Below are 57,671 nucleotides of genomic sequence, written 5' to 3'. Positions count from 1 at the left end.
AACCAAGCACGGCATCAGGTAAACCTAAACTGATAAAAGCGATATAGATGATAAAAAGCAAAAGCATGACATTGATTACCTATTTTAATTTGGCTATTTTGAACGACTTAGAACAATACCGCCTAATTTTTTTATCTATAGGCATATACTCTCTTAAAATATAACGATTCTATCAAAACAATTCTGCCGAGCCATTTAACCTAACAACGTTACTAAGCGATGCCATGCAAATTTATAAGATTGAAACAGAAGAGAATGGTAGAGAACTCACAATTCACGGAAGTCATGACTTTCCCTGTGGATCTTACGACGAACGCTTTTCCCATTTTGTTGGTGGCGAAGTACCATGGCACTGGCACGACGAAATTGAAGTTGTACTGGTGGTAGAAGGCGCAACAAAGGTTGAATGCATTCATTCCAGCGACATAATCCGAACGGGCGAAATGGTCTTTATCAATGCCAACACCTTACACAAGCTAACGAATCATGGCTCTGAAGACTGTCGAATACTCAACGTGGTGTTCAGTCCCAAAATATTGGGTGGTGTTGATTTTGGGCTGATTTATAAAAAGCATGTGCTGCCTGTTCTCAATAACAAAGAGCTGCTATTTTATAAATTCTCCAATAACAAAGCTTGGCACCAGCAAGTCATCAATGAGCTGGTGACAGCCTTTGATGTATGGAAAAAAGAAGGCTCTGACCGCGAGTTTTATATGAACATTGCGCTAATGAAATTCTGGCACATCTTCTGTACCAATCAGCAAGACATCACCGCAACTCAAAACCGCTCAAAGACGAACGAAAGAAGAATACAAACCTTGCTAAATTTCATTCATGGTCATTATGGAGAGCGCATTTCCATTGCCGATATAAGTCAGACAGCAAATATCAGCGAAAGTGAATGTTATCGAATATTCCGCAACGCTCTAGGCTGTTCACCAAACAACTACCTGTTAAATTATCGGTTACGAAAATCCATTCAACTCCTAACGGAAAGCAATAAACCAATCTCAGACATTGCCTTTGAGAGTGGTTTCAACTGCTCAGCCTATTTTGCTAAAAAATTTAAACTCGCCTTCAATGTCACGCCAATGCAATTTCGAAAAAATTACAGCGTTACCTTAGATCATCCTTTAGCTCATCATTTACCCATAACACAAACTAAAGGCAAGACCTATTAACTGCTGAGAGGTCTTGCCTAGGTTATCAATACATGACGCTGCTGGCTGTTTTTTTAAGAGCCAGCCTTTAAGGTTTCCAATCTCAAGCCACTTGCGCTTCTGTTAGGGAAACCCTTCCAGTAGGTATTGTCTGAGTTCTCCATGCCATTTTTATCTTTGCTCCATTGACCATCATTCGATAGAGGTACTAAATCAAAATAGCTCGACATAGCAGAATCCTGTTTCAAATACTGACCTAACCACGCGGTAATGAAATGTGTTGAAATATTATTCATGCGTACGTTATCCCAAACAGGATCAAGATAATGCATGGTTAAATTAAAGCCTAAATCAGCGTCCACTTTGTTGGCTTCTTCAGGTGGTGCCATCGGTGCGCCTGCATTGTGATTTGCATAGTCGAATGTCAGCAAAGAGCGATGAACACTGGTTGCCGACTTCCATAAAGCACGCACACCGTCTTCATAGCCAACCACATCGTCCACCGACCCCGCTATAAATAGCATAGGAACTCGAATACCTTTTGCTGTGTTTGAATCCATAAAATGCCTTTTCATCCCAGCAGGCGCAAAAGTGACCGCGGTTTTAATTCGACTATCCGCTAAGGCGAGATACTCTTTACTTCCGCTCAAATACTGATCTAAAGTGCCTTTCGGTGTAGAGAAAAAACCTTCTCTTTGATCCAAAGCGTATTGCGTCAAACCACCACCCACGGTCACCACTGTGCCATACCCGCCCATTGAATAACCAATAATCCCAGTATTGTTTACATCTACTAGATTATACAAAAAGGAGGTTTTATCTTTTGCTAAACGATCTATTTGATTCAAAATAAACAACTGATCTTTGGTTCTATTCACCAAGCTTGAGCTAATTTTAGATAAAGTACTGTAAGTTGAATCAGTGTGGTCAATAGACACCACGACATATCCTTTTGAGGCAATATTTTCCGCGATGGGTGACATCAAGAAACGATTACCTGGATAACCGTGTGACAGAATTACGAGCGGAAACAACGTTTTAGTAGTCGCAGGTTGAGCATCTACTATGGCCTTACCATGGAGATCAACTAGGGTTTTGCCATCTCGGATCAGCGCCTTTAAGACCGTTTCCCCCTTGGCATTTGAAGCAGCAGGATACCAAACCTGTACAGTTAATGGACGATCGTAATACGGAAAAACATCATCCTCTTTTCTATTAGTGTCTGTGTTTACAATGTCTATTTGGCTTTTATGAATAAAGTCTAATTGTCTAACACCAACTGTCTGCTCGCCATAAGCCGCTAATTCAGGGGCATCTGCTCGGATAATATCAATTCTATTTTCAGCTTGTACCGCAGAAAATGGAACACAAGACACCACAAGTAACGCAGCAGCGTAACGCGTCGTTTGCTTATTTTTCATAACAACAGTCCTTATTATCTTTATTGTATTGAATGCTTAAAAATTATTTGGTTAATCGATTAACCAAATAAGTATAACCACGTCATTACACTTCGCTCAAGAGCGAAAGCACACCTAATAACAGCAACATCAGTAACTTGCTTGTTGCCACTATCGATCAAGGCTAAAATCTTGGCTCTTTAATGCCTTTATCCCAAGGAAGAGACATGCCATCAGCTCCGCGCAGAAAGCAAAAAAACACCTCGAATAAAAGAGCGTCTTTAGCGATGGTCGCCGCTCATGCCAATGTTTCGACTGCAACCGCCTCTCGTATTATCAACGGCATTACCAACAAGGCATCAGAACAAACGATCCTTCAAGTCAAAAAAGCGGTGGAAGAACTCGGCTACAGACCAGCAAGCGTTGGCAGAGCGTTAAGATGTCAAGAAAGTCGGATGGTCGGTGTATTAGCGGCAAGCTTGGCTAATCCTGCAATGTCAGCCATCGCTTCATCGATAGAGCTGGCTTTAAGGGGGAGGGTTACATTATGTCCTTATGCGATACTCATGAAGAAGCAACGATACAAGACGAATACTTACGAGAAATGCAGTCTCAGTTGGCTCGTGCGGTGGTCATCATTGGTGCCGTTCAAAGTGCACTTTTAACTGATTACCGTAACAGTGGCACGACATTACTCTTTATTAATCGCCCCGCCCCAGATCAAGAGCATAGCTATTATGTTGGCATCAATAATTACCAAGCCGGTGTAGATGTCGCAAATTTACTTTTACAGCATGGAAAGAAAAACATTGGGATCATTCATGCCTCACTCAATTTTACTGCCGCTGTAGAGCGACGTAGAGGCCTATTAGATAGGTTGTCAGAAGCTGGTATTGATCCCAACGATATCCCTCACGCTCACGTAGCAGGACTTAATCATTTAGAAGTTGGTTACGAAAGCATGCAAACTTTTTTAGACATGCCCAAAAGACCGGATGTCATTGTCTGCCTCAGCGATATGCTAGCCTATGGCGCATATCGTCGTGCACAAGAAGCAGGACTAGACCCTATTAAACAGATGACCTTTTTCGGTTTTGACGATAATCCACTTAACCCTTGGATCGCTCACTGGCTCAATTCTGTTGGCGTGCCAGCTAACTTATATGGGCCAGCTACCGTGGCTACCTTAAAATCCATCTGGCACCATTTGCCACCAACAGCGCCAGTTTATCTTCCACATCAATTTCGTTTAAATAAAGAATTTAACGCGTCATCAACGGCACCAAGTTGATTTTATTCTGGCACAAAAAAATAGGCTAACTCAACTCAGGGGAAGCATTAAATTTTACTTGTGCATTATAGCAAACCGTTTAATTTAGCATATTGCAGCAGCATAATGGTTTTACCATCTTTAATTTCCCCTGAAACTATCATGTCACACGCTAATTGAAAATCCACTTCTAGCACTTCGATATTTTCTTGCTCGTGCTCGAGGCCGCCACCATCGGATACCTTCATGTTGTCCGAGTATTCAGCCACAAAGAAGTATAAAATTTCTGTCACAGAACCGGGTGACATGTAGGCTTCAAAGACTTTTTGTACCTGCTCGACTTTAAAACCCGTTTCTTCCTCCGTCTCTCGTTTTATGCAATCTTCGGGGTTATCTTGATCCAATAATCCAGCACAAGATTCAATCAACATGCCATCCTGATTGCCATTAACGAAAGTAGGCATTCTAAACTGTCGTGTCAGTACCACTGTCTTTTTTTCAACGTTGTACAGCAAAATAGTTGCGCCGTTTCCTCTATCGTACGCTTCACGCTCTTGACGTTGCCACTGACCATTTTTGCCTTTTAGTTCAAAAGAAAACTTATTCAAGGTATACCAATTGTCAGATAGCAGTGTTTTTTCTATATTTCGAATGTCTGTCATAATCGCACGAGTCTCTTTAGAGAGGTTTATAAACAAGCCTTAATCAGAATATAGCAGGGCAAAGGGTTCCAATCTATTCACTCAAATTAAATGTTTCAAGATAGGAAGCATGATATTGGCAGCCATTATCTGGTGCATAAGTGACCCTAGCCATGTCCAATCCTTATAAAAATGCCATTTATCCTCAATCAACCCTATCGAAACAAACCTACAAGTATTAAAATCAGCGCAAATTCCCATACCCTTAGTTAAGGATCTATCATGACTTTGTTGACCGGTCAGGCTACTAATGTCGTCGTTGTTAGTAACTCTTCCGATAACCCTTTTGCTATTGATGTCGCTTATGCAATGGGGCAACACGAAGACATCGCTGATTTAATCAGTATGAAGCAGTTCATGAATTCCGAGTTTTGCCCTCGGTTTATCTCCGATGAAGCCGATTTCGATAATATTGGCCGCAAACTCAAGGGTAAGGCTGTCATCATTGTGAGTACTGGCAGCCACGTAAAAAGTCGTCAAGAACTGGCGATGTCTAACCTGATCATCGCCCGTGCAGCAAAAGAGAACGGAGCCGACCGCGTCATTTTGGTCGAGCCAGATCTTTTCTATAGTGCACAAGATCGTGGTCCTCACCAAAGCTTAGGCGAAACCAGTTTTGAACGTGATATCCAAGATATTAAAAAATTCGATGGCCAGCCTTTTACTGCCAAACTTTATGCACAGTTGCTAAAACTATCTGGCGTGGACACTGTGATGACCATTCACAACCATTCCGAGTCCGTTCAAAAGATGTTTACCGAAGTATTTGAAGGTGACTTCCATAATTTAATTCCTTATGAGATTTACGCGCATTACTTGTTGAATTCAAACATTCTACATTACGGTGAAGATGGGGAAGGATTAGTACTTTGTGCTCCCGATAAAGGCGCACGTGACTTCGTTAAGCAAATGTACAAAACACTCGGCCTAAGCAAAGCAAAATTTATTATGCTAGACAAAGACCGTACCGCTGAACGTAAAGTAGAAATCACTCTCCATAAAGAAAGCGAACACACTTTCGACGGCCTAGATGGTGCGAGCATTGTATTGTTTGACGACATGGTTCGCACGGGTTCTACCGTGGTAAAATCTTGCCAATTCTTACAACAAATCAATCCTCAACGCATGGTGTTTGCCGTATCGCATTTTTATGCCAGCGATGAAGGTCGTGAGCGTATGGCGCATCCAGCAATTGGTGAGATTTTAACGCTGAATACCCTACCCACGATTTTAAACCGTGATGAGCAAGGTCGCTTGCGTAAGAAAATGGTTGTGCTAAAAGTAGAGAAATGGCTTGCTCAAGAGCTTTGCAACATTCTTGATTTGCCACAGATCCACGAGCCTAACCCTTATAAAATCGATATGTCGTCTAAAAACCCTCGCTTTAAACGCAAAATTTGGTTTAGTGAAGAATTGTCTGAACTAAAAAGCTAATACGATACTTAGCTAACATTACCAACAAAAATGCCGCGATCACGCGGCATTTTTGTTTCTGTTCGATGTAACGTCGTTGTTAAGCACGAAAAGCCAATAAAAGAATGTCTTTGATTTTACGGTCTATTTCTACCTGAGCAGCCTCAAAATCCACTCGCTCTACCTTGTACAAGAAAGGTTGAACACCACGTAATTTCTTAATGGCTTGTGGATCTTCAGCTAACAAAACCGCCACATAAGAGAACGCGTCGTAATAAGGAAACGCTTGTTCACGCAATGCATTTAGATATGAATCGACAGACTCTTCACCAAACACTTGCTTGATGGCGGTAATTGCACCAAAGACCGCAACACCTTCACACAGTGCTGGCGTTTTAGCGCCTTCAAAACCGATAGGATATTGCCCACGAACCATTTCTTGAATGACATCCGCCAACAACATGACATCATTACTGAAGACACGAGCTGGCATCTGAATCTTATAACGGTATGGTTCATCGGCGTGTTCAAATACCGCACCTGGTTTGGCAATGTCATCACCAACTTCAAAACCATCAAACTTGGCTTCGGCAACGGCTTCGCCAAAAAGAAACTCCACCGCAGGCAACCAAGCCGCACGCAGTTTCTCTAATTTATTTACTTCTGTTGAGTAAGTGTCTACCACAAGCTCATCCTTAATTTATTCTGAAAGAAACAGTGCGTTAGACTCATGATCAAAACGCCCTTTTAGATAAGCGAAACCTTACCACAACAGAGAAGATCAAGCAGGCTAAATTCAACGATAAATACACAGATTCCATGAAGAATACTGGAACCAATATCAATGCAATGACAAAAACAACTTATCGATTTTATCTTAGCTGACTGTCTTTACTGCCCGCCCGATTGTACCAAGACGTTCGACCTTTCTTCTCTTGCTCAGACTGACATTGAATACACAAACGTACACCTTGAATGGCTTTGCGACGAGGCTCAGGAATCACTGCGTCGCATGCTTCACAATGAGTCAGGCTCTTACCTTTTGGCATACTGTTTTTTGCACGCTCGACTTCAGAGTCTACCGTCGCGTCTATTTGATCTTGCACCGCGCCATCTTGCGCCCAACCGCTCGCCATAATCGTTCAGCCTCAGACTTTAGAAATAACCGATTTACCATTTAGCAATCCTTTACAATTACTTTATTATTGGCCGCCATAAAAGACACGCCCAAATATTTTTTATTTGCTTTACAGCATCATTTTAAACGTTAAGCCGACATAGAACCGATAACAGGTAAAAGTTTCATGAAAAACATAGTCATTTTGATCACTCTTTGCTCAATTAGTGCCAAAGAGGTATATGCCGGCGGTATGGATCTATCAAGACAACCCATTGCCCCTCTATTCGAGCAAGGAACGTATCTTGAATTAAGCGCCTATAGCGTTGATCCAGAAGTATCAGGCAAGCTAACGGATTCAATCCAATCAGGAAACGTGGCAAAAAAAGGCTATTTTTTCGGTGGCGCCTATAAACAAGACGTGTCCAACTCAACTTCCATAGCCATTATTGTAGATCAACCTTTTGGTGCAGATATTCGCTACCCTTCAAATTCGACTTATCCCCTTTCTGGAACCCGTGCTTCTGTCGATACCATAGCCATCAGCGGAATCGTTCGCTATAAAATAAATCCTCCTTTTTCAGTCTATGGCGGGCTAAGAAATGTCACATCAAGTGGTGATGTTACCGTCAATCAGCGATCGAACAATCTACTCTACACCATGAAAACAGATACTCAGAACGATTGGGGTTATCTGTTGGGCGCAGCCTATGAAATTCCAGATATCGCGCTTCGGACCTCGTTAACCTATCACTCAGCGATAAAGGTGAATTTTGATAGCCAAGAAAATATAGTCAGTTCCTCTTTTACGAAAGAGACGTCGTTTAACGTCGATATGCCTAAATCATTAAACTTCGACTTTCAGACTGGTATTACACAATCCACACTTCTGATGTTTTCTGCCCGTTGGGTTGAATGGAACAAAACAAAAATCACTCCCCCGCTTTTCACCCAGTTTGTCAATCAAGCAAATAACCTTGTTGGTTATAGAGACAACTCTCTCACCTACTCTCTCGGGCTTGGCCAGAAACTAACAGACAACTTTACAGGGTTACTCTCCATCGCGTATGAAAAACCATCAGGAAACCTAGTTAGTAACCTGTCACCAACCGATGGCTATACTTCATTAACTGCTGGGCTAAAATATCAAGCAACACAAAACACTGCCATTACGACAGGCGTATCCTATACATGGATTGGTGAAGCTAAGGCTAATCTAGCGAGCAATGAAGTAACATTCGAAAACAATCACAGCGTGAATTTTGGAGTGAAACTGTCTCATCATATGTAATATTTTGGAAACACCTAGTAACAAGGCCTTATTGCCACCTAATAAATAGAGTAAATAAGGCTTTCTGTCATACTTCTATTCACAATCATTGTTAGTTTGTTCGTATACGTCCTTCCGTTTACGTTATCGGTTACTCAACAATATTCCACCACCCATGGTGATAAACAAGCCGCCTGTTATTTTGGTGATTTTTGCTTCCATGTTTTTTAATGAAAAGCGTTTTCCTAGGCGAGCGATACCAAAAGCATAGCCGATATGCACGCTAGTAACGATAGCGCAGATAGTAATAAACATGATCGAAAACTGTTGATACGCTGGCGATTCTAGGGTTAAAAACTGGGGTAAAAAGGCAGACAAAAATATCAACGTTTTAGGGTTACTGGCTGAAACCAAGAACGCCTCACCAAACAGCGCAAGTCCGGTTTTAGTCGACTTAGTGACAACTGTATTATCTATAGCATCAAAAGTAGATTTCTTTTTGGATCGTAACGCTTTAATCCCAAGGTAAATCAAATAGGTTCCGCCTAATATTTTCATCACCAGAAACCAAACCGGCAATGTTTGTAACAATGCGCCAACACCCAAAGCAACTAAGCACACGATCAACAACTGGCAGGTCAAATTACCGAAAATAGTAATGAAGGCTGATTTCCAACCGAATTGAATACTGTTCTTAAGCACCAACAATACGTTCGGCCCCGGTGACAGAGTGGTCACCAAGTAAGCCAAGAAAAACAAAGTCCATAGATGGAAGGCCATAGTTCACTCCTAGGTAAACACCAGATTGATTGCCCAAATTAAATCAGACTGATTATGAAATGGATAGTTAACACTAAATAGAAGATTAATTTACCACCGTATTTTGTTGGCAGCTGAATATTTCGTTATCGATTGGCAAGATCATTCAATTTACCCACACTGTGGGTATGTTAGAATCTTCTGTTCCAGCCGCAAGAGCGGTGGTTTAGACAAGACCATTTTGTACGGTCTTAATATTTATAAATATTTTTTGGAGACAAATCCATGCGTTTATCGCTTAAAATGGCATTAGCCGCACTTGTTGCCGCTATACCCGCTCTTGCATCCGCTCACCCAGGACACGAACACACAACCAGCTTTATGACGGGCTTTATGCACCCTATGGGTGGTTTGGACCATTTGTTAGCGATGCTAGCCATTGGCCTTTGGGCTGCAAGCCTTGGTGGTCGTGCTTTGTGGGCGATTCCTGCCGCATTTGTTGGCACCATGTTGGTTGGTGGCGGATTAGCGGTTGCGGGTGTGCAAGTTCCTTTCATCGAGCAAGGCATTGTCTTGTCGGTGATTCTGATGGGCGCTTTGTTAGTTGGCGCGGCACGTTTCCCTATTGCCGTTTGTGCTGGCATTGCTGGATTGTTTGCTCTTTTCCATGGCGCCGCTCACGGTTTAGAAATGCCTTTGAATGCTAACGGAGCTGAATATGCATTAGGCTTTGCTGCTGCAACCGCACTGTTGCATATTGTTGGTATCGGCTTTGCTATTATAATGGCTCGTTTTCAAGCTCCCATTTTGACTCGCATTATGGGTAGCTTGATTGCCGTCGCAGGTGTCTTTCTCGCCCTAGTATAAATGGCTTTTCACGCCACGATTTGATCACTAAATCGTGGCGAACTCTTCTTCTCTCCATCAACTATCGTTTGGTTTAACTGCCGCTTAATGCAATATAATCAAAACAATAACCTCATATGAATTTACAAAAAAACCAAATACCTCTAAGCAATTTATGTGTATGATTCCAGACTGTTTATCAATTATCGAATAAAGGATAGCTCATTGAAAAAAGCCGAGTTTAAACAGCCTTCAGCTCTATTTTTCTCGTTGGTCGCTTTTTTTGCTATTGCTTTATTTGGTGTTTATTGGACCCAATCCACGACCAATTCCATTATTAATCAACAACAATCTATTTTAAGCGGCCTTTCTCGCACGCAAGCCTCTCTTCTCGAACGCCGTCTATCCTCTATTTTTACCACGGCGCAAATATTAGCTTATGAAGTTGAACTAAATAATGGTAATACCGAATGGTTTGATAGCTACGCAGACAAACTGATACAGTCAATTGGTGGCATTGAAAACCTGCAACTCTCACCAGACGGTATTATTAAACAAATCTATCCACTGAAGGGCAATGAAGCCGCCATTGGACTCGATATTGTATCAACACCAAGATTCAAAGATGAGGCCTTATTAGCTATTCAAAATCGCCAACTCTTTGTTATTGGTCCCGTTCCTCTCGTTCAAGGCGGTGTAGCTGTGATTAGTCGTGCGCCGGTTTTTTTACATAAAGAAACCCAATATGAATTGTTTTGGGGATTTGCTTCGGCAGTTGTGTATTTAGAAAATCTATTAGAAACGACACAGTTAAAACAACTGGAGAAAGAGGGCTATCAATTCAGCCTTACCAGAATCTACGCAGATAGCAACCAAAGCATTCCTCTTTTCTCTTCAGCTATGCCTCTAACGGATATCAAAGCGTCAACGGAGTTGATTCTGCCCGTTGGTAAATGGACCCTTAGCGTTAGCCGTGATTTAGATCAACAATTAGAAAAACGCAGAATATCAGGCTATATGCTTTCTATTATTGTGGCGCTTTTACTCGCTATGTCGCTATACGGTATTTTACTTCAGCCACTTAGACTCAGAGTTTTAGTAAAAGAAAAAACCGCAGAACTGCAAGATTTAGCTTATAAGGACCCTTTAACTGCTTTACCAAACCGTCGTTACCTACAAGATAGCCTTCCACAAATACTATTTGATAATCAAAAGGCTAAGCGTATTTCAGCCTTTATTTACTTTGATCTCGATAACTTTAAACGCATTAACGACACCATAGGTCATGATGTTGGAGATCATGTTCTGGTTATTGTGGCAAATCGTCTCACTAAATTAAAAGGTATTTCCGACTTAGTGGTCCGCTTAGGTGGCGATGAATTTGGTATTTTATTGGGTGACGTGAGCAGTAAAAAACAAGCAGGCGAAAAAGCCACACGAATATTAGAGAGCATTCGTGCTCCAGCAAAACTAGAGACACGTGAGTACATGCTCAGTACTTCTCTTGGCATTGCCATGATACCTGAACATGGCTATGACTTAGTCACTATTATGCAGAACGCAGATATGGCTTTGTATCAAGCAAAGTCACAAGGTAAAAATCAATACGCTTTTTATACTGAAAATATGAAAATCAGCACTCATAACTTGGTCAAAGCAGAAGAAGACTTAACACAGGCCTTGCAAAAAAATGAGTTTGAACTGTACTTTCAGCCCCAGTTTGACCTTCATACCAACCAAGTCATTGGTGCAGAAGCTCTGATCCGCTGGAATCATCCTGAAAAAGGCTTAATTTTCCCCAATGATTTTATTCCACTGGCCGAAAGCACGGGAAAAATTGTGGTGTTAGGCTACTGGATTCTAGAAACAAGTATTGCTTATCTGGCTAGACGTAAATTGGAGAATAGACCCGATATTTTACTGCATATCAATCTTGCCTCCTCGCAATTGTCTGACCCATATTTTGTTGTTTTAGTTAAAGAGCTGCTGATTAAATATCAAGTGCCGGCTAATTTAATTGGCTTTGAAATCACTGAGACATCTATTCTTGAAGACGTCCACCTCGCAAGAGCACTGCTACAAACCTTTAAAGACATGGGCATTTGTATTGCGATTGATGACTTCGGCACAGGATATTCCTCTCTTTCTCAGCTAAAAAATCTTCCCGTGGATTTATTAAAAATTGATCGAAGCTTTGTGATAGACCTAGAAGAAGACCCAGACGACCGAAAAATTGTCGAAGCCATTATTGCCATGGCGCATAAACTTAATATTAAAGTATTAGCAGAAGGCATAGAAACCAGAGCACAGTGGAAAATGCTCGCTAATTTTCAATGTGACTTTGGTCAAGGCTACTATGTGAGTAAAGCGGTGACAGCGGAGGAATTCAATCGCGGCAGCCCTATCGTTCACATTGACTAGGGCAAAATTAAGGCTCTAAACGTCAAAGGCCTCTCATTAATATAAAAAAACCCTAAATGTCATTTCTAACATTTAGGGTTGGTAGTCTTCACTTGGACAAATTACTTATCGATTAGGACGCTAAACAGATAGCTCGACCATGATTATGCACTTCAACCAATTCTTTATGTAAGCTGCAGATGGCTTTTTCGTAATCTTCTTCATCGACAACAAACTGCATATCTACCTGACGCATAGATTGGTGCATTGCCAACACATTCACATTCTGTTCTGCAATGGCTTTTACCGCCTTCGCTAACATACCTGTGGTTTTCATATCACTACCTATCGCGGAAACAATCGCCACTTTACGTTGCGTAATCTCAGCGTCTGCAAAACGCTCATGCAATACTCTCATGACACGCTTCAAGGTTTTCAGGTTGATAGCCAAATAGTGTGTAATGGTATTCGCATTAATGTCTTTAGCGATGATATGCGCATGGAATTGTCTTAATACTTTAAGAATATCCACATCAAATTTATCGATATCACCTGCCATATCTTGATCGAACAGTTCCACGGCAAATACGCCACGACAGCCAGCAATGATCTCAACACAAGGTGCATCACTGACGTAATCACCAGTAATAAGCGTACCAGTATGCTCTGGCTCAAAGGTATTCTTCACACGCAATGATATACCACTTTGGCGTAAACCTTTCGCCGCTTTCGGATGAATCGCTTCCATCCCAAGATTAGCAAGCTGATCAGCGACATCGTAGTTGGTCCGACCTATTGGCACCGCTTTACTCTCACCAACCAAACGAGGATCGGCACTGCTTAGATGGAATTCTTTATGAATAACGGCTTCATGAGCTTTCGTCAGAACCGCAATTCGACTAAATGTCATTTCACTGTAACCACGGTCAAAAGTAGACATTAGACCTGTTTCACTGTGCGCATAACCTGTCGCAATAGGAAGCTCTTTGCTTAAATCGATATCTTTAAACGCATCTAGAATACGCTCATCAAGCGACATATGACTTGGACTATTCCAACCGGTCAAATCAACAAACACAGCGTTTACACCGTCGCGCTGTAAAAGGTGCGCGGTATTCCAAGCACTGTGTGCCTCGCCAAGACTGGCAAGCATTTCACGAACTGTCGCAAGGTGCTCACTAATTGAGAAATGTCCGTGTTGACAAAGACGATGCAAGTCTTCTAAACATTCTTGAGCTTCTTTCAAACGACTATTTAAAAAAGCATCCGCTTTATGGCGTAGCTCTCCCGCTTCAAATAGGCTGTGATTGATTGCCAACATTGAATTGCGAACATCTTGCAAAGCAGGAAACCAATTGTTTTGCTTGCGCTCCTGAGCAAACAAAGCAAATACACCTGCGTCACCCGTTTTCTTATGCTCCAACAGCTTATCTGTCATACCTGCATAAGCAGAAACAACGAATATTCGCTGGTACATATTATTCGCTAAAGTGGGTTTAAAAATTATATTATCTCTAACTGAACGGTAGTCACTCATGGACGTGCCGCCGATTTTCTCAACTGTATGTTGTCCCATCATTTTTCCAATTTTTAAGGGGCTAAAAGCCAACTTATGCCGAAATTTAAAACTGCCGCTATATTGTCATAAGGTTGCGGAAAATTTAAGCACTAATCGCTCTTTTTGAGGCCTTTAATCGACTTCCTAGCCGCGATGTATTCAGGCCTTGGCGCCGTATTACCAAACGGTAAAACCACACGATTCGACAAGGCATTGTAGACAAAAAATAAATTCGACCTAGGCGATGAAGTAATATTGCTATTTGAGCCATGTAGCAGATTGCAATCAAACAAAATAATTCTGCCAGGCTGACCAACAGCTGCTTCAATACCATTCTGCTCAATCAATGACTGCAATGAGACATCATCTGGAATGCCAACATCTTGTTTTTTAAGCGAAGAAAGGTAGTTATTGTCTGGTGTTTCACCAACACAAGATATAAACGTTTGATGAGAACCCGGAATCAACAACAAAGGGCCATTATGATAATCATTGGGAGTCAGTGTAATCGACATACTCAAGGCTCTCATACGCGGCATACCGTCTTCCGTATGCCATGTTTCAAAGTCCGAATGCCAGTAAAAATCTTTTCCACGAAATCCTGGCTTATAATTCAAACGCGTCTGATGAAGATAAACCTCGTCACCCAAAAGATATTCTGCAATTCGAACTAACCGTGGGTCTTGTGCGATACTCTGAAAAAAATGACTCAACTTATGAACATCAAACACCGAACGAACATCACCGCTACTCACTTCTGTAATACTTTCTGCTCTGTGCTTTATTTCATCACTGTCTCGTAAGCGCTGCATATGTCGTTGCATATCAGCCACTTCATGATCATCAAAAAGATCATCTAAGAATAAAAAACCTTTCTTTTCATACTGATCTAAAAGCGCTTCTTCGAGCGGCGCTTTTTTCGGTCATTGGAGTAAATAACGGGGTCTTGGCGATGAATGTGCGTTGGTGAAGAATACTGTCTAGAGGGATACACATCTTTTTGTTCTCCTCGTATGTTCTTTTTCACCCACTCTTCACTAGAATTTTTTTACTTGAAAGCTCTTGTTCCAAAAGCTTCGTATCATAAAAAACATTTCTTGCTAAAGCTGATGCCGACGCGGACATTATCGTACCCCCTCATCTACTCCTTCAATATTAACGAATTGATTTTATATGTATTCTTAATCCAACAGCTCGTAAGCGCCTTCGGAGTTATGTACTTCTTTGCCAGTAATAGGCGGATTGAAGACACAAGCCAATTTCAATTCTTTAAACGCTCGTAAGGTGTGTGCGTCGTGTTTATCTAGCACATAAACAACACCTGGCTTAATATGATGCTTTTGACCCGTCTCGCGACTTTCCACTTCACCTTCGCCAGAAATGCAATACACAGATTCAAGGTGATTTTGATAGTGCATATCAAAATCCTTACCTTCATAAATAGTCGTAATGTGGAAAGAGAAGCCCATATTGTCTTCTTTCAATAAAAGACGAGTGCTTTCCCAATTTCCGTCTGGAGACACAACACGGCGTTCGGTTTTTTCACATTCAGCTAAATCACGTGCAAACATTCTTTTCTCCTTATGATCCGAAGATCGCTTCATTGTCGGTAAAGCGTTACCGAAAGAAACTTGAGGTTTTTGACTTACTATTTACTTCACTCAAGTGTTCGACACAAAAGACCGCCCTCAAAATAAGAAGGCGGCTTTGTATAAGAGAGACTAGACAGCGATATCATAGTTCTCATCAAAATAACTTTTTGCCTCAGGCATATCGTCTTCTTTAGCACACACATCACGAATGGCATTCTCTAAAATATCAATACCTTGTTTTAGATCTTCATCACTAATAATAAGCGGACAAAGGAATTTAACGACTTGATCATCAGCGCCAGATGTTTCGATCATCAGACCATTCTGGAAGCATTTTTTAGTAATCTTGCCAGCCAACTCACCACTCACGCAGTTAATGCCTCGCATCATGCCTCGACCTTGAAGAGTGAAGTTACCCTCACCAAATTCATTGACGATCGCTTGTGTACGCTCATGAATGTACTCACCTTTACGCTTAATCTCTTTTTCAAACGCATCATCTTTCCAGTAAGTCTCAATGGCTACTTTAGCCGTAACAAAGGCAAGATTATTACCACGGAATGTACCGTTATGCTCACCGGGCTTCCACTCATCCAACTCAGGACGCATAAGAACAACTGCGAACGGCAAGCCATAACCACTTAGTGATTTCGACATAGTAACGATATCCGGCTTAATGCCAGCGTCTTCAAAACTGAAGAAGGTACCAGTACGACCACAACCCGCTTGGATATCATCAACGATTAGAAGAACACCGTGCTTTTTACAAACGGCTTCTAGATTCTGCAACCAACCAAAGCTTGCGGCATTAATACCACCTTCGCCCTGTACCGTTTCAACAATCACGGCAGCAGGCGTATCAACACCACTACTAGAATCAGATAGAACCTTGTCAAGATACTCAGTAGTTTCAATACCATCACCTAAATAACCATCAAAGGGTACGGTAGAAACGCCAGCACCAAGGCTAGTACCTGCAGCACCACGATGATGAGAATTACCCGTTACGGATAAAGCCCCTAAACTGCAACCGTGGAAACCATTGGTAAAACTGATGATATTTTCACGACCAGTGACATTACGTGCCAATTTCAGCGCTGCTTCTACGGCGTTAGTACCCGTTGGTCCAGTAAACTGCACCATATACTCAAGACCACGAGGCTCAAGAATGTGCTTTTTGAATACTTCAAGGAATTCACCTTTGGCTTTCGTATGCATATCTAGACCATGTGTAATTCCATCCTCTAGAATGTATTCCACCAATTTTTCTTTAAACACTGGATTGTTGTGGCCGTAGTTTAAAGTACCTGCGCCCGCCAAGAAATCTAGGTACTTATTACCTTCTTGGTCAAACAAGTGAGCCTCCTTGTGCACGGTGAAAAACGCGTGGGAAAGAGCGGGCATAAGACTGTACTTCTGATTCGATTTCGTCAAAAATTTTCATATTTTCATCATCCTTTAAGTGAATAAACTGTTGTTTTGAGCAATATGTTAGAAAGCAAAAACTGAGAACGACACTTTAGGACTCATCGCATTTCTAACTTATCTCCTGATAAATCCATCAGATCTCTGATTTCTTGAAAAAAGGACCGATCCTGACTAAATGTTCGGTATCGTGTAATCCTTTAAAATGATCTTTCTTATCAAACATTACAGATTCTTCTAAAGCCGCTTCTAACTGGTCTGCCAGTCGTCGGAACAAAGCCCATGAACCTTCATTTGATGCTGTAATACTAGTTTCAATGTAACGCACACCTGCACATGCTGTTCTTTCCAGTAGTGATAAAAGCATTTTTTTCGCTAAACCTTGCCCACGCGCCTTCTCACTAACCGCTACTTGCCAGATAAACAAAGTGTCTAGCTGATTGGGGATAATATAACCAGAGACAAATCCCAACATACTTCCACCCTCCACACTAGCAACAACCGAGGTTTCGTTGAAATGGCTTGCTTGTAGCAAGTTACAGTACACCGAGTTTGTATCCAGTGGTGGACAGGCTGCCACCAACTGATTAACAGCCATACCATCTATCGCACTGGGTTTAGTAAACACAATTCTTTCTGAATTCATAATTATATCCATTAGAAAACAAAGTATTTATAACCAGTTAAACTTATAAGCCGGACCGTTACCAAACATCGTAACCGCCTAAATAAAGAGGCTTAACGTCAATAAACTGATATTTAAAACAATTTAATTTGATGTCTAATCATTCTACATGAAATCAAATATATGTCCAGATATTTATTTAGAGAACTAACTATTACATGCGTAACCTTATTGATTGATAATTCATTTTAAAAGGTAAGGAACAAGCAAAATGATAGAAAACGCCACAAAAAAACATTTTTAGTTGCATATCCCTATCGAAATTCGGAAAATCCCGCCCCTACTCAGAGTTTTGCTTACCAGCAATATTTCGTGCTGGCAAAATAGGAAGCATAGGTATGGGTCAAAAAACCAACTCTGATCGCTGTTTATGTTTTTGCTTTCAACCATTTAGAGATAATTATGACAAATAAAACATCAATCCAGGACTCGTGGGCGAGCCGATGGATCTTTATTTTGGCAGCTACAGGTTCTGCTGTCGGTTTGGGTAACATTTGGAAATTCCCTTACATTACCGGCGAGAATGGTGGTGGCGCCTTCGTTCTTGTGTATCTAACTTGTATCTTACTGGTTGGTATCCCGATAATGATGGCCGAAGTATTTATTGGACGACGTGCTCGTAAAAATCCAATAAATGCATTAAGTGACGTAGCAGAAGAATCTGACAGTACTAAAAAATGGGGCCTAATTGGTGTCATGGGAATGCTGTCTGGCGTTCTAATTTTTTCTTTCTACTCTGTGGTTGGTGGCTGGGTACTTCACTACATAAAAGTCATGCTAACAGGCGAAATGAGTGGCATTTCATCTGATGAGGCAGGAACTGCCTTTGGTGCTCTTCTTGCAGACCCTGCCACTCTTCTAGGTTGGCATACCTTATTTAGCATCATGACCGTCGTTGTCGTTGCAGCAGGTATTAATAAAGGGATTGAAACCGCTACTCGCATTATGATGCCAGCGTTATTTGTTTTACTAATCATCTTACTTGGTTATGCAATGACGACTGGCGGTTTTGCTCAAGGCTGGAACTTTATGTTTCATTTTGACTTTAGCAAACTCACATGGAACGCAGCGCTAATTGCTTTGGGTCATTCTTTCTTCACCCTATCTCTTGGCATGGGAACCATTATGGCTTATGGTTCTTATATGACCAAAAAAGCCTCTATCGGTAAAACAGTTTTGACTATTGGTGCACTGGATACTCTAGTGGCTCTAGTGGCTGGTCTTGCTATATTCCCGATTATCTTCTCAAACGGTATGGATCCAGCCGCAGGCCCAGGCTTGATGTTTATTTCACTGCCTGTAGCTTTTGGTCAAATGCCTTTTGGCCAGTTGTTTGGCACTCTGTTTTTCGTGTTAGTCGGTGTTGCTGCATGGACATCCGCGATTTCTTTACTAGAGCCAACTGTTGCCTTTTTGGTAGAACGCTTGAAAATGAAGCGAGTTACCGCTTCTATTGGTTTAGGCGTGATTGTTTGGGGATTGGGGATTGCCTGCCTAGGTTCGTTTAACTTTATGGCTGACGTTACTTTCTTCGGCAAAAACACATTCGATTTCTTAGATTACATTACTGCCAACATTATGTTGCCACTAGGTGGTATTTTGATTGCATTGTTTGCTGGCTGGATAGTGAAAGATAAGTTTGCAAAAGATGAGCTAGAAACCTCAGATACGATCTACAAGTTGTGGAACTTTTCGATGAAGTTCACAGCTCCGATCGCGGTTGCTGTAGTATTGTACTTCTTATTAAATCCTATCAAATGATTTAATGAACACGCCCCCACCGGAACATTACTCTGGTGGGGCATTTTTAACGTCTGTAAAAAATCACATCGATCTTAGGGCGTAATTTTCCCCTGCAGCCTGAATAGTGTTGCTCAACTCAGAAGCCACATTGGTCTGTTGAATTTTATTCCAAATAGTTTCATGAAAATAAAACGCGACCGTATTAATAGCGGGTTCCACTATCGCCACCAAGCCGCCAACCAACAAACTGCCAGTTATAAGGTACGCGACCGAAAACGCTATCGAAAAGTGCATTACCGCAAAAGTCATTGTTTTAGCCATGTTGAGTCTCCTGTTGATTTACTATAGAGACTAAGGGAAGGCTTAATATAAGAAAAATATATTATAGATATTTATCTAATAGCTTTTTACTTTCAATGTCACACTTTACCCAAGAAATCCACTACGCCCTCTAAAAGCTCAGAATAAACATTTACTTGCGCAACCTCAGGCATAGCAACTTCACGAGTCGCTAACCAAAAGCTTGGACTTATGACACCAACAGGCCGTCGCCATTGCTGTATTTGCTGTATAAAGTCAGTCACTTTATTAGCAAATTCATTTTCACAAAAGACTAATACAGACCTTGGATTTATTGCCTCAACAAGGCTAGACCAATCTTGACTGTGTTGTATATTTGGCACCACACGACACGACACCCCCTTATCAAGTAAGATAGCCGCTGACATATAGCACCATAAGATACGCTGAGACGACAGACCAGTTATTAGCATCTTAGGTAAGCTCTTTTTCTGAACGTTAAAATGACTTTGTCGCGTCATTAGGCATGACAATATGACCGATTCAGAAAACGCTAAAAACGCCCCTTTCCCTAACTGCTCAAAGCTCGGTAACAACCAATCTCGTATCGCAATTTCAGCAGGATATTGAGAAAAAATTTGCTGGTACATCTGTTCGATCTTATCAGCCTGAAACATTTTTGCGGCATGGATTAAAGACTCTTGCCACTCCAACCATTCACTGGAAGGTAAGACGCCATCGAATGCAGCGCCTTGTTCTAATAAAGCTCTTACCTTACTGACAGCAACACCCTGCTGAACCCAGCGCAATATACCCTCTACACGCAACACATCAGTCTGGTCATAAAGTCTATGCCCTTTTGCTGTACGCTTCGGCTTTAACAAACCATAACGCCGCTCCCAAGCCCTAAGCGTGACAGAGTTCACCCCCGTTTTTAAGGATAAATCTCGAATAGGAAAATACCCTGAACCACTCGATAACGCAGATTCATCTAAAACCTCTTGGGAGGCTTCACCGTGTGTTTTTACCGCTTGATTCGATCGACTCATACATTTTTCCAACAAATCATCACTCATATAAGGCAATTCACCTATTGTGACCTAAACTTCTATAACCACCAAAAACGACGCCAATAAAACTATACAAATTTTTTTGTACAATCCAGTTGCTTTTCTTATACAGTTTTCTATATTGTATAAGAAAAGCAACATGGACACTGGGAAAAAACGAAATGAACACATTATCTACCGGTCAAGTTCACACTCCAACGTTTGATATTGCCATTATTGGTGCAGGCCTTGCTGGCAGCTTATGTGCGCATTTGCTATCCCAGTCTGGCAAAACGGTATGTGTCATTGATAAGAGCCGCGGCAGTGGCGGTCGGGCAAGCAGCAAAAGAATAGACGATGATCATAGCTGCGATCTTGGTACGCCTTACGTTGTTGCTAAGCAGCCCGAAGTGATTGAACTCTTCAAACAACTGACTAAAGAGCATGTCGCTGCGCCATGGAAACAACTCAATAAAGCGGATACTCAAGCCTTTGTGGGTGTTCCCAAAATGAGCGCTATTACACGTCATTTGCTAGGTAACACACATTTCATCACAAATACTCGTATCCAACACTTAGAGCAAATAACAGAAAAAAACCAGCAACCACACTGGCAACTAAGAGACGATAAGTACCAACCCATTGTGATAGCGAAAACCATTATTATCGCAGCACCAGCACCGCAAGCGGCCTCAATATTAGCCACTCACAGCGAATTGGCGGTACTCCTACTTAGAGCAAATCAAGCAAGCGCTTCTTATCAATCACAATGGGCAATGTGGTTAGAAACAGACACATGTGATCTAAATGCGCTTATTGAACCGAAAAATTCACTAATCAAACGCATGATTAAAGACAATTACAAACCCATGCGTCACAGTGAAAAAATAGATCGTTGGGTCATTCAAACTCATCCAGATTGGACTAAACAGCACCTTGATCATGATAAAGAATGGGTCACCCAGACACTTCTGCAAGCCTTTGCAGACATAACCGAACACAGAGTACTAAAACACGGTGAGCCACATCGTTGGTTCTTCAGTCGATTTACCGAAAATAAAGGCAATAACGCCTTTGCTTGGTCAGCAGAAAACAACGTTGGATTGGTTGGTGATTGGCTATGTCAAGGCGACGCAGAAGGCGCATTACTCAGCGCGCTCTCACTTATTCAATACATTAAAGACCCAAAATAGAAGAATATTGGAGGATTCAACTATGACGCACTCGCAACCGTCACCGGATCAATTGCCCCATAAAATCCCAGTTGGAATCAGCTCTTGCCTACTCGGAGACAATGTTCGCTTTAATGGTGGCCATAGTCATTCAGACTATTGTGACAACATACTCAGCCAATATTTTGACTACCAGAAATTTTGTCCTGAAGTGGCGGCCGGCTTCGGTACACCTCGCCCAACGCTACGACTAGAGGGCGATCCTAACTCACCAAGAATGGTTTTCAGCAAACATTCTGATCAAGATGTTTCTGATGTTTTCATGGCGGCGTCTAACCAGTACCTAGAAAAACTAGACCATTTAGACGGCTATATTTTGATGAAAAAGTCACCAAGTTGTGGCATGGAACGAATCAAGGTTTATCAGGAAAATGGTCACCCGCACATGCAAAGAAGTGTCGGACTTTTTACCAAAGCACTGAGACAACGCTATCCATTGCTACCGATTGAAGAAGACGGACGTTTAAATGACCCCGCACTGCGTGAAAATTTTTTGCTGCGAGTCTTCACTCATCATGATTTTCGTCACAGCATGACTGCTGATGCTCGGATGAAAGACCTGATCGCCTTCCACAGTCGTTACAAATACATGGTCATGGCCCACTCACAACCTACTTATCGTCAGCTTGGACGCATGCTCTCAGGTAATGACCCAAGACCTTTTGATGAATTAAAAACGGCTTATTTTGACATTTTAATGACCACACTATCAAAACCAGCCGAACGCAAAAACCATTGCAATGTTCTTATGCATCTAGTGGGGTATTTAAAGCACGCTGTAGATGTATCGGTGCGCAACGATATTTTAGATGTGGTTGAGCAATACCGACGCGGCGAAGTTAACCTTGCCACTCCCGTTACTTTACTTCGTCACTACTTAAAGCATTACGGCAGTGAATATGTAAACCAACAAAGCTACTTTATCCCCTATCCATCGCCTCTTGGTATTCGTAATACAGTTTGAAGGTAACACAGAAAAATGAACATTGAACATCTGGTTTGGTTAAGAAACGATCTTCGTTGTCTGGATAACCCTGCGCTCTATTTCGCCTCACTCGAAGCGGGCAAGGCAGAGCAAGGCATAGCGGTTATCCTAACCCCTACACCAATACAGTGGGAGAAACATAACGAATCAGACGCAAAAACTGGCCTTCGCGCTGGGCTGATGAAGTCTCTTGCTAACACCTTAGCAACACTAGGCATCCCGTTGCATGTTATTGATGCCGACACGTTTGACCAACTCCCTGAAGCCATCACCACTTTCTGTCTCAACCACAATATCAAACATCTTTGGTTTAACCGCGACTTACCGATTCACGAACAGCAGCGCGATCTAGCAGTGTGTGAACAGTTACAGCAACATCAGATTCACACTCACGTACAAGCGACTGACATCATTGTTCCGCAAGATGTGCTGAGTCAGCAAGGTACGCCATTTAAAGTCTTCACACCCTTTTTCAACAAATGGATAAGTCTGCTTGCTCAACAAGATAACACACCGATGCCAATGCCTGAGCCCCAAGCAGAGCCGCTGCCAGAAGCCCAGCTTAAATTTGACATGGGAAAAACCATTTAGAGACGATCTATGGCCAGCCGATCATGACACAGCAAAACAAAAACTTTGGCAGTTCTGTCATCACAAAGAACGCCATTACCAAACTGCTAGAGATTATCCCATTGAAGCCCGCCACCAGCACATTATCACCTTATCTTGCCTTAGGTGCTTTAGGGCCAAGACAATGTTTAGAGGCCATTCTCTATATTTGTAACCAAGAAGGAAGACGCTGGCAAGAAAGTATCTGGCTAAAAGAGCTTGCATGGCGTGACTTTTACCGCCAGTTGATGAGCCATTTTCCTTTTCTTTGCATGAATCGACCATTCAAGCCAGAAACAGATGCCCTGGTATGGAGAGAGAACGAAGAAGAATTTCAAGCATGGTGTGAAGGCAGAACAGGCTTCCCTATTGTTGATGCAGCCATGCGTCAATTAAACCAAACGGGGTGGATGCATAACCGCTTAAGAATGATCACTGCCAGCTTTTTTACCAAACTAATGTTTGCCGATTGGCGCAAGGGCGAGGCTTACTTCATGAGTAAACTCATTGATGGAGAGTTCGCGGCAAACAATGGTGGATGGCAATGGAGCGCATCCACCGGATGCGATGCCGCTCCTTATTTCCGTGTTTTCAACCCCACAAGACAATCTCAAACTTACGATGAAAATGGAGATTTTATTCGACGCTTTGTTCCGGAGGCTCGCCAAACTTGACGCAAAATCCATTCATGACCCTAAACCTGAACAAAGAAAACGCTGCCACTACCCTATACCTATCATTGATTATAAATCAGCAAGGTTAGCGGCTATTGCGGCGTTTGACACAATAAAAGATCGTTAGGATAACGGTGTTTTTCTGTTGTCCATAGCGAGATTATTGGCAAAAACGAAAAACACCTATATACTTTGAACTGTAACTTTTCAAACTAATCTTTTACAGATCAAAACAAAACCCTATAATCCGTAAAATTTTCGGGATTACTGAATACATATGCCTAACTCACCACAACACTTACACGACGTTTTAGTCCATCTACGACGCATTATTCGCGCTACTGATCTTCAATCAAAGCGTGTAGTAAAAGCTTGCGGATTAACGATTCCACAAATTATGGTACTGCGTTCTATCGAAGCACTTGGCGATGTAACGGTTCGCAAGATATCGGATAGTGTCTCATTAAGCCAAGCAACCGTGACAACCATATTAAATCGTTTGGAAGATCGAAAATACGTAGAACGAGTTAGAGCACAAAAAGACAAACGAATTGTCAATGCACGACTAACAGAGTCCGGACTTGAAATACTCAAAACAACGCCACCATTACTTCATGAAAAGTTCATTGACGAGTTTGAATCACTAGAGGGCTGGGAACAAACTCAAGTCCTTTCATCATTACAACGTATTGCTATGATGATGGACGCAGAAAATCTCGATGCTGCTCCACTATTGGATATTAATTCTCCTGACGCTATGGCTTAGCACATATCAGAATTAACAAAAAATGGCCGCAACGATGCGGCCATTTTTTGATCTTATATAATGCTATCAAACCATTATTTTAAATTCAGCACATCCTGCATATCATACATACCTGCAGATTTCCCCTCTAACCAGCTTGCTGCACGTACAGCACCTTTGGCAAAGGTCATTCGACTACTAGCCTTGTGAACAATCTCAATACGCTCACCTTCAGTCGCAAACCAAACGCTGTGCTCACCAACAACATCGCCCGCGCGAATGGTCTCAAAGCCAATTTCTTTTTGAGTACGGGCACCAGTTTGGCCTTCACGACCATAGACAGCACATTCTTTTAAATTGCGTCCTAACGCTTCAGCAACCACTTCCCCCATACGTAATGCCGTACCAGAAGGTGAGTCGACTTTGTGACGGTGATGCGCCTCTACAATTTCCACATCATAATCATCACCCAAAATCTGCGCAGCAGTCGCCAATAGCTTAAGCGTTAAATTCACACCAACACTCATATTAGGGGCAAATACTATAGGCGATCGTTTTGCTGCTTCATTTAGTTTTGCTTTTTCAGCGTCATTTAAACCCGTTGTTCCAACCACGATGGCTTTTTGATGTTTAGCACAAAAAGCGGCATTTTCTAACGTTAACGTCGGTGTGGTAAAATCAATTAGAACATCAAAATCATCCACACAATCAGCCAACGACGCAACCGCAGCAACGCCCAATTTTCCAACCCCAGCAATCTCGCCTGCATCGGCCCCAATCAAACTACTGCCAGGCTTTAAAATAGCCGCGCCCAAAAAAACACCATTAGCGTCATTAATAGCGGTAATTAAATTTTTTCCCATGCGCCCGGACGCGCCAATAACTGCTACTCGCATTTGTCTGTTTCCTCAATTTTGTCTGCGCAAACCATAGCAAAAATTCTCTTGAATCTCAGCATTAAAAATCAACAACTCGCCATACAAACAAAAAAAGAAGCCGAAGCTTCTTTTTATATATCTACGCGCTAAAACGCCTAAAAGATTTCATTAGGCCGCAACTCTTCAACATTGTCCAAACCAAACTCAATGGCGCCATCGGAAGGAACATCATCCACCGTCGTCCGCATAGTCGGACGAGAGGTGTCATTTTGCTTAATCACAATTTCAACACGCCGATTTGTGGCGCGGTTCACTGAGGTGTCATTTGGCACCAAAGGACGGGTATCCGCATAACCAGTCACGGCAAAACGATCCTGATTAAGAATTCCAGTTGAAAATAACTCTTCAGCGACAGAAATGGCTCGGGCAGAAGATAGCTGCCAATTCGAGCGAAAACGACGGCTGTCAATCGGCACATTATCCGTATGCCCTTCGACTGAAATTGTCCCTTGAATACCTGCCAAGACATCACGAATTAAGTCAATAACAGGAATAAAGTCGTAATTTAGCTCCGCAGAACCGGACTCAAACGATCCTTTGTCCTTAATCCTTATCGTGATTGTCTGCTCTTGCGTTTCTATTTCGACTGTACCTTTTGAAATCTCTTCACGCATCACTGAGGCAATCATTTGCGCATCGCCCTCTGTTTCTTGAATTTTTTTCTCTCGATCAAGATCCGCGTTAGATTTATCCACAAAAGTAACTGGCGAAGGGGAGCCGGAGTTATTTTGCTCTTTCAATTCCGCATCACCAGGCTTACAAATAACCTCAAGCGTATTTTCAGGAGTACTGTCTACTTTTTGCCTCACTTCATTAATCGGTGTTGGCTCAGGTCGACCTGGACTAAACTCTTGGGCAATTATCGACGTTCCCATCGGAATTGAATCTGCTTTCAATTCACTCTGCACACCAAACGCTGCTTTCAATGAACCAGCAAGCTGCTTAAATTTCAACACATCCATCTCAGCAAACGACAGCAAAAGTACAAAGAAACACATTAACAACGACATGAGATCCGCAAACGTTCCCATGTAAGCAGGTAAGCCCTCTACACATTCGGGGCAATCTGACTCTTCTTCATCACTCATTATCGAATCCGTTTACAACTAAAATATTATTCACGTTCAGTTCGCTTGCTTTCAGCAATATAGGTTTTTAAAGCACCATCCAAAATACGAGGGTTTTGGCCTGACTGAATGGCAAGCAAGGCATCCAAAATAAGCTTCTGACAAGTTAACTCCTCATTAGCACGAATGTTTAACTTAGCTTGAATGGGCAAGCACACCATGTTTGCTAACATCGCACCATAAAGAGTGGTCAATAAGGCAATAGCCATCGCAGGGCCGATAGCCTTAGGGTCGTCCATGTTAGCCAGCATCTGCACCAAGCCGACCAGTGTCCCTATCATCCCCATCGCAGGGCCAACATCACCAAAGGCTTTAAACACTTTAGCGCCAGCCGTATGACGAAGATACGACTGGTTCATATCTTTAGTTAATTGGCTTTTCACAACATTACTATCATGACCATCCACCAACATTTGAATGCCTTTTGACAAAAAAGGGTGTCCAACTTCTTTTCCTTCTAAAGAAAGCAACCCCCCTTTTCGTGCTTCATCGGCTAATCCGTATATTTCATCGATCAAAGTATCTAACGGAACGCTTTTAAACATAAACGCTTTTGCCGCCACCTTACCCGCGCTAAGAAACTGGCTTAAAGGATATTGCATCAAAACAACGAAAGTAGATCCGACCAAAACAATCAACGTGGATGCTGTATCAATAAACATTCCCGCTGACCCACCAACAAAAATGGCGGAAATAATTACTATAAAAGACCCAACAAGTCCTATTAACGTTGCGATATCCACACACGTCTCCTGACAAAAAAGCTATAATACGACCAATTAATGCTAGTGATTCTATACGAAACAAAGACAAAGGATGACATCTTCTTACAGGATTTTTGTAATTTTCATTAACACTCCCTCGAACAATGGGCAATTTTCTGTTACAAAACGTAGGTTCAAAATAAGAGTAGTCATCATGTCACGTAAAACAAATGTCCGCCATTTTGAAGAGAACCTCAGCGAGTTGGACACGCTGGTCACACAACTTGAATCGAATCAGCTCTCACTCGAAGAAGCATTAAAAGCCTTTGAAAAAGGCGTAAAGCTTAGCCAAGAATGTCAAACGGTCTTAACACAAGCTGAGCAAAAGGTTCAAATTTTGCTAGAAAAGCAAGATGGTGAACACCTAGAAACCTTTGATCCGGAATTAAATTCGTGACGCTAAACGATTTTTCTAAATACGCCCGTCAGCGCGTAGATGCATACCTTACGCAAAATTTAGACCAATATAAACCCGCAGATCATTTACAGGAGGCTATGGCATACAGCTTATTTAATGGCGGCAAACGCGTTCGCCCTATGTTGACCTATGCCGCCGCTTCCTTATTTGGTGAAGCAAACAGTCTTACAGATGCTTGTGCAGCAGCCATTGAGTCAATCCATGCCTATTCCCTAATCCATGACGACCTTCCAGCCATGGACAATGATGACTTACGCCGTGGCAAACCTACCTGTCATATTCAGTACGACGAGGCGACAGCCATATTAGCAGGCGATGCATTACAAACGTTTGCTTTCGAATTATTAAGCGACACCAAGCACCAAAACATAAAAATCCAGCTACAATTAATTCAAGAACTGGTTGTCGCTTCAGGTCGCCATGGCATGGTCACAGGACAAATGATTGACCTAGCTAACGTGGGCAAAGATATCGATATCAATGCGCTTGAGCAAATGCACCAACACAAAACCGGCGCGCTCATTCGTGCCAGTATTCGTATGGGGGCAATCAGTACTGGCGCTAATAACGAAGCTGAATTGGCCGCATTAGACGCTTATGCGATAGCGATTGGACTCGCCTTTCAAGTGCAAGATGACATTATTGATATCACCAGTGATACAACCACACTAGGTAAAACACAATTTTCGGATGAGGACGCAAATAAACCAACTTATCCTAAGCTGCTTGGTTTAGAAGGTGCTCAATTACTTGCTCAACGCCTGCATGAGCAAGCCATAACTGCGATTTCACCCTTTGGTGACGCTGCTCAACCTTTAGTTGAGCTTGCGAACTATATTATTGGCCGCAACCACTGATATACTTACCCGCTTTTTTAGACTAACTAATATGTGACCAAACCTGTGCCCATGTTCGAAGAGATACCTACAGCGCGACCTGAAACACCACTGCTTGATCAAGTCAATGCTCCAGCTGACTTGCGCGCTTTTAAAAAAGAGCAACTACCAACGCTTGTTCGTGAGTTACGAGAGTTCATGCTTTATAGCGTCGGGCAAACTGGCGGACATTTTGGTGCAGGACTGGGAGTTGTTGAACTCACCGTAGCCCTTCATTACTTATACAACACACCTGAAGACCGCATCGTTTGGGACGTCGGCCATCAAGCTTACCCTCATAAAATTCTAACAGGCCGTCGCGAAGCCTTGCTTAATATACGTCAAGAAAATGGGATCTCAGGATTCCCAAAACGCGATGAAAGTGAATACGATACGTTTGGCGTTGGTCATTCTAGTACATCAATTGGTGCAGCGCTTGGCATGTCTCTTGCTGCACGTCAGTTAAAAACAGGCCGCAAAGCTGTTGCTATCATTGGTGATGGTGCCATGTCAGCAGGCATGGCCTTTGAAGCGCTTAATCATGCAGGCGATGTCAAAGCCGATATGCTGGTCATTTTGAACGACAACGAAATGTCTATTTCCAAGCCTGTAGGTGCATTATCCAGCTACTTTGCTCGGATTTGGGCGAGTAAAACTTACGACCATATTCGTGAAGGTGGGCGCAAAGTGTTCTCAGGGCTACCCTCTGCCCTTGAGCTGGCTCGTAAAGCAGAAGAGCACATGAAAGGCATGGTATCGCCCGGCATGATGTTCGAGGAGCCTCGGCTTTAATTACATCGGCCCTATTGATGGTCACGATATGGATCACTTATTAACTACCATATCAAATCTAAAAGATCGAAAAGGTCCTCAATTCCTTCATGTCATTACAAAGAAAGGCAAAGGCTTTGAACCTGCTGAAGGCGACCCTATCGGCTACCACGCTATCAATAAGATAGAACCTGACCCGAAACCAAACGAAGAGAAAAGCAAACTGCCAAAATACTGCAATGTTTTTGGTAAATGGATATGTGATGCGGCAGAGCAAGACGATAAGCTGGTTGCTATCACACCTGCTATGAAAGAGGGTTCAGATCTCATTGATTTCGCAGAACGCTTTCCAGAACGATATTTCGATGTCGCGATCGCCGAACAACATGCCGTAACGCTAGCCGCTGGCATGGCATGCGATGGCATCAAACCTGTGGTTGCTATCTACTCCACGTTTCTGCAACGTGCTTATGACCAGCTTATTCACGATGTGGCACTGCAAAATCTTGATGTTTTATTCGCCATTGACCGAGCTGGATTAGTGGGCGAAGACGGTCCAACACACGCAGGTGTTTACGATTTAAGCTATCTTCGCTGTATCCCTAATATGGTGGTAATGGCCCCATCTGATGAAAACGAATGTCGTAGAATGCTCCAAACTGGTTATCAGTATAAAGGCCCAGCAGCGGTTCGCTATCCTCGTGGCACAGGTCCAGGTATCGACATTGATAGCGCCCTAGATACGCTAGAAATCGGTAAATCACGAACCTTAAGAACAGGACAATCAGGTATCGTTATTTGTGCTTTTGGCCGACCGACTTATGATGCGTTGCAAGCGGCTAAGCATTTTGATGCCACCCTTCTTGATATGCGTTTTGTTAAGCCACTTGATAAGGAAGCCTTGCTGGCTCAACGCACAGCTAAATTGATTGTTACTGTGGAAGAAAACGCCATCATGGGCGGTGCGGGTTCTGCAGTAAGTGAGTTTTTACTTGCTAACAACATCAACACTCCAGTTCTTCATCTTGGTTTACCGGATCAATACGAAGAACATGCCAGCCATGCCTCCATGTTGAAACGCGTAGGACTGGATGCAGAGGGCATTCAAAAGTCTATTGAACTGAAGCTCAATCATTTATAGTTACGCTATTAAAAATAAGGCCAGATTATCTGGCCTTATTTTTTTAGTCTATGAAGATATTTACAATTTTGACGACTTATAATCTCGACAAGACATCACAATTTTTTTAGAAAGCGTCATCGCACTGTGGCTCTTATGATAAGCCGCTTCATTAATAAACAATGGATAGGCGGTATAATCCCTCTGCCAAGTAATTTTTTCTCCTGCAAACGTTTCCATTACCACCTGACCTGGCTCAATCGGTTGAAAGTCTTTCTGATCAACATGCAGAGAAACCATACCTTCCCTTTGTCCATTTGCATCGATTGGCAAACGTAAATTTTCAGAATATTGAAAAGCATCGTATTCATCTGGTATAACAAAACCCTCTCCACTATTACTCAGCGCAACAAAGTCCAAAATATGCTTTGTCATCGATTACGATATCGCTACAATATGTATTATTCTACTGACCACATTCGTAGTAAGTTATCGAGAGAATTTTCGACTTGTGCGAAGAGAAACATAAAAAAATGCCTCTATATAAAAGCATTAAATAAACTCACTTATGACATTAAAATAAAACCTAACGCTAAAAAATCTAGCGCTATGTTTGAATAATAAGAAGCTACTGTTAATTAAGAACTAGTCAATTTCAAACCCACTACTCCAGCGGAGATTAAGCCAAGACTGATTAGCTTTAATGTCTGGGCTGATTCATCAAACAACAAAATACCCAGCATTGCTGTGCCAACCAAACCTATGCCAACCCATACTGCATCAGCCACACCCACAGGTAATATTTTCATCGCCAAACCAAGTAATACAAAGCTAACAACCAATGACAAAATAGTCCCTATTGAGGGCTATAACTTGGTAAAGCCCTCGGTATATTTCAAGCCAATAGCCCAACTTACTTCCAATAACCCTGCAATGACTAGAATAAACCAGCTCATGTTATTAAGGTCGTCCTCATTATTAATTAGAGTGGTGAGGTCGTCCCCACATCATTAGGCTTTAACATTAGATTTTAAGAAACGCCCTGTCTAGCTCGAACTATCGCAGAATCTACAGCAGACAAAGCCTGCGGACTATTTTTCCAACAGGTTGTTCTCAACATCGAAGCAACCATGCCGGCGATATCTTTTGCTTCATAAGCAGCCAGTTTTTCGAATGAATCAATACCGATTTCTTCAAAACGCTTAATAACAGTAGGCCCAACACCTTTCAATTCAAGTAATGCTTTTTTCTCTTGCTCTGAAAATGCCATGTTTAAAATCTCTCCCTCAGTTAACACTTACCCTTTAGATCTGTCCGTTTAAAACTATCAATTAAACCATATTATGTAGTCCGTGGCGCAAACATAATAATAGCCATGCCTAACAGTGCTACTGCAGAGCCCCACCATGTCCCACGTTGTCGGGCGAATACCGTCAACCACCCACAACCATAAAACCGCCATAAAGATATAAACACCGCCATAAGCCGCATAGACTCTTCCTGATGCCGTTGGATGCAACGTCAGAAGCCAAGCAAACACAGCCAAACTTAACGCCGCAGGTACTAATAACCAGATCGTTTTATCTTCACGCAACCAAAGATAAGGTAGGTAACAGCCAACAATTTCTGCCAATGCTGTCAGCATAAAAAGACCTATTGTTTTTAACTCAAGCAAAAGAACCTTCCTTCTAGTGATGTGATCAACGCGCCAAGCTCATAGGCACAAAGCGAATACCATTGAAATCAGCCTCACTGCCTGTAGCCTCAAACCCATACGATTCATAAAAACCAACCGCATTCACTGAAGAGCGCAGGCTAATTTCTTTAGCTTCTGTCGTATTTAATAAAGCACTAAGGAGTCGCTTTCCTATTCCCTGACCTTGTACCGATTTAGACACAAATAAGTGGGTAAGATAATTGCCATCGCGTAACGCACCAAAACCCACGATCTCGCCAGCAAAGACGACTTTAAGTGTCTGAAAACGCGCTGCATCAAACGTTGTAATAATATCTGGCAAAACACGCGCTTTGTACTCAGCCTTACCTTGATCATTAAAATTAGGCAACACATCCACAGCAGATACTTGGCCAATAAAGTGCTTAACAAGTTCCAAATCAGCCATATCAACTTTCTGAATATCCATTTCTACTCCGTAATTACTGAATCTATAGTCGACAGTGTTTTACCAAAAGATGTCAGTTTACAAGCAAAGTGAATAATACAGAACGTTGTTCAGTGACTTTTCTCGAGACAGTTCTATTGAGACGGTTGTATTTGAAGAGTAAAGACAAAATAGCCTAGCCAATCTATTTATCACGAATCGACTAGGCCGTTAAAAACAAAATAAATGTTTTATGATGCGGCTTTAGCGATACGCTTATTACTTAGGTAAATCATTGTAATAGCGCCCACTAGTAGCAAAATCGCCATGTATCTACTGCTATCTAATGGAATGATATTATTTTCCAACCAGCCAAAATGATCGATGATTAGATTCATAATTAACTGACCCGAAATAGTACAAACAGTTGCTGCAGCAATACCAATTTTAGGCACGGCAAAGACCACAATCAACATGTACATTACGCCAAATAAAGCGCCACTTAGTTGCCACTTTGGCGCACTAAAAAGGGTGACTTCATGGTTCGGTTCAAAGAAAAAAACAATAAAAATGAGATAGCGAAACCAATAACAAACGTCAGCCAAGCACTGGCGATCACACCAACGCTATTACCAAGACGTCCATTAATGGAAGATTGTACTGACAACGCAACACCGCCCAATATCAACATAAAAACTGCGAAAAATACCGTCATACTATTTGCTCCTAACTCAAAAGCCAAAGGGCGACAATAATCATCATCACAGCCAAAATTCGATACGGATCAATCCCGCGTTTTTCACTGCCCAACAAACCATAGTGATCAATCACGAGGCTCATGCCGATTTGTCCTAATAAAACACTGGTCATCGTCATACCGACACCAATAATTGGTGTGGCTATGGTGAGAAATACCACATAAATAGGCCCCAACACGCCGCCAGTCAGTAGCCATTTAGGCTGTTTGAATAGCTCAGGTAAATTTGGCTTGGCAAAAAAATCATAATCAATGACAGCAATATCGACCCAATCATAAAAATCGCTAGCGTGGCTGAAAAGTGCCCGACTAACTCACCTAAAGGCCCTAAAAGCCCAGCTTCAATAGACAATCCCATACCCGCCGCTAACACCAGAAGATAAACCATTATTTGCATATGTTTCGTTCCACTCGTTTTCGTTGCGGGCATTCTTAATTAGTGCTTAAATTAAATCAATAACACAAATAACAAGTGATAATTGCACTATGAGCATCAAACCACTTAGAGTTTTTCTTTCCGTTGCCAAAACAGGTAGCTTTATTGCGGCAGCAAAAGAATTGGATTTACCGCCCTCTTCTATCTCTCGATACATTTCAGCCTTGGAAGAAGAGCTTGGCCAACGTCTATTTCACCGACACACACGTGCGGTTAAACTGACGGAAGTAGGTGCCTATTATTTCGCTGAAGTCAGAGAAGTATTAACCAGCCTAGATTTAGCTACCGAACACGTCAAAGGCTCGCTTCTCACACCACAAGGTAACTTAAATATTAACGCGCCCGTTTCATTTGCTCGTTTACACTTGTCCAAATTAATCTGTCAGTTTCAACAACGCTATCCAGACATTAACGTCGAATTGATGCTTACCGATGCCTATGTAGATCCTGTCGCCAATGGCTCAGACATTGTTATTCGCATTGGTGAATTTGAAGACTCTAGTTTAAATTACCAAGCCATTGCAGATGAGCAATTCGTACTGTGCACAGCGCCTAATTATCTGCAAAGCATAAAAGATAAAATCGGCCACCTGTCCCACCCCAAGCAACTGCTCGACTTAAATTGTTTGGTTTATAAGGGCAATAACGGACGGCGTAATTGGTACTTTCGCCAAGAAGACAAAACCTTATTCGAATGTATTGAAGTCACCGGAAACCTATGCAGCAATAACGCGGATATATTGGTACAAGCCGCTTTAGCTGGCCAAGGAGTTATCTTATTTCCACGCTGGTTGGTGTTTCAGCATTTAGCATCTGGGGAATTAGTCGCCTTGTTAGAAAACTGGGAAGGTTCAGAAAAAGATACTCAACAAAGTATTTACGCCCTCTATCCTGGAAATCGGATGAAGTCATCAAAAGTTATGTATTTTCTCGACTTTATGGCTGACTTTTTTGGCCGTTCACACCCTTACTGGGATAAACAAAATACATAAAAATAAGGGGGCGAGAAAAATTCATCGACCCCTTATTGAATAATCTTCTATATTATTTTGCTGTAATCACATCCATCACTAGCTTGCCGTCCACCTTGATCGGCCCATCTTCTTTCGCGCCTAAGGTGTATTCAAAAATACCCGTTTTCATGCCACCAGCTTCGCCATGCAACATCAGCATTAGCATTTCACCAGGCTTAACAGATTCGGTAAGAATTGCTGCCACATCATGATTTTCGCCTTTTTTAAGTGGCGCGTAAGCCACCACAGGACCGGGCTTCATCGCCTTATCCGTGCGATGTACAACTAACCAACCGTTGCTATCAGCCATAACCATATCAGCACTGACGGTTCCACCCGAAACATCTTGATCACTGCCTTTAACAGCAAGTTTACCGCTCATTCCACCCGCTAACGCAGCACCAGTCATTGTCAAAATACCTAAACCAAGTGCAATACGTGAAAATGTATTTTTCATAATAAACCTCTAAATTGTGTATTATTGAGTAGTATTTTCCTTTTACACTCATAGCTACGAGCACAATTAAAAAAGGTTTCAGCAAATACATGTTTTTTTTAATTATTTTTCTAAAACCTCAAAATGAGGGTAAAAACATAAAAAAGCCAACCTGTTTAGATTGGCTTTGACGATCATGATGTCTAAATTATAAAGACGTAGGGTAGAGTCGACCATGAATAGCAGGACCAGTTGGCACACCGGTTGGAGAACCACCAGCGGGTTCCACACTGATACCAAACGTCGCATGACGAATCACCGCAGGGTCATAATTAATTTGCTTTTGAATTGGCGCAGAAACATCGGCTAATAAACCTAAAGATCGTGGCGCAGGGCCAATTTCATCCGCTTTAATCCACAACTGATACGTTTTGCCTGCTGCCTGCCCTTGCGCAGTAACGGGACGAACCGTCAGCTGACGAGTTTCAATATCTAAAGACATGATAAAAGCTGGCTGCTTATCATCGGCTTGAAATACGGCTACAAAAGGCGTATTGGTCTGAACATTTGTCGCTACTGGCGCTTTAACAACCATAAAGATCGCAAGGCAAGCGGCAATGGCGGACGCTCCCAGCGCCGTAAATTTCCAGCGTTTTAGTTTGGCACGCATCGCGTCCATTTCGACGACGATATTCGATGCCATAGAGCCAATAACGTTGTTGTCCTCTACCTTCTGATCAATCTTTCGATCAAGCTTGTGCAAAATGTCATCCAAGAGATCTTTTCTTGGTTCAGCCTCTTGAACGTATTCATTCAACCCTGCGAGACGAGATTGCCACTGTAAAATTGCTTGTTCAAGCATAGGCTCGTTCACACGCCGTGCTTCTACAATATCACGCTCGTCTTTATCCAAGGTGCCGAGTACGTATTCAGCCGCCAATGTGTGAATGGATGTTTCTTCGTGATTATTCATAAATTCATACAACCTTGCAGCTGCTTAATACTGCGATGAAGCCAAGTTTTAATCGTGCCTAGCGGCTGTTCGAAACGTTCTGCAAGCTCTTGGCGCGAAAATCCATCTAGGTAAGCCGCTTTAACCATCTCCGCACGGGGCGATTCAAGCCCATCCAAACACGCTTCTAGCTTTAATAAATCTTGGCTCTTTATAAAAAAGTCATCAGGCGCCATCGAGTCATCTGCAATTAAATCAAAATCCACATCGATCTCACTGTCTGGTAAGGTATTTTTTCGTACTTCATCAATAGTGCGGTTACGCGCAATGGTCACCATCCAAGTAATGGGTGACGCAAGACTCGCATCAAAGCTCGATGCTTTATCCCATATTTTAAGATAGACCTCTTGCAGCACGTCTTCAGATACTGACTGATTTTTCAAGATACGATAAACAACACCAAAAAGTTTCCGATGGGTAGCCTCATATAGCTCAGAGAAGGCAAGACGATCTTCTTGGCTGACTCTCTGCAGCAAATTTGCCAATGATTTTGCTGTGTGCTGTTCCGGTAATAAAGATTGATTCATAAGATTCGTATCAATTAAGCATTCTCTCGGTAATGTGTCCGCAGACACCACTGTTGATTATTCAGACACAGGCTATTGATACTGCGCGTTATTATGTTAACTCGACCTACTGCCCACTCACTTTCTCACCGCGTACATAATAACTATGAGTGTCTTTGGCATCATATTCATGACCTTCAACATAACCTAATATTTGGAAGCTACGCTGATCAGCATTTTCAAGAATCGATGCGCCCTCTTCTTCCTGAACATAGTAAATCGCGTTTTTATCCTTGTAATAATTCCAGCCCAATTCATCAAAAGACTCAGGGTCGGCGCCGCTTACGACAATAGGGCTCTCACCACCAAAATAATAAAGACGATCTTTGTCTCTCGCAAAGCCATAAATGGAAAACGCTTGAAAACTTTCAACATCAGCCTCTATACCAATAGGCTTACCCTCATAAAAAATCCGACTATTATCTTTTGCCAACATGTCGGTGAGTGGCACAAAAGAAGAAAAGTCCGCCAACTTGATTGGAACATTGTCATAATAAAGCGTGTATTTCTCGCCCGATTTTGAGTAAGTCCAATAGGAAAAACCCTCGAAATCACCAAAAGTTTGAGGATCCAAATCTGCCATGACTTCACCATTCTTTATCACTTGCGTGTCGTTTAGCCAATAAAACTCATAAGCAATGACCTTCCCAACTAGATTTTCACGATGGATGTCTGGCAGCGGTTGTCCACGAAAATACAGATACTGATTGTCCGCAGCGTATTGATCCACACTGTAATCGTTCTGATAATCATCACTCTTATACGCTTTAAAACTTTCAGCATCTGCGCCAATAATCGGATCAGCATTGTAATAAACCGTATTCCCAACAATACCATAGCCACTGTTAGGGATACCTTTTATGACGTTTGAAATCATCCCAGTATAACCAAAAAAAGACAGCACAAAAAAAACCACAACCGCACTGACCAGAGCAAGCGCAAAGCTATTAAGACCGAAGTATTTCCCCCTAAAACCCCCAATAAAAGAAAAATCGTCACCGGATAAGACAAAAAAAAGAACGTAGTAAAAATCGTCCCTTTATCATCATCCGCACCAGGGGCAGCAAACATCATGGGAGACATCATTAGCACAACAGGCCAATATAAAAGTGCTAACGTCACAATGATGTTGATAACAATATTCATAGTATCCTTCCTAAAAATAGACATGCTGTCACTGCATATGAAGAGAGAGTATTTTTATATCAAAATCTACCCAAACAATCGAATAAAACCCTCTTTCCTTATCTCAAAACCTTATAGCGTTTTAACCAGAGGCCAACCTATGATGAGTACGGCTAAGGTAACCACACCAATAAATATATTCATCGGTATCCCTACTTTTAGAAAATCACTGAACCGATATCCACCAGGTCCATACACCATCAAATTAGTTTGGTAACCAAGTGGCGTAGCAAAACTCGCCGAAGCCGCCATCATAATCGCGAACACAAAAGGCTCATTATTTAGCCCTGCCTTCTCAGTCGCCTCCAACACAATAGGCAACATCAATACGGCTGCAGCATTATTGGTAATGGTCTCGGTCAACAAAGACACCACAACATACGTCAAAACTAACAGCAACCAAGGAGTACCACCACTCAGATGAATCATATTATGAGCAAGAAACGCCGCAACGCCCGTTTTTTGTAACGCCATCCCCAAAGCAAAAGAGGCAGCAATGGTAATAATCACAGTTAAATCCAAACTTTTTTCTGCCTGACTAATAGAACAGCAGCCTGTTATGACCATCAAACTGGCGCCTATTAGCGCCGCATTTAGCATACTAATCCAACCAAAACCTGCGGCGGCGACTACGCCAACCAGAATCACCCAAGACAACCAAGCTCGGTCGTGTCTTGGCGTTTCCGCATCCAAATCGTTGATCAGCAAAAAATCTTTGTTATAGCGTTGACGCGTAACAAATGCTGGTCTCGCTTCCAGTAAAAGCGTATCACCCGCTTCTAGATAAATATTCCCTAAGTTCCCCTTAACTCGCTCTCCATTTCGTGCCACCGCCAACACAACCGCACCATATCGGTCACGAAACTTAGCACTGCGAATATTTTTGCCCAATGCGGTACAATGGGGTGAAACAACCGCTTCCACCAAACAACGCTCAGCACGATCTTTATTCAGTGTGCTGACCTCTCCATTATCTGCAGAAGCAACAATGCCATGAATGCGTAATAAATCCGAAATCGCCTGGGTATCACCAGCAAACACCAAACGGTCCCCACCGTGCAACACCTCTTCAGAGGATACCGCTGTCACAATGGTATTGTGTCGCTCAATTTCGACTAAATAAACACGCTCTAAATTTCGTAGATTTGCGCTTTGAACTGTCTTTCCAACTAAGAGTCCATTTGGGTCTACCGTCACTTCCAACGTAAACTCTCGCAGATTGCCAAACGCTTGTTTATCGCTACGATCAGGTAACCATTTAGGCAAAAACATCCAAATAAAGGCCATACCAGCCAACGCAACAGGGATACCAACAGCGGTAATAGAGAACAAAGAAAAGCCAGCGTTCCCGGTGAGCCTCTTGGTACTGACCATTCACCACCAGGTTGGTACTGGTCCCGATGAGTGTCAAAGTGCCACCAAGAATCGCGGTATAACTTAAAGGAATCATCAGTTTAGAAGGAGGAATTTTTATTTTACGAGACCAAGCATGAATGGCTGGGATCATAGTCGCCACAACGGGAGTGTTGTTCAAAAAGCCACTCAACACAACAACCGGTGCAAAAATCCGACAAAGGGCAGAACGTACGGATTTAGGATGACCCAACGCCCTATTCACCATCAAGTCAACGCCACCAGAACCATGTATACCAGCGGCCACTACAAACATGGCCGCGACCGTAATCAATCCCGAATTGGAAAAGCCAGCCAAAGCCTCGTCACCTGACAAAATTCCCATCGCACTGAGAATCGTCATCACAGCCATCATTACAAAATGTGGTGCCATTCTTGTTAGCGTTAACAGACTCAATGCTACAACAGTCAATGCTAAGCAAAACCAACCCTGCCATTCCATTTAAAACGCCTTCTACGTCGAAAAAAAGAATTCTACCCACCATCAAAAATAACGTAAAAGAATATAAAAACCGCAAAATAGATCAATATGGAATATAGGTTTTTTTCCAAAGACAGTATTGCTCACGTAATATCCGAGTAACGCCTAAAAATAAAAGACGAGACATCCCCCTTTATAAAAGGGGAATGTTGTGGTGAGACAATTCTTACAAGGTTTTCAACGCTGCTGTTAACGCGCTCATTTCTTCGTCTGTGCCGATGGTGATGCGAAGATAATTGCCAATACGTGGTTTTTTACCAAAGTAACGAACCAGAATGCCTTGTTCTTTTAAGGCAAGGTAGATTTGCTCAGCGTCTTTGTCAGGATGAGTGGCAAAAATAAAATTAGTCGCAGAAGGAACAATGCTGAACCCAAGCGCTTCCAGTTCTTTAACAGACTGCTCACGAGTAGCGATGGTTTTATCGCAAATCTCTTTTAAATACATTTCATCTTGCACCGCTGCCGTAGCGCCAGCCAAAGCAATGCGATCAATTGGGTAGGAGTTGAAAGAGTTTTTCAAGCGTTCCAACCCTTCAATCAAATCTGGGTGCCCCAATGCGTAACCCACACGAATCCCGGCCAAGGCACGAGATTTAGACAAGGTTTGCACTACTAATAGATTCGGATATTGATTAATCAAAGACACCGCACTTTGCGCACCAAAGTCCACGTAGGCTTCGTCCACTAACACCACCACGTCAGGATTCGCTTTTAAGATTGTCTCAATATCAGACAAAGGCAAGGCTTTACCGGTTGGCGCGTTTGGATTGGTTACCACCACACCTGAGACATCTAGGTTTTCGTAATCTGTTGGTACGATATCAAAATGGTCATTCAGCGGAATCAGTTTTGGTTCGATGCTGTATAAGCCTGCGTACACTTTATAAAAACTGTAGGTAATATCAGCAAATGCCAAAGGCTTGCCACCAGCAAAGTAGCCCATAAAAGCCAAGGCTAAGACTTCGTCCGAACCGTTGCCAACAAACACTTGGTTCGCTTCTAACTGGTAACTTTTTGCCAGAGCGTTTTTTAGTGTCACACCATTGGGATCTGGATAAAGACGCAAACGCTCACTTACTTCCGCCGCCATTGCTTCTAAGGCTTTAGGCGATGGCGAATACGGGCTTTCATTGGTATTTAACTTAATATACTTTTTATCTTGCGGTTGTTCGCCTGGCACATAAGGGTCAAGAGAAGCGATTTTATCTGTCCAAAAACGACTCATGGGATGCTCCGTTGTACGTCATCAAAAATAGAGTATAAAAACAAAATAAGGCCTCAATTGAGGCCTTATAAATACATTAGGATTTTTGTCAGTGACTATCCGGCCTAGGATTAGTCCTGAGGGCGCATATGTGGGAACAATAATACGTCACGAATTGAAGGTGCATTGGTGAACAGCATCACCAAACGGTCGATACCAATACCTTCTCCCGCGGTAGGTGGTAAACCGTATTCTAGCGCATTGATATAGTCTGCATCATAATGCATGGCTTCATCATCGCCTGCGTCCTTTTCTGCAACCTGACGCATGAAACGCTCGGCTTGGTCTTCTGGATCATTAAGCTCCGAGAAACCGTTAGCGATTTCACGTCCACCGACAAAGAATTCAAAACGATCAGTGATAAAGTCATTATCGTCATTACGACGGGCAAGTGGGGACACTTCCGCTGGGTATTCCGTAATGAAAGTCGGTTGATCCAGTTTATGCTCGGCGGTTTCTTCGAAGATTTCTGTCCATAATTTACCAAGACCCCAAATCGGTTTTACGTCGATTTTTAGTTTCTTCGCCACAGCTGTCGCGCTTTCTAATGTTTCTAGGTCAGCCGCTGTCAATTCTGGATTGTAGTGCAAAATCGAATCTAACATGCTCATACGAACAAAGGGCGCACCAAAGTCGTATTCAGAGCCTTGGTAGGTCACTTTTGTTGTACCCAGTACTTTTTCTGCAACCGTGCGCAGCATGTCTTCCGTTAGATCCATTAGATCTTTGTAGTCTGCATACGCTTGGTAGAATTCGATCATGGTGAATTCTGGATTGTGACGAGTCGAGGTACCTTCGTTACGGAAGTTACGGTTAATCTCGAATACACGTTCAAAGCCACCCACAACCAAACGCTTCAAATAAAGTTCTGGCGCGATACGCAAGTACATACTCATGTCCATAGCATTATGATGCGTCACGAACGGGCGTGCTGAGGCACCACCTGGAATGGTTTGTAACATAGGCGTTTCCACTTCCATGAAACGACGATCTTCTAGGAAACGACGAATCGTAGAGATGATTTTTGAACGCATTTGAAACGTCTCGCGAGACTCTTCATTGACAATCAAATCAACATAACGCTGGCGGTAACGCATTTCCATATCCGCTAAACCATGATGCTTATCTGGCAGTGGACGTAGAGATTTGGTAAGCAATTGCGCTTCTTGCATATCAATGTACAAGTCACCTTTGCCAGATTTATGCACAGGGCCAGAGATACCAATGATATCGCCTAAATCCCATGTTTTTTGATCAGCCAATAGCTCTGGACTCAAGGCTTTACGATTGACGTAAGCTTGAATTTGGCCAGTCATGTCTTGTAGCAACATAAACGCACCACGGTTACGAATAATACGGCCCGCAATGCTGACTTTATGATCTTTTTCTTCTAGCTCGGCTTTTTCTAGTTCGCCAAATTCCGCTTGAAGGTCTGCAGCGTATGCGTTACGACGAAAGGTATTGGGAAACGCATTTCGTTCTGCACGAATAGCGGCCAATTTGCCACGACGCTCGGCTACTAGGCGATTGTCATCAGATTGCAGGGTGGATTCTGTGCTGTTTTCGTTAGCCATGGTTTGCTATTGCTCTTTATAAAATTCAAAAAGGTTTAAAAATACATTCTGCTCGTTACAGGCCTTGCTTCAAGCTTGCAACAATAAACTGGTCTAGATTGCCATCTAGTACCGCCCCCGTATTGGAGGTCTCCACACCCGTACGCAAATCCTTAATACGTGATGCGTCTAATACGTATGAACGAATCTGACTGCCCCAACCAATATCAGACTTACTGTCCTCTAAGGCTTGTGCTGCTTCATTGCGTTTCATCATTTCAAACTCGTACAATTTGGCACGAAGTTGTTTCATGGCAAAATCGCGGTTTGCATGTTGCGAACGCTGATTCTGACACTGTACGACGATCCCCGTCGGAACGTGAGTAATACGTACCGCAGAATCTGTCGTGTTTACGTGCTGACCACCCGCTCCAGATGAACGATAGGTATCAGTACGGATGTCCGCCGGATTGATCTCGATGTCTACGTTGTCGTCCACTTCAGGAGAAACAAACACAGACGCAAACGACGTATGGCGACGGTTACCAGAATCAAAAGGAGACTTACGAACCAAACGGTGCACGCCTGTTTCGGTTCGTAACCAGCCAAAAGCGTATTCCCCTTCAAAACGAATGGTCGCTGATTTTATTCCCGCCACATCACCAGCCGAGACTTCCATTAGCTCAACGTTAAAGCCTTTATCTTCGCCCCAACGTAAGTACATACGTAACAGGATGTTGGCCCAATCTTGAGCCTCAGTTCCACCGGATCCGGACTGAATATCCAAGAAGGCACTGTTCTCGTCCATTTCTTTCGAGAACATACGACGAAACTCCAACTTGGCTAGCAAAGCTTCCAGCTCTTCCAGTTCAAGTTGCACCGCTTCTACTGAATCTTCGTCGTTTTCTTCGACGGCAATTTCTAGCAGCTCTTTAGAGTCGTTTAAACCAGACTCCATACTGTCTAGGGTTTCAACAACGGCTTCGAGCGCAGCACGCTCTTTACCAAGTTTTTGTGCGTATTCTGGATCGTTCCAAATTGCAGAATCTTCCAGTTCACGGTTCACTTCCTCTAAGCGCTCTTTCTTTGACTCGTAGTCAAAGATACCCCCGAAGGGTTAAAGCACGTGCTGAAAGGTCTTTTATCTTAGAAACTATCGGGTTTATTTCCATATTGGCGTCAATTTGCTATAAACAGTGTGAATAAAGATGATTCGGAATTGTAACGAATTTACTCGCAGCATAAAATGCCATTCGCTACCCAATGATGGAAAAACAGACCATTTTTTGTGGGCCTTGCTATCAAATGGAGTCAATATGGATAAACCAACAGTCACTGTCGCCATACTGGGACAAAGTTATAAGATAAATTGCCCTAAAGGGCACGAACCGGATTTGAAAGAAGCCGCTGAATATTTAAACAATCAAATGCGTGAAATCAAAGCCAGCGGAAAAATTGTTGGCCTTGAAAAAATAGCCGTACTGGCTGCATTGAATATTACTCACGATATGCTTTCAAGTCGAAAATACGCCCGTTCTAACGAGCAACAGTTGCGAGAACTGACGTCGCAGCTTGATGCGGCATTAGCCCACGAAACAAAATTGGTTAATGAATAATCACCTGTGGTTTATTCCTTGACCTACTTTTTCGATTGCAAGCCTAGAACACGAATTTTCTTCATACAATACAGAAAACGAACCAGGCTATTGGGTGATTTCTCCTTTGAGTTACTCTATACTGAAGTTCGTTTCCTGGGTTGTTCGAAGCGGCTTAACGCCCTTGAGCCTATGAGTAATACCCTGGAAAGAGCCTGCTGGTTTGGTGTGCATGTCCGTGCGTCGGAAAGCCTAAAGAGTCACAGTTCTTTCCACCTTGAACCACTGGGTTCAAGGCCAATAGCCGAAACGGCAACTTGGGAAACTCTTTTATGACCTCTCATCTCGATCCTAGACAAACCCTGCGTCGTCAATTACGCCAAACCAGAAGAAGCTTATCGGTTGATGAGCAACGTAACGCGGCACAAGCGTTGGTTATGCGCACAACCAAACATTTCTTAGACCAGCAAGCGCAATCCCCCAACAAGGTGGCCTTATATCTGTCCAATGATGGTGAAATTTCTCCGCATTTATTATGTGAATATTTTTGGCAGCAAGATATCGCCATTTATCTGCCTGTCATCCAAGACAAGCAATTAGTCTTTGCACGTTACGTTCCAGAAACAAAATGGCAAAGCAATGTTTACGGTATCCAAGAACCGACAACAACGGAACACATTGCAGGTGCTGATCTGGATATTGTGTTTTTACCCTTAGTGGGATTTGACTCCAACGGAGGCCGTCTAGGTATGGGCGGCGGTTTTTACGACAGAACCTTTGCCAACAAAAAAACCGATGAAAAACCGTTATTAATAGGTTTAGCGCATGACTGCCAAGAAGTAAAAAACCTCCCCGTTGAAGGTTGGGATGTGCCATTGCAAGCCATTATTACCCCGACACAGTTCATCAAGGTGTAGCATCGTATCTGATTGAAAAAGCTTTACTGTAAGCTCTTTCAATCGAAATTTTTCAGCTTAGTTATTTTGGTCCAACATAACAAGTTAATAGACAAAGCTATAACCAACGGACACATAAGCCCCACTATTACCATCATCGTTTTCAGGTGCATATGCAACATCAACATCTAAACGTCGATAAAACGTAAGGCCAGCCGTGTAATAATTTAACTCGCTACCAACCAAGTTTTTTCGATAACCAATACGCATACCCGGCAATATCCAGTTATCACTAAAATAAGACAAGGATACTGTCGCCCATTGATATTCATCACCTAACGGATCCGCTATGGCATTCACATCATAAGAGCCTGCAAGAGAGAAATGCTGGTCTTTACTTTTGATCGCAGCATCAACTGTCATTTGCGCTTCCATTTTATAGGTTTCGTTTAGCGAGAAAACACCTTTGCCGGCAAACCTTAGAGCGGCTTCACAACTCGTCTTATCGGCTCCGATTAATCCCGTACAGTCACTTACTAAACCTTTATAATCAAACTCAGGCTCATTGACGTTAGCTATCGACGCGCCAAGTTGAAAATTACGTGCCGCTAAAATAAGCCCCAAATCCAAAGAAACACCAGACGATACGGAGTCACGACTTAAGAAAAAGTCGCTGTAAGACACACTGGAATCTTCATCTTCCGTCAGAACAGTCAGCTTTTGATCTAAAGCAAGTCGGTGAAAATTCAGCCGCCCACCCACTATCAGAGCACTGGTTTCTGAACGAGACACCATTTCGCTGTAACCCACACTAAAATGATAATCAGACGCCCTCTTCATATACACAGAGGTATCAGACTCGACATCTGCGTCATCAACATTAACAGTATCAAGCTCAGAAGCACTGGTAACTGCTTCCAATTCGTCAACACCCGTAAGTGTTAAATTATCCGCCAAGACATCCGCTCGCCCAACTAACGAAGCACTCGCATCAAGCGTAAAAACTCCACGACGTCTGGTTTTATAAATAATAGGTAAAAAAGGTCCTTGCACAGTAGTCGAAAATTTTGCGTACGTAGTTTGGCTGATATCGGAAATCACTTTATCAGCCGAATCAAGGGAACTATTAATATCCGCTAACACTTCGTCAATTTTAGCCACCACAAAAGCATCCGGATCTGACGCCGATTGAGCCTCTGTTTTAATCGCCTCAACATCAATACTGGAGGTAAAATCTTCATCAAAGATGGCTTCAAGTTCATCCACCTTATCATTGATATCATTTACACCACCGCCCTCAATACCAATTGCTAATGGACCTAAAAAATTGACTCGAAACCCTTGTAGATTTGCCATCAAATAAGAAGAGGCAGGGTTCCCTGATGCAGTCGATAATGCATGGCGATTGCCATAATTTCCCAAGACTATACTAGAGCCTATGGGCTGATATACATTCATCGACGCCACAGAATAAGTACTGCATATACTTAGGCCAATAACTACAAAATACTTTTTCATGCTTTGCTCACAATAATCCATACCACACAGCCCTGCATGCGAAAACGCCTACCACTGAGATAAAAAAAGCCGAGGACATCTAAAGTCATCGGCTTTTCTTATGAAATCTTTACATTTTAGAAGGCAGTATCGTAGCCAATTGAGAAATAACCACCGCGTGGCAAATCATCACCGTCTTCGTCTTTCACCGTATCGAGTGCAACAGCAAGATCAATATTGAGACGTTTCAAGAATGTTAAGCCGAGAGAAGCGTAGCTAAGTTCGGTACCAACCATATTCTGACGGTAGCCCACACGAATACCAGGTAGGAAATGCGAATCACCGTAGTAAGACAAAGAAGCAGCCGCCCATTGGTATTCATCTCCTACGGCATCTTTTACTTCATTGGTATCGTAGGAAACACCCAAAGTCACTTGCTTGCCTTTAGTGGATACTGCGGCATCAATTGTGGTTTGCATTTCCATGACGTAATCTTCGCTGGCGGTTAATTTACCTTTATTAATTAAACGTCCAGCTGCAGCACAACTTTCCGTCGCACAGCTTTGGTTAATTGGCGCCCCATCAAATTCAGGCTCATTGATGTTAGCAACCGTCACGCCCACTTGGTAATAATTAGACACCCAAACAGCCCCCAAATCGAGACTTACCCCCGTACTACTAACGGCATCATCAGAAATGGCGTCGGAAATGGCATCGTCAGCGTTATCACTTTCATCGCTTAAAGACACAAGCGCACGACCCATAGAAATATCATGTAGGCTGGCTTTTGCGCCACCTATCAACATACCATGATCGTTTTGCCACATAGATTGACTGTAGCCTAGGCCAATTTGTAGATCTGTTGCAGTTTTGGCTTGGAAAGAAGTGTCCGTTACTAACTCATCCGAACCATTTACCGTAATATCGTCGGTAATCACATTAGCACGCGCCACACCAGAAAGACTGGCGTCTAGCATGAAAGCTCCATTGTTTTTAGTTTTATAAATCAATGGCATAAAAGGAACTTGCATGCTTGCAGAGACCTTTATGTAAGCCGTATCACCTATTTCATTTAGTATGCCATTTGCTTTGTTAAGGGCATTATTCGCTTCCGTCGCATTGGCATAGGTAGCATCAATTAGATCTTCGAGCTCTTCTGCGCGATCATCCAAATCACTTACATCGCCCATCTCAACACCAATACTCAATGGGCCTAAAATACCAAATCGGAAACTATCATTATCATCTTGATTGACCATCAAAAAAGGCGCTGCGGGATTTCCAAGCGCAGTCGATAAAGCTCTAATATTCGGTGCACTGCTTAAAGTAAAACTAGAGCCTACAGGGTGGTTAACAGGCATCGCCGACATTACAGCGGTACTCAACAAACTCATAGAAACAATCGCCATTTTTTTCATTACGGAATCCTTCATAAAACAAGTATAAACAACGGTAAGATAGTCTATCTCAACAAAGATAATTGTAAGACTTTTTTTACACATTTCATACAATATTAAGACAATTTAATCGCCATTCCCGCAACAAAATAAAACAAAAAGATATAAATAACCCTTCAAAAAGCAGATTATTGAATAAAAAGCCACATATTGAACCTATTAGATATAAAAATAGACTGGAATTTGTACAAATTAAGAACAAAAAAAGTGGCAGATATGAATACATCTTGCCACTTTCTTGGGGGATACTTTTTCAAACTGTCGAACTAATTCACATCCAAAGACAACTGATAACGAAGCTTCTCCAGGTCTTCAGGTGTATCAACACCATGGGTCGGCAACCCATCCGCGAGCGCCACTTGCACCTTGATACCTTGATGCAAAAAACGTAGCTGCTCAAGCTTTTCCCAACGCTCTAATGGTGACATAGGCAGATCGGTGTATTTAGCCAGCAAACTAGCTCGATAAACGTACAAACCTATGTGGCGAAGAGCGGGGAAATCAACAGGCAAAAAGCCCGTTTTTTCAGTATTGCTAGCAAAACCATCCCTGTCCCAAGGCATGGGGGCACGACTGAAATACAGCGCACGCTGTTTCTCATCACAAACCACTTTCACCACATTAGGGTTAAAGAAATCTTCAACCTGATCAATCACACAAGCAACCGTCGCCATCTCGGCTTCTTTGTCTTGGTTTAGCGCAATCACACTGGAGTGAATCAAGTTAACAGGCAAAAAAGGCTCATCGCCTTGTACGTTGACGACGATCTCATCCCCTTTCCAGCCTTTTTTAGCCGCCACTTCAGCCAAACGTTCGGTACCATTTTCATGGTCATCACGGGTCATCACAACAGACGCCCCAAACGCTAATGCCGCTTGTTCGATAACCTCGTGATCTGTCGCCACAGTGACCGATTGTGCCCCCGCTTTTAGCGCCAGTTCATAAACCCATTGCAACACGGGTTTGCTACCTAAGTCTGCCATCAATTTTTGCGGAAAACGCTGAGAAGCGTAACGAGCAGGAATAACAATGTGAAAATCAGGTAAAGATTGCATGGTCATTATTTTTCAAACTCCGGTTTTTGCGCCAATTCATAAGCTTGCTCTAAAGGCATACGAGATGCCAACACCATGTCAGCCACTTCCCGTGCGACACCTTCGCCAGCGCTCTTATTCAGCACTAGGTGACAATAACGCTGCACTAAAATATGTGCATCTGCTGGACATAAGGCCACACCAACATTTGGCATGACCTGAAGATCAATCACATCATCGCCCACGTAAGCGGCTTCCGCTGAGGTAATGCCCAACTGCGCTATCAACTCATTAAATGCGGCGGCTTTATTGTGACAACCAGGGTAAAAATGCGCGACCTTGAGCCTCTTTCATCCTTTGTCTCAATGGGGCGGAGTCTTTCGCGGTAATCACGGCTACCTGAACGCCCCACTGTGGCAATAGCTTCATCGCCACACCATCTTTGACATTGAAGCGCTTTAGGGTTTCCCCATGCTCGGTATATAACAGACGACCATCGGTTAAAACGCCATCCACATCAAACACAACCAACTTCAAAGCTTGTAATGTTGGCAGCAAAGTTAGATCGTTGTTCAATACTGGATAAGAAGTCAGAAAAGCCATATCCATTTATTAAGCACTCGTATCCAATTCTTCAAAGGTTTTCACCAACTCATCAAGCTGCTTCATTTGCTTTAGGAACGGCGCTAATTTGCCCAAAGGCAACGCACACGGCCCATCGCATTTTGCATTGTTTGGGTCTGGGTGTGTTTCTAGGAACAAACTCGATAAGCCAAGCGACATGCCTGCACGAGCCAATTCTGTCACTTGCGCACGGCGACCATCCGCTGAATCTTCACGACCGCCCGGACGCTGCAAAGAGTGTGTCACGTCAAACATGACAGGGAAACCAAACTTTTTCATTTCGCCAAAACCCAGCATGTCGACGACTAGGTTGTTATACCCCATCATGGTGCCACGCTCACACAACATAAGTTGATCATTTCCAGCTTCTTGGCATTTTGTCAGGATATGCTTCATCTCATGAGGGGCTAAGAACTGGGCTTTTTTAATGTTAATAACCGCGCCCGTTTTCGCCATCGCAATAACTAAATCCGTTTGGCGCGATAAGAACGCCGGCAATTGAATCACGTCTGCCACTTCCGCCACAGGTGCACATTGGTAAGCCTCGTGTACATCGGTAATCACAGGCACACCAAATGTCTCTTTGATCTCTTGCAGAATTTTTAACCCCTCTTCCATACCTGGGCCACGGAAAGAGTTAATAGACGAGCGGTTCGCCTTATCAAAGGAGCCTTTAAACACATAAGGAATGCCCAGCGCTTCCGTCACTTTTACATGTTCTTCTGCAACGCGCATGGCCAAATCGCGAGATTCCAATACGTTAACGCCACTGAACAACACAAAAGGAAGATGGTTAGCCACTTCAATTTTGCTACCAATTTTAATGATTTTTGATGCCTGAGATAGCTGTGTCATGAGAACTCCATTATTAATCTAAGTTAACGCACACTTACGCTTCAGCGTGCGATATAAATAAGGTAGATACTGTATTTGATGCCGCAAGCACTATAATCTTGCAAAGGCACCTTATGGCTTATCGATCGTAAATCTCTAAAATTCCAGATAAGTTTTTCGCATCGTCCACGACCACGAGCAAGGTGATTTTATCGCGCAGCATTTGCTCTTCCGCTTGCACTATCATCACATTCTCATTGATGGTTTTAGGATTAGGCGTCATCAAGCTTGCCATGGTTTTGTGTATCATGCCCTCGCTTTCTTTTAACATAGCGCGACGCAAGTCACCATCGGTGAAGATTCCCAACAATTTCCCCTCATCCTGAATTAAAACGACGCCCATTCTACCGTGAGTCATGACGGAAATAGCGTCTTTTAAGGTGGTGTTTGGTGCGCAAATAGGAAGATTATCTTTGTGCATAAGATCTTTGACACGAGTCAGCAGCTTACGACCTAGGCTGCCACCAGGATGAAATCGAGCAAAGTCTTGTGGCTGAAAATTGCGGCACTCCATCAAAGCAACGGCCAATGCATCCCCCATGGCGGTTGTCATTGTGGTCGACGTAGTGGGGGCAAGATTGTTCGGGCAAGTTTCTTTATCGATAGAAAGGTCTAATACGCAATCACAGTGTTTCGCCAAAGTAGAGTCTATATTTCCGACCATGGCAATACTGGGATTACCGAAGCTTTTTAATGAAGGCAGCAAACGCATAAGCTCTTCTGTTTCACCTGAAAAACTGATCAATACTAAAACATCTTCAGGTTGAATCATCCCCAAATCCCCGTGGAAGGCTTCACCAGGATGAAGAAAGAAACTGGGTGTACCGGTCGAAGCGAGCGTGGCGGCGATTTTTTTACCAATCAATCCGGATTTGCCCATACCGCAAATAATCGTGCGGCCTTTACTGGTTAGAATCATTCGAACCGCTTTAGCAAACTCTTCGGTGACTTGATTCACCAAGTTAGCCAGAGCTTGTGCTTGGGTAGATAGAGTGCGTCGAGCACTCTCAATAAGCACATCGGAGTCAATACTCTTAATAGATGGGTCGCTCATACAGCCTCTCAACTCAGCGTAATAATCAGAAAGTGCCATTATTATACAGAGGAGAGAGCAAGTCGCCTATCAAAGAGCGGTTTTTCCTCTCTGACAAGCGACCCAAAAGCGGAGATCATTACCCTAAGCAGTTAAGAAATTGCCCACTCAAACTGTCTAAGAAAGAAAAATACGCGTTCGTACCCATTTTTATCTGACTACCTAGAGGATCAAGAGGAGCGGTTTTTACATTAGAACCTTCTAACAAGGTTTTGACAATAGCTGGGCTAAACTGCGGCTCGCTGAAAACACATTGAACCTTGTTTTCTTCAATTTCATGACGAATTTCCGCCACTTTTTTCGCCCCTGGTTTGCGCTCTGGACTGACGGTAATTTCACCGACATTTTGCAGCCCATAATGCTGTTCAAAATAGCTGTAGCCATCATGAAAGACGATATAAGGCACTTTATTCACTTTATTCAGTGCGTTACGAATTTCGGCGTCTTTCGCACCCAGGCCTTTTTCAAACGATACTAAGTTGCCTTTGTAATAGTCGGCATTGGCAGAATCCAAAGAAACCAAACGGGCCGTCACAGCTTTTGCCAGCACTAAAGCGTTATCTGGTGATAGCCAAACATGTGGATCAATACCAGAATGGTCATGCCCTTCATGCCCTTCATGCCCTTCGTGCTCATCATGGTGTTCGTGATCGTCATGCTTTTCATGATCATCATGCTTTTCATGATCATCATGCTTTTCATGATCGTCATGGTGCTCTTCCGCAAAGTTATGCAGCTTCATCCCTTCCAAGGCAAGCCATTCAATCGAAGAGGCTTCTTTGCCTGCATTCTCAAGCGGCTTTTCTAAAAACCGCTCTAGGGATTCCCCTACCCACACCACAGTATCGGCATCGGTGATCTTTTTCAGGTCTGAAGGGCGCATCGCAAAATCATGAGGCGAAGCAGTACTCGATACAATTTGTTGAATATCCGCTTTATCACCCGCAATCGCAGCAACAACCATAGAAACAGGCTTAATACTGGTAGCAATGACAGGTTTGGCTAAAGCCAAAGGCGATAAAACAGAAACACCTAGCGCAAGAAATACTTTATTCATTTTCAACACCATATAAACGTTATAACGTAACAATACGACATAAAAAAAGAGATTCAAGGGGTTACCTCAAATCTCTTTAGCGTCTAAGCGAAAATAACGACTGATTAGATTAACGACAACGCGTCTACCGATATCGCTCGCACAACCAACCCCGCTCTCTGACCAACCGGCAGATTGGTATTCGGAAATACAATGGCATCACCGGTTCGCTTTACCCGATACACGCTTTTTTTCGATTGCGCTAGAGGGTAACCCTCAGTAAATTGGGTAAAGTTTTTAGTATTCTGATCAATATTTAACTCGTAACTGTCATCGTCTTTAACAAGTGCGTCCAATACATTAAAAATACACAAAGAAGACAAGGATGACTCAGCCAAACAGCCTTTTTCCAACAGTTGGCGTAGATTTTTTTCCAATGCAGTAAAACACGACAAATCATTCTGCCCAAATGGATAGACCTTGCCTAACTCAACTGTAAAAGCATGCGCACCATGCACAGAATAACTGTAATAAGAAAACGTCGTTGTCGGTTGATGTGATAAAAGCACCGCTTCAATCTGACTGGCCGCAAAAAAAGCCAATTGCTGTTTACTATAATGCGCGTTCTCGACAAATGGATAAACTACAAACTTTTCATGCATCGAGCCACGAATAGCCGTGTGCAAGTCATAGTGCAGCCGAATATGTTCGCTGTCGGTCGATGATAAAGCATAAAAATCATTCACCGCCATCTCAAGCCGTTCGGCTCTTTGCACCTCAATCCCAGCATAATTCCGCCAAGCACCACTGAACAACCGGTTCAAATTAACGTCACAAAAGCGCGTCGCAGCATTCGCGGCAACCGGATGACCTATGATCACCAATAAACGCACGCCTAAGGTCAACTTACCGGCTAAAATATCCCTCACCAGCTGATTAATTAACTCCATTGGGCCCGTTTCGTTACCGTGAATACCAGCGGATAAAACTACACTGACGCGACTTTTTCGATTTGGTTCAAGTCGTAAAATCCCCGTCTCTTCCACAACGCCAGTACCACTGGAAAAAGTAAATTGAAAGGGTGCCATACCGTTGGGATTTGCCAATGTTAAGGCCAAAAAATCATGGTTTAAAATGGTCATTTTCCCTACCCAATTAAGTCGAAAATAAACATCATAATAGCGTTTTTTTAGCAATGGGAGCTCATCTTTTAGAGGGTCGTGCGGAAAACAGAAAAATAGGTCGCTTTTAAGACAAATGACATAAGTAACCTGTTTGCTTTATGATCGACTACTCTTATTAATAACCAAGAAGTCTTTTCTTTCAGAGAAAATGCCGATACCCTTTCCCTTTCTATTCGTAGCACCATTAAATTGAGTATTTTATGCCCGAAAATGACGAAGTCATTATCCTAGTCGACCAAAACAACACCATTATTGGCGATGTACCACGACACCTAATGAACTTTGGCAGAGATTACCACCGTGTCACCTACATTTTAGTGTTCAATACGAAAGGTAATTTAATCGTTCAAAAACGTACAGACGACAAAGCCTTCTGTCCGGGTTATTACGGCATTACAACAGGCGGAGTGGTTGAAAAAAACGAGTCTTACATAGATTCTGCACACAGAGAACTGCAAGAAGAATTAGGTTTTGATGCCCCTCTCACAAGCCAAGGCGTCTTTTTCACAGAGGGGAAAGGTTTTAAAATTTGGGGCAAAATTTATACTTGTCACTATGATGAAGCCATCCATGGTGAACTTACCTTACAGCCCAAAGAAGTCGCTTCTGTACATGAAATGGCCATTGACGACATTCTACTTAACAGAAATAATCTTTCCTTTACACCTGACTCATTAGAAGCACTTCGCCATTATGCGCATAAGCTTACGCAACCTAAAGACAGCGACCCGCTATAGTATTGGCCTCTTCACTCTTTTTGTTGCCTCTTACTCTTTAGGGCAAGAGCGTTGGCAACAGGATGATTACATAGAAGCAAGCTTCATAAAAATTGCTTTAGAACGAGAATACAAAGAAACCAAACACCCTAAACTGATACGCTGGAATAAACCTATTAAGCTGTTTTTTGAAAGCGATCAGGGTGATGCCAGCTTGCAAAAAGAACTGCTCAGTGTCCACGCTCAGCACCTTGCCCACATAACAGGCCTGACTATTGATTTTACGACCTTGCCTGAACAAGCCAATATTTTTGTCATTTTTACGTCTTATGACAACATGGAAAACAAGGTGCGCCAGTACATAGGTGATCCAGAAACAATCCGTAAAGCACTCGACGAAGCGATCTGCCTAGGTAATTTTAGCCGTAATAGCAAATACGAAATAACCAAGGGCAGCATTATTATCCCTGTCGACTACGCCCGCAGAAAAGCGCGCTTTTTAGATTGTATCGTGGAAGAGATCACACAACTACTGGGACTTCCAAACGATTCTAATGACGTATTTCCTTCGGTTTTTAATGATGTCAGCATAGACACCTACATCAGTCCATTGGATTATTTACTGCTTAAAGCCCTCTATTCTCACCACCTAAAACCCGGTATGGACGTTAAACAAACCAAAGCGGCGTTTCCCAAAGTGTTAGCCGAGTTGCATGCCAATAAAGACATCGAAAATGCTGTACAACGGGTGCAAAAAAACAGTTTAAAAACTTATCTTGGTGATTAATGATTCGCCCCATATAGCCATCAACAAACCCTGCGATAGATCAATAATATTGGCCTTTTAGTCCACCTTCTCATAAATTGTGCTTATTCACTCTGCTTTTCCTACATAAGTTAGGTAAAATGCGTCAACTGAAAATTTACACTGGAGAGTACTAATGTTTCCTGAGCCTCAAAAATGATCGCTTTTTGCGCGCATTACTCAAACAACCTGTCGACACTACCCCTGTATGGATGATGAGACAGGCCGGACGTTACCTACCAGAGTATCGTGCTAGCCGCGCTACCGCAGGCGATTTTTTGAGTCTTTGTAAAAACGATGCATTTGCTTGTGAAGTCACGCTGCAACCACTTGAACGCTATAATCTAGATGCCGCCATTCTATTCTCGGACATATTAACCATTCCAGATGCAATGGGTTTAGGACTGTACTTTGAGACAGGCGAAGGCCCCAAATTTAGACACACCATTCGCGGCAAAGCCGATGTCGATGCCATCCCAGTTACTCAAGCAAACGACTTAGATTATGTGATGAAGGCGGTAACAACCATTCGCCACGCACTCAATGGGCATGTCCCCCTTATTGGCTTTTCTGGTAGCCCATGGACACTGGCAACCTATATGGTGGAAGGCGGTTCTAGCAAAGATTTTCGCCACATTAAAGCCATGATGTACCGTTCGCCTGACATCTTACACGCGCTATTAGATAAACTGGCAAAATCCGTTACAGCGTATTTAAACGGTCAAATATTGGCCGGCGCACAAGCCTTACAAATCTTTGATACTTGGGGAGGCGTATTAAGTGGCCCAATGTATCAACAATTTTCGTTACTCTACATGAAGCAGATTTTAGATGGCCTTATCCGTGTTCATGAAGGAAAACGAATCCCTGTCATCTTATTTACGAAAAACGGTGGTCAATGGTTGGAAAACATGGCTGCCACAGGGCCCGACGCACTTGGTTTAGACTGGACGACCGATATCGCGGAAGCACGAGCGCGTGTGGGCCAGAGCGTGGCTTTACAAGGTAACATAGACCCTTGTGTTCTGTATGCAGGCAAAGATGTAATTGAGCGTGAAGTAGAAAACGTCTTATCAGGCTTCGGCACAGGTAGTGGACACGTATTTAATCTTGGTCATGGCATTCATCAATTCGTACACCCTGATCACCCTAAATATTTGATTGATGCGGTTCACAAACTTGGACGAAAATACCATGAACCTAAATACGATGACTTAGACGCATTAAACGGTCTTTAATCGGTAGATCCACGTATTAGCTCGGAGCCAATTACCACGTTTGGTGCCGAGCTACATCACGCTACCAACGACTCAAGACCTTGCAAACAGAGTAACTCGGCACTTTTCTTTTGTTTTTTCCAACCACCATCAGACGCTACCAACAAACGCTCGAACGACTCATTAAGGTAGCAACAAACATGATCTATCCCTCGACCATCAAGCCAAGACAACCGTGCTAAAACGTGGCCCGTTGACATAGGAATCAACACCAGCCTTAAAAGCAAACAACGTTTTACGCCACTTACCTGATAACAAGCCACATTTTGAGGCGTTGACACACTGGATAGGCGAATGCCCTCTCTTGTGGATAATACACTGGCAATATCCGCAAACAATGACGCAGCTTTGTCCATAAATTGCTCGCTCGATGTTATTTTTTTCATTTCAAGCCCTCCT

Annotated in this window: 55 protein-coding genes, 1 other RNA gene and 8 pseudogenes (1 of these 64 cut by a window edge); 23 read left to right on the top strand and 41 right to left on the bottom strand. The window is 42.7% G+C overall.

Annotated features, from left to right (window positions below):
• Positions 1-67: the start of an MFS transporter gene (locus AC0L6V_RS22830; protein WP_418138636.1), read on the bottom strand. The gene continues 872 nt to the left of window position 1, outside the view; the window shows 67 of its 939 coding nt (coding positions 1-67); its start codon is at positions 65-67; the stop codon falls past the left edge of the window.
• Positions 68-224: 157 nt separating this feature from the next.
• On the opposite strand from AC0L6V_RS22830, the gene AC0L6V_RS22825 reads away from it, so the two are divergent.
• Positions 225-1,181: an AraC family transcriptional regulator gene (locus AC0L6V_RS22825; protein WP_265220629.1), complete on the top strand. Its 957-nt coding sequence runs from the start codon at positions 225-227 to the stop codon at positions 1,179-1,181.
• A 53-nt stretch (positions 1,182-1,234) separates the two neighbouring features.
• On the opposite strand, the gene AC0L6V_RS22820 is transcribed toward AC0L6V_RS22825, so the two are convergent.
• Entirely contained in the window at positions 1,235-2,581 is a 1,347-nt protein-coding gene (locus tag AC0L6V_RS22820; RefSeq protein ID WP_265220628.1) for an alpha/beta hydrolase family protein, read from the bottom strand.
• A gap of 182 nt (positions 2,582-2,763) precedes the next feature.
• On the opposite strand from AC0L6V_RS22820, the gene AC0L6V_RS22815 reads away from it, so the two are divergent.
• Both AC0L6V_RS22815 and AC0L6V_RS22810 read left to right on the top strand, forming a co-directional pair.
• Positions 2,764-3,225, top strand: coding sequence for a LacI family DNA-binding transcriptional regulator (locus tag AC0L6V_RS22815; RefSeq protein ID WP_418138635.1), 462 nt, complete (start codon positions 2,764-2,766; stop codon positions 3,223-3,225).
• A complete protein-coding gene (locus tag AC0L6V_RS22810) occupies positions 3,108-3,851 on the top strand; it encodes a LacI family DNA-binding transcriptional regulator (RefSeq protein ID WP_265220627.1) in 744 nt (247 codons plus the stop codon). The genes AC0L6V_RS22815 and AC0L6V_RS22810 overlap by 118 nt, the downstream gene beginning before the upstream one ends.
• 65 nt (positions 3,852-3,916) lie before the next feature.
• On the opposite strand, the gene nudK is transcribed toward AC0L6V_RS22810, so the two are convergent.
• On the bottom strand, positions 3,917-4,492 hold the full coding sequence (gene nudK, locus AC0L6V_RS22805) for a GDP-mannose pyrophosphatase NudK (RefSeq protein WP_265220626.1): 576 nt from the start codon (positions 4,490-4,492) through the stop codon (positions 3,917-3,919).
• A 261-nt stretch (positions 4,493-4,753) separates the two neighbouring features.
• Between nudK and AC0L6V_RS22800 the strand changes: the two genes are divergently transcribed.
• A complete protein-coding gene (locus AC0L6V_RS22800; protein ID WP_265220625.1) occupies positions 4,754-5,965 on the top strand; it encodes a phosphoribosyltransferase family protein in 1,212 nt (403 codons plus the stop codon).
• A gap of 79 nt (positions 5,966-6,044) precedes the next feature.
• Here AC0L6V_RS22800 and AC0L6V_RS22795 read toward each other — a convergent pair whose 3' ends face one another.
• Positions 6,045-6,629: a hypothetical protein gene (locus AC0L6V_RS22795; protein WP_409419130.1), complete on the bottom strand. Its 585-nt coding sequence runs from the start codon at positions 6,627-6,629 to the stop codon at positions 6,045-6,047.
• Positions 6,630-6,816: 187 nt separating this feature from the next.
• On the bottom strand, positions 6,817-7,080 hold the full coding sequence (locus AC0L6V_RS22790; protein ID WP_265220623.1) for a DksA/TraR family C4-type zinc finger protein: 264 nt from the start codon (positions 7,078-7,080) through the stop codon (positions 6,817-6,819).
• 168 nt (positions 7,081-7,248) lie between these two features.
• Between AC0L6V_RS22790 and AC0L6V_RS22785 the strand changes: the two genes are divergently transcribed.
• A complete protein-coding gene (locus tag AC0L6V_RS22785) occupies positions 7,249-8,352 on the top strand; it encodes an OmpP1/FadL family transporter (protein WP_265220622.1) in 1,104 nt (367 codons plus the stop codon).
• A gap of 123 nt (positions 8,353-8,475) precedes the next feature.
• Here the strand turns inward: AC0L6V_RS22785 and AC0L6V_RS22780 are convergent, their stop codons facing one another.
• Positions 8,476-9,111: a LysE family translocator gene (locus AC0L6V_RS22780; protein WP_265220621.1), complete on the bottom strand. Its 636-nt coding sequence runs from the start codon at positions 9,109-9,111 to the stop codon at positions 8,476-8,478.
• Between the two features lie 264 nt (positions 9,112-9,375).
• On the opposite strand from AC0L6V_RS22780, the gene AC0L6V_RS22775 reads away from it, so the two are divergent.
• Together AC0L6V_RS22775 and AC0L6V_RS22770 are read left to right on the top strand one after the other, a co-directional pair.
• Positions 9,376-9,957, top strand: coding sequence for a HupE/UreJ family protein (locus tag AC0L6V_RS22775; RefSeq protein ID WP_265220620.1), 582 nt, complete (start codon positions 9,376-9,378; stop codon positions 9,955-9,957).
• A gap of 204 nt (positions 9,958-10,161) precedes the next feature.
• Positions 10,162-12,357, top strand: coding sequence for a bifunctional diguanylate cyclase/phosphodiesterase (locus AC0L6V_RS22770; protein ID WP_265220619.1), 2,196 nt, complete (start codon positions 10,162-10,164; stop codon positions 12,355-12,357).
• 112 nt (positions 12,358-12,469) lie between these two features.
• Here AC0L6V_RS22770 and AC0L6V_RS22765 read toward each other — a convergent pair whose 3' ends face one another.
• The 5 genes and pseudogenes from AC0L6V_RS22765 to ectA form a co-directional block, all read right to left on the bottom strand.
• Entirely contained in the window at positions 12,470-13,912 is a 1,443-nt protein-coding gene (locus AC0L6V_RS22765) for an aspartate kinase (protein WP_265220618.1), read from the bottom strand.
• 92 nt (positions 13,913-14,004) lie between these two features.
• A pseudogene (locus tag AC0L6V_RS22760) lies at positions 14,005-14,748 on the bottom strand (phytanoyl-CoA dioxygenase family protein); the annotation flags it as partial.
• A gap of 327 nt (positions 14,749-15,075) precedes the next feature.
• Positions 15,076-15,465 (bottom strand): ectoine synthase, encoded by a 390-nt coding sequence (locus tag AC0L6V_RS22755; RefSeq protein ID WP_067013657.1) that lies wholly within the window; start codon positions 15,463-15,465, stop codon positions 15,076-15,078.
• 150 nt (positions 15,466-15,615) lie between these two features.
• A pseudogene (ectB, locus tag AC0L6V_RS22750) lies at positions 15,616-16,930 on the bottom strand (diaminobutyrate--2-oxoglutarate transaminase).
• A 117-nt stretch (positions 16,931-17,047) separates the two neighbouring features.
• A complete protein-coding gene (gene ectA, locus AC0L6V_RS22745) occupies positions 17,048-17,557 on the bottom strand; it encodes a diaminobutyrate acetyltransferase (protein WP_265220615.1) in 510 nt (169 codons plus the stop codon).
• Between the two features lie 441 nt (positions 17,558-17,998).
• Between ectA and AC0L6V_RS22740 the strand changes: the two genes are divergently transcribed.
• Positions 17,999-19,357, top strand: a complete 1,359-nt coding sequence (locus AC0L6V_RS22740) for a sodium-dependent transporter (RefSeq protein WP_265220614.1) — start codon at positions 17,999-18,001, stop codon at positions 19,355-19,357.
• A gap of 63 nt (positions 19,358-19,420) precedes the next feature.
• On the opposite strand, the gene AC0L6V_RS22735 is transcribed toward AC0L6V_RS22740, so the two are convergent.
• Both AC0L6V_RS22735 and AC0L6V_RS22730 read right to left on the bottom strand, forming a co-directional pair.
• Positions 19,421-19,660 carry a DUF2061 domain-containing protein gene (locus tag AC0L6V_RS22735; protein WP_265220613.1) on the bottom strand — a complete coding sequence of 80 codons (240 nt, stop codon included), beginning with the start codon at positions 19,658-19,660 and terminating at the stop codon, positions 19,421-19,423.
• A 98-nt stretch (positions 19,661-19,758) separates the two neighbouring features.
• Positions 19,759-20,688 (bottom strand): MerR family transcriptional regulator, encoded by a 930-nt coding sequence (locus AC0L6V_RS22730; RefSeq protein ID WP_265220612.1) that lies wholly within the window; start codon positions 20,686-20,688, stop codon positions 19,759-19,761.
• Between the two features lie 182 nt (positions 20,689-20,870).
• Between AC0L6V_RS22730 and AC0L6V_RS22725 the strand changes: the two genes are divergently transcribed.
• The 5 genes from AC0L6V_RS22725 (at position 20,871) to AC0L6V_RS22705 (ending at position 24,954) form a co-directional block, all read left to right on the top strand.
• The gene (locus AC0L6V_RS22725) at positions 20,871-21,881 is read left to right on the top strand and encodes an NAD(P)/FAD-dependent oxidoreductase (RefSeq protein ID WP_265220611.1); all 1,011 of its coding nucleotides are present in this window, start codon (positions 20,871-20,873) and stop codon (positions 21,879-21,881) included.
• A 22-nt stretch (positions 21,882-21,903) separates the two neighbouring features.
• Complete coding sequence (locus tag AC0L6V_RS22720; protein ID WP_265220610.1) at positions 21,904-22,884, top strand: YbgA family protein; 981 nt, start codon at positions 21,904-21,906, stop codon at positions 22,882-22,884.
• Positions 22,885-22,899: 15 nt separating this feature from the next.
• Positions 22,900-23,496: a deoxyribodipyrimidine photo-lyase gene (locus AC0L6V_RS22715; RefSeq protein WP_418138634.1), complete on the top strand. Its 597-nt coding sequence runs from the start codon at positions 22,900-22,902 to the stop codon at positions 23,494-23,496.
• 23 nt (positions 23,497-23,519) lie between these two features.
• Positions 23,520-24,188, top strand: a complete 669-nt coding sequence (locus tag AC0L6V_RS22710; protein ID WP_418138633.1) for a cryptochrome/photolyase family protein — start codon at positions 23,520-23,522, stop codon at positions 24,186-24,188.
• Between the two features lie 277 nt (positions 24,189-24,465).
• Positions 24,466-24,954, top strand: a complete 489-nt coding sequence (locus tag AC0L6V_RS22705) for a MarR family winged helix-turn-helix transcriptional regulator (protein ID WP_265220607.1) — start codon at positions 24,466-24,468, stop codon at positions 24,952-24,954.
• Between the two features lie 74 nt (positions 24,955-25,028).
• Here AC0L6V_RS22705 and dapB read toward each other — a convergent pair whose 3' ends face one another.
• From dapB to pomA, 3 genes are all read right to left on the bottom strand, one after another.
• Entirely contained in the window at positions 25,029-25,829 is an 801-nt protein-coding gene (gene dapB / locus AC0L6V_RS22700; protein ID WP_265220606.1) for a 4-hydroxy-tetrahydrodipicolinate reductase, read from the bottom strand.
• Between the two features lie 137 nt (positions 25,830-25,966).
• Entirely contained in the window at positions 25,967-26,959 is a 993-nt protein-coding gene (locus AC0L6V_RS22695; RefSeq protein ID WP_265220605.1) for a flagellar motor protein MotB, read from the bottom strand.
• Positions 26,960-26,985: 26 nt separating this feature from the next.
• Positions 26,986-27,741 carry a flagellar motor protein PomA gene (gene pomA, locus AC0L6V_RS22690; protein ID WP_265220604.1) on the bottom strand — a complete coding sequence of 252 codons (756 nt, stop codon included), beginning with the start codon at positions 27,739-27,741 and terminating at the stop codon, positions 26,986-26,988.
• Between the two features lie 175 nt (positions 27,742-27,916).
• Here pomA and AC0L6V_RS22685 point away from each other — a divergent pair, with 175 nt between their 5' ends.
• The 3 genes and pseudogenes from AC0L6V_RS22685 to dxs all read left to right on the top strand — a co-directional run bounded on the left by AC0L6V_RS22685 (position 27,917) and on the right by dxs (position 30,967).
• Positions 27,917-28,159: an exodeoxyribonuclease VII small subunit gene (locus AC0L6V_RS22685; RefSeq protein ID WP_265220603.1), complete on the top strand. Its 243-nt coding sequence runs from the start codon at positions 27,917-27,919 to the stop codon at positions 28,157-28,159.
• Positions 28,156-29,037, top strand: a complete 882-nt coding sequence (locus AC0L6V_RS22680) for a polyprenyl synthetase family protein (protein ID WP_265220602.1) — start codon at positions 28,156-28,158, stop codon at positions 29,035-29,037. The genes AC0L6V_RS22685 and AC0L6V_RS22680 overlap by 4 nt, the downstream gene beginning before the upstream one ends.
• A gap of 51 nt (positions 29,038-29,088) precedes the next feature.
• Positions 29,089-30,967 (top strand): annotated as a pseudogene (gene dxs / locus AC0L6V_RS22675) (1-deoxy-D-xylulose-5-phosphate synthase).
• Positions 30,968-31,027: 60 nt separating this feature from the next.
• Here the strand turns inward: dxs and AC0L6V_RS22670 are convergent.
• From AC0L6V_RS22670 to AC0L6V_RS22640, 7 genes and pseudogenes are all read right to left on the bottom strand, one after another.
• Positions 31,028-31,381 carry a succinylglutamate desuccinylase/aspartoacylase domain-containing protein gene (locus AC0L6V_RS22670; RefSeq protein ID WP_265220601.1) on the bottom strand — a complete coding sequence of 118 codons (354 nt, stop codon included), beginning with the start codon at positions 31,379-31,381 and terminating at the stop codon, positions 31,028-31,030.
• Positions 31,382-31,584: 203 nt separating this feature from the next.
• Positions 31,585-31,902, bottom strand: a pseudogene (gene sugE / locus AC0L6V_RS22665) (quaternary ammonium compound efflux SMR transporter SugE).
• Between the two features lie 74 nt (positions 31,903-31,976).
• Entirely contained in the window at positions 31,977-32,216 is a 240-nt protein-coding gene (locus AC0L6V_RS22660) for a helix-hairpin-helix domain-containing protein (protein ID WP_265220600.1), read from the bottom strand.
• A 71-nt stretch (positions 32,217-32,287) separates the two neighbouring features.
• A pseudogene (locus AC0L6V_RS22655) lies at positions 32,288-32,621 on the bottom strand (YnfA family protein).
• A gap of 25 nt (positions 32,622-32,646) precedes the next feature.
• On the bottom strand, positions 32,647-33,090 hold the full coding sequence (locus AC0L6V_RS22650) for a GNAT family N-acetyltransferase (RefSeq protein WP_265220599.1): 444 nt from the start codon (positions 33,088-33,090) through the stop codon (positions 32,647-32,649).
• A gap of 209 nt (positions 33,091-33,299) precedes the next feature.
• A pseudogene (locus AC0L6V_RS22645) lies at positions 33,300-33,739 on the bottom strand (DMT family transporter).
• Positions 33,740-33,774: 35 nt separating this feature from the next.
• Positions 33,775-34,163 (bottom strand): annotated as a pseudogene (locus tag AC0L6V_RS22640) (DMT family transporter).
• 128 nt (positions 34,164-34,291) lie between these two features.
• Between AC0L6V_RS22640 and AC0L6V_RS22635 the strand changes: the two are divergent.
• Positions 34,292-35,233: a LysR family transcriptional regulator gene (locus AC0L6V_RS22635; protein WP_265220598.1), complete on the top strand. Its 942-nt coding sequence runs from the start codon at positions 34,292-34,294 to the stop codon at positions 35,231-35,233.
• 52 nt (positions 35,234-35,285) lie between these two features.
• Here AC0L6V_RS22635 and AC0L6V_RS22630 read toward each other — a convergent pair whose 3' ends face one another.
• The 8 genes and pseudogenes from AC0L6V_RS22630 to prfB form a co-directional block, all read right to left on the bottom strand.
• Positions 35,286-35,711, bottom strand: a complete 426-nt coding sequence (locus AC0L6V_RS22630) for a DUF7282 domain-containing protein (RefSeq protein WP_409419122.1) — start codon at positions 35,709-35,711, stop codon at positions 35,286-35,288.
• A gap of 187 nt (positions 35,712-35,898) precedes the next feature.
• Positions 35,899-36,663, bottom strand: a complete 765-nt coding sequence (locus tag AC0L6V_RS22625; protein WP_265220596.1) for an anti-sigma factor — start codon at positions 36,661-36,663, stop codon at positions 35,899-35,901.
• Positions 36,660-37,229 carry a sigma-70 family RNA polymerase sigma factor gene (locus AC0L6V_RS22620; protein ID WP_265220595.1) on the bottom strand — a complete coding sequence of 190 codons (570 nt, stop codon included), beginning with the start codon at positions 37,227-37,229 and terminating at the stop codon, positions 36,660-36,662. The genes AC0L6V_RS22625 and AC0L6V_RS22620 overlap by 4 nt, the downstream gene beginning before the upstream one ends.
• A 106-nt stretch (positions 37,230-37,335) precedes the next feature.
• Entirely contained in the window at positions 37,336-38,172 is an 837-nt protein-coding gene (locus AC0L6V_RS22615) for a DKNYY domain-containing protein (RefSeq protein WP_418138632.1), read from the bottom strand.
• Between the two features lie 353 nt (positions 38,173-38,525).
• Positions 38,526-40,209 (bottom strand): annotated as a pseudogene (locus AC0L6V_RS22610) (SLC13 family permease).
• Positions 40,210-40,513: 304 nt separating this feature from the next.
• Positions 40,514-41,572 carry a histidinol-phosphate transaminase gene (hisC, locus tag AC0L6V_RS22605; RefSeq protein ID WP_265220592.1) on the bottom strand — a complete coding sequence of 353 codons (1,059 nt, stop codon included), beginning with the start codon at positions 41,570-41,572 and terminating at the stop codon, positions 40,514-40,516.
• 110 nt (positions 41,573-41,682) lie between these two features.
• A complete protein-coding gene (lysS, locus tag AC0L6V_RS22600) occupies positions 41,683-43,185 on the bottom strand; it encodes a lysine--tRNA ligase (RefSeq protein ID WP_265220591.1) in 1,503 nt (500 codons plus the stop codon).
• Positions 43,186-43,240: 55 nt separating this feature from the next.
• A protein-coding gene (gene prfB, locus AC0L6V_RS22595; protein WP_265220590.1) for a peptide chain release factor 2 occupies positions 43,241-44,336 on the bottom strand; the annotation gives its coding sequence in 2 pieces (ribosomal slippage) (positions 43,241-44,263 and positions 44,265-44,336; 1,095 coding nt in all).
• A gap of 144 nt (positions 44,337-44,480) precedes the next feature.
• Between prfB and AC0L6V_RS22590 the strand changes: the two genes are divergently transcribed.
• From AC0L6V_RS22590 to AC0L6V_RS22580, 3 genes are all read left to right on the top strand, one after another.
• Positions 44,481-44,780 (top strand): cell division protein ZapA, encoded by a 300-nt coding sequence (locus AC0L6V_RS22590; RefSeq protein ID WP_111607919.1) that lies wholly within the window; start codon positions 44,481-44,483, stop codon positions 44,778-44,780.
• 129 nt (positions 44,781-44,909) lie between these two features.
• Positions 44,910-45,087: non-coding RNA, 6S RNA (gene ssrS / locus AC0L6V_RS22585), on the top strand.
• Positions 45,088-45,091: 4 nt separating this feature from the next.
• Positions 45,092-45,676, top strand: coding sequence for a 5-formyltetrahydrofolate cyclo-ligase (locus AC0L6V_RS22580; RefSeq protein ID WP_265220589.1), 585 nt, complete (start codon positions 45,092-45,094; stop codon positions 45,674-45,676).
• Between the two features lie 84 nt (positions 45,677-45,760).
• Here the strand turns inward: AC0L6V_RS22580 and traF (AC0L6V_RS22575) are convergent, their stop codons facing one another.
• From traF (AC0L6V_RS22575) to astE, 9 genes are all read right to left on the bottom strand, one after another.
• Positions 45,761-47,173 carry a conjugal transfer protein TraF gene (traF, locus tag AC0L6V_RS22575; protein WP_265220588.1) on the bottom strand — a complete coding sequence of 471 codons (1,413 nt, stop codon included), beginning with the start codon at positions 47,171-47,173 and terminating at the stop codon, positions 45,761-45,763.
• Between the two features lie 116 nt (positions 47,174-47,289).
• A complete protein-coding gene (traF, locus tag AC0L6V_RS22570; RefSeq protein ID WP_409419120.1) occupies positions 47,290-48,570 on the bottom strand; it encodes a conjugal transfer protein TraF in 1,281 nt (426 codons plus the stop codon).
• Positions 48,571-48,875: 305 nt separating this feature from the next.
• Positions 48,876-49,670: a 3-deoxy-manno-octulosonate cytidylyltransferase gene (gene kdsB / locus AC0L6V_RS22565; RefSeq protein ID WP_265220585.1), complete on the bottom strand. Its 795-nt coding sequence runs from the start codon at positions 49,668-49,670 to the stop codon at positions 48,876-48,878.
• Positions 49,670-49,918, bottom strand: coding sequence for a hypothetical protein (locus AC0L6V_RS22560; RefSeq protein ID WP_265220584.1), 249 nt, complete (start codon positions 49,916-49,918; stop codon positions 49,670-49,672). The genes kdsB and AC0L6V_RS22560 overlap by 1 nt, the downstream gene beginning before the upstream one ends.
• A 31-nt stretch (positions 49,919-49,949) precedes the next feature.
• Positions 49,950-50,252, bottom strand: a complete 303-nt coding sequence (locus AC0L6V_RS22555; protein ID WP_418138629.1) for a hypothetical protein — start codon at positions 50,250-50,252, stop codon at positions 49,950-49,952.
• Positions 50,253-50,255: 3 nt separating this feature from the next.
• Positions 50,256-51,122, bottom strand: coding sequence for a 3-deoxy-8-phosphooctulonate synthase (gene kdsA / locus AC0L6V_RS22550; protein WP_265220582.1), 867 nt, complete (start codon positions 51,120-51,122; stop codon positions 50,256-50,258).
• A gap of 118 nt (positions 51,123-51,240) precedes the next feature.
• The gene (locus tag AC0L6V_RS22545) at positions 51,241-52,215 is read right to left on the bottom strand and encodes a KpsF/GutQ family sugar-phosphate isomerase (protein ID WP_265220581.1); all 975 of its coding nucleotides are present in this window, start codon (positions 52,213-52,215) and stop codon (positions 51,241-51,243) included.
• Positions 52,216-52,333: 118 nt separating this feature from the next.
• Positions 52,334-53,311: a zinc ABC transporter substrate-binding protein ZnuA gene (gene znuA, locus AC0L6V_RS22540; RefSeq protein ID WP_265220580.1), complete on the bottom strand. Its 978-nt coding sequence runs from the start codon at positions 53,309-53,311 to the stop codon at positions 52,334-52,336.
• A gap of 104 nt (positions 53,312-53,415) precedes the next feature.
• The gene (astE, locus tag AC0L6V_RS22535) at positions 53,416-54,432 is read right to left on the bottom strand and encodes a succinylglutamate desuccinylase (RefSeq protein ID WP_409419118.1); all 1,017 of its coding nucleotides are present in this window, start codon (positions 54,430-54,432) and stop codon (positions 53,416-53,418) included.
• A gap of 242 nt (positions 54,433-54,674) precedes the next feature.
• On the opposite strand from astE, the gene AC0L6V_RS22530 reads away from it, so the two are divergent.
• The 3 genes from AC0L6V_RS22530 (at position 54,675) to hemE (ending at position 57,233) form a co-directional block, all read left to right on the top strand.
• Complete coding sequence (locus AC0L6V_RS22530) at positions 54,675-55,211, top strand: NUDIX hydrolase (RefSeq protein ID WP_265220577.1); 537 nt, start codon at positions 54,675-54,677, stop codon at positions 55,209-55,211.
• Positions 55,168-55,977, top strand: a complete 810-nt coding sequence (locus AC0L6V_RS22525; protein ID WP_265220576.1) for a DUF2927 domain-containing protein — start codon at positions 55,168-55,170, stop codon at positions 55,975-55,977. The genes AC0L6V_RS22530 and AC0L6V_RS22525 overlap by 44 nt, the downstream gene beginning before the upstream one ends.
• A gap of 161 nt (positions 55,978-56,138) precedes the next feature.
• Positions 56,139-57,233, top strand: a complete 1,095-nt coding sequence (hemE, locus tag AC0L6V_RS22520) for a uroporphyrinogen decarboxylase (RefSeq protein ID WP_418139105.1) — start codon at positions 56,139-56,141, stop codon at positions 57,231-57,233.
• Positions 57,234-57,289: 56 nt separating this feature from the next.
• On the opposite strand, the gene AC0L6V_RS22515 is transcribed toward hemE, so the two are convergent.
• On the bottom strand, positions 57,290-57,658 hold the full coding sequence (locus tag AC0L6V_RS22515) for a hypothetical protein (RefSeq protein ID WP_265220575.1): 369 nt from the start codon (positions 57,656-57,658) through the stop codon (positions 57,290-57,292).
• Between the last annotated feature and the right edge of the window lie 13 nt (positions 57,659-57,671).

Source organism: Marinomonas sp. G8-14, assembly GCF_055808935.1.
The sequence above is the reverse complement of the archived record's forward strand: the minus strand, read 5'-3'. Positions and strand labels throughout refer to the sequence as shown.

Coding starts and splice junctions, on each gene's coding strand:
- AC0L6V_RS22825 (WP_265220629.1), top strand. CDS start 225: ATGCAAATTTATAAGATTGAAACAGAAGAGAATGGTAGAGAACTCACA.
- AC0L6V_RS22820 (WP_265220628.1), bottom strand. CDS start 2,581: ATGAAAAATAAGCAAACGACGCGTTACGCTGCTGCGTTACTTGTGGTG.
- AC0L6V_RS22815 (WP_418138635.1), top strand. CDS start 2,764: ATGCCTTTATCCCAAGGAAGAGACATGCCATCAGCTCCGCGCAGAAAG.
- AC0L6V_RS22810 (WP_265220627.1), top strand. CDS start 3,108: ATGTCCTTATGCGATACTCATGAAGAAGCAACGATACAAGACGAATAC.
- nudK (WP_265220626.1), bottom strand. CDS start 4,492: ATGACAGACATTCGAAATATAGAAAAAACACTGCTATCTGACAATTGG.
- AC0L6V_RS22800 (WP_265220625.1), top strand. CDS start 4,754: ATGACTTTGTTGACCGGTCAGGCTACTAATGTCGTCGTTGTTAGTAAC.
- AC0L6V_RS22790 (WP_265220623.1), bottom strand. CDS start 7,080: ATGGCGAGCGGTTGGGCGCAAGATGGCGCGGTGCAAGATCAAATAGAC.
- AC0L6V_RS22785 (WP_265220622.1), top strand. CDS start 7,249: ATGAAAAACATAGTCATTTTGATCACTCTTTGCTCAATTAGTGCCAAA.
- AC0L6V_RS22780 (WP_265220621.1), bottom strand. CDS start 9,111: ATGGCCTTCCATCTATGGACTTTGTTTTTCTTGGCTTACTTGGTGACC.
- AC0L6V_RS22775 (WP_265220620.1), top strand. CDS start 9,376: ATGCGTTTATCGCTTAAAATGGCATTAGCCGCACTTGTTGCCGCTATA.
- AC0L6V_RS22765 (WP_265220618.1), bottom strand. CDS start 13,912: ATGGGACAACATACAGTTGAGAAAATCGGCGGCACGTCCATGAGTGAC.
- AC0L6V_RS22755 (WP_067013657.1), bottom strand. CDS start 15,465: ATGTTTGCACGTGATTTAGCTGAATGTGAAAAAACCGAACGCCGTGTT.
- ectA (WP_265220615.1), bottom strand. CDS start 17,557: ATGAATTCAGAAAGAATTGTGTTTACTAAACCCAGTGCGATAGATGGT.
- AC0L6V_RS22740 (WP_265220614.1), top strand. CDS start 17,999: ATGACAAATAAAACATCAATCCAGGACTCGTGGGCGAGCCGATGGATC.
- AC0L6V_RS22735 (WP_265220613.1), bottom strand. CDS start 19,660: ATGGCTAAAACAATGACTTTTGCGGTAATGCACTTTTCGATAGCGTTT.
- AC0L6V_RS22730 (WP_265220612.1), bottom strand. CDS start 20,688: ATGAGTCGATCGAATCAAGCGGTAAAAACACACGGTGAAGCCTCCCAA.
- AC0L6V_RS22725 (WP_265220611.1), top strand. CDS start 20,871: ATGAACACATTATCTACCGGTCAAGTTCACACTCCAACGTTTGATATT.
- AC0L6V_RS22720 (WP_265220610.1), top strand. CDS start 21,904: ATGACGCACTCGCAACCGTCACCGGATCAATTGCCCCATAAAATCCCA.
- AC0L6V_RS22715 (WP_418138634.1), top strand. CDS start 22,900: ATGAACATTGAACATCTGGTTTGGTTAAGAAACGATCTTCGTTGTCTG.
- AC0L6V_RS22710 (WP_418138633.1), top strand. CDS start 23,520: ATGACACAGCAAAACAAAAACTTTGGCAGTTCTGTCATCACAAAGAAC.
- AC0L6V_RS22705 (WP_265220607.1), top strand. CDS start 24,466: ATGCCTAACTCACCACAACACTTACACGACGTTTTAGTCCATCTACGA.
- dapB (WP_265220606.1), bottom strand. CDS start 25,829: ATGCGAGTAGCAGTTATTGGCGCGTCCGGGCGCATGGGAAAAAATTTA.
- AC0L6V_RS22695 (WP_265220605.1), bottom strand. CDS start 26,959: ATGAGTGATGAAGAAGAGTCAGATTGCCCCGAATGTGTAGAGGGCTTA.
- AC0L6V_RS22685 (WP_265220603.1), top strand. CDS start 27,917: ATGTCACGTAAAACAAATGTCCGCCATTTTGAAGAGAACCTCAGCGAG.
- AC0L6V_RS22670 (WP_265220601.1), bottom strand. CDS start 31,381: ATGACAAAGCATATTTTGGACTTTGTTGCGCTGAGTAATAGTGGAGAG.
- AC0L6V_RS22660 (WP_265220600.1), bottom strand. CDS start 32,216: ATGGCATTTTCAGAGCAAGAGAAAAAAGCATTACTTGAATTGAAAGGT.
- AC0L6V_RS22650 (WP_265220599.1), bottom strand. CDS start 33,090: ATGGATATTCAGAAAGTTGATATGGCTGATTTGGAACTTGTTAAGCAC.
- AC0L6V_RS22635 (WP_265220598.1), top strand. CDS start 34,292: ATGAGCATCAAACCACTTAGAGTTTTTCTTTCCGTTGCCAAAACAGGT.
- AC0L6V_RS22630 (WP_409419122.1), bottom strand. CDS start 35,711: ATGAAAAATACATTTTCACGTATTGCACTTGGTTTAGGTATTTTGACA.
- AC0L6V_RS22625 (WP_265220596.1), bottom strand. CDS start 36,663: ATGAATAATCACGAAGAAACATCCATTCACACATTGGCGGCTGAATAC.
- AC0L6V_RS22620 (WP_265220595.1), bottom strand. CDS start 37,229: ATGAATCAATCTTTATTACCGGAACAGCACACAGCAAAATCATTGGCA.
- hisC (WP_265220592.1), bottom strand. CDS start 41,572: ATGAGTCGTTTTTGGACAGATAAAATCGCTTCTCTTGACCCTTATGTG.
- lysS (WP_265220591.1), bottom strand. CDS start 43,185: ATGGCTAACGAAAACAGCACAGAATCCACCCTGCAATCTGATGACAAT.
- AC0L6V_RS22590 (WP_111607919.1), top strand. CDS start 44,481: ATGGATAAACCAACAGTCACTGTCGCCATACTGGGACAAAGTTATAAG.
- AC0L6V_RS22580 (WP_265220589.1), top strand. CDS start 45,092: ATGACCTCTCATCTCGATCCTAGACAAACCCTGCGTCGTCAATTACGC.
- traF (WP_265220588.1), bottom strand. CDS start 47,173: ATGAAAAAGTATTTTGTAGTTATTGGCCTAAGTATATGCAGTACTTAT.
- traF (WP_409419120.1), bottom strand. CDS start 48,570: ATGAAAAAAATGGCGATTGTTTCTATGAGTTTGTTGAGTACCGCTGTA.
- kdsB (WP_265220585.1), bottom strand. CDS start 49,670: ATGACCATGCAATCTTTACCTGATTTTCACATTGTTATTCCTGCTCGT.
- AC0L6V_RS22555 (WP_418138629.1), bottom strand. CDS start 50,252: ATGGATATGGCTTTTCTGACTTCTTATCCAGTATTGAACAACGATCTA.
- kdsA (WP_265220582.1), bottom strand. CDS start 51,122: ATGACACAGCTATCTCAGGCATCAAAAATCATTAAAATTGGTAGCAAA.
- AC0L6V_RS22545 (WP_265220581.1), bottom strand. CDS start 52,215: ATGAGCGACCCATCTATTAAGAGTATTGACTCCGATGTGCTTATTGAG.
- znuA (WP_265220580.1), bottom strand. CDS start 53,311: ATGAATAAAGTATTTCTTGCGCTAGGTGTTTCTGTTTTATCGCCTTTG.
- astE (WP_409419118.1), bottom strand. CDS start 54,432: ATGACCATTTTAAACCATGATTTTTTGGCCTTAACATTGGCAAATCCC.
- AC0L6V_RS22530 (WP_265220577.1), top strand. CDS start 54,675: ATGCCCGAAAATGACGAAGTCATTATCCTAGTCGACCAAAACAACACC.
- AC0L6V_RS22525 (WP_265220576.1), top strand. CDS start 55,168: ATGCGCATAAGCTTACGCAACCTAAAGACAGCGACCCGCTATAGTATT.
- AC0L6V_RS22515 (WP_265220575.1), bottom strand. CDS start 57,658: ATGAAAAAAATAACATCGAGCGAGCAATTTATGGACAAAGCTGCGTCA.